The organism is Bradyrhizobium sp. 33ap4 (assembly GCF_032654765.1).
Taxonomy (GTDB): domain Bacteria; phylum Pseudomonadota; class Alphaproteobacteria; order Rhizobiales; family Xanthobacteraceae; genus Bradyrhizobium; species Bradyrhizobium australafricanum.
The window spans coordinates 55745-109984 of record NZ_JAUMTJ010000016.1 but is presented as its reverse complement, the minus strand read 5'-3'; the positions used below and the strand labels follow the sequence as shown (position 1 = coordinate 109984).

Annotated in this window: 63 protein-coding genes, 1 pseudogene and 1 riboswitch (2 of these 65 only partly in view); of the genes and pseudogenes, 50 read left to right on the top strand and 14 right to left on the bottom strand. The window is 64.6% G+C overall.

What is annotated here, in order from left to right; all coding sequences use genetic code 11:
- The 16 genes from urtD to Q2M23_RS14620 form a co-directional block, all read left to right on the top strand.
- On the top strand, positions 1-734 hold the 3' portion of the coding sequence (gene urtD, locus Q2M23_RS14695) for an urea ABC transporter ATP-binding protein UrtD (RefSeq protein ID WP_016842654.1). Its footprint begins 28 nt before the window's first position; the window shows 734 of its 762 coding nt (coding positions 29-762); the start codon falls outside the window, past its left edge; the stop codon is at positions 732-734.
- Between the two features lie 4 nt (positions 735-738).
- Positions 739-1434, top strand: a complete 696-nt coding sequence (gene urtE, locus Q2M23_RS14690) for an urea ABC transporter ATP-binding subunit UrtE (RefSeq protein ID WP_316395955.1) — start codon at positions 739-741, stop codon at positions 1432-1434.
- 49 nt (positions 1435-1483) lie between these two features.
- On the top strand, positions 1484-2320 hold the full coding sequence (locus Q2M23_RS14685; protein WP_168858006.1) for an urease accessory protein UreD: 837 nt from the start codon (positions 1484-1486) through the stop codon (positions 2318-2320).
- A 27-nt stretch (positions 2321-2347) separates the two neighbouring features.
- Positions 2348-2650 (top strand): urease subunit gamma, encoded by a 303-nt coding sequence (locus tag Q2M23_RS14680; protein ID WP_316395954.1) that lies wholly within the window; start codon positions 2348-2350, stop codon positions 2648-2650.
- A gap of 108 nt (positions 2651-2758) precedes the next feature.
- Entirely contained in the window at positions 2759-3064 is a 306-nt protein-coding gene (locus Q2M23_RS14675) for an urease subunit beta (RefSeq protein WP_028334688.1), read from the top strand.
- Positions 3065-3068: 4 nt separating this feature from the next.
- Complete coding sequence (locus Q2M23_RS14670) at positions 3069-3623, top strand: HD domain-containing protein (RefSeq protein WP_057016126.1); 555 nt, start codon at positions 3069-3071, stop codon at positions 3621-3623.
- Between the two features lies 1 nt (position 3624).
- A complete protein-coding gene (ureC, locus tag Q2M23_RS14665; protein WP_316395953.1) occupies positions 3625-5340 on the top strand; it encodes an urease subunit alpha in 1716 nt (571 codons plus the stop codon).
- A gap of 111 nt (positions 5341-5451) precedes the next feature.
- Entirely contained in the window at positions 5452-5751 is a 300-nt protein-coding gene (locus Q2M23_RS14660; protein ID WP_024581875.1) for a putative quinol monooxygenase, read from the top strand.
- 24 nt (positions 5752-5775) lie between these two features.
- On the top strand, positions 5776-6075 hold the full coding sequence (locus Q2M23_RS14655; protein WP_028342270.1) for a putative quinol monooxygenase: 300 nt from the start codon (positions 5776-5778) through the stop codon (positions 6073-6075).
- 7 nt (positions 6076-6082) lie between these two features.
- The gene (locus Q2M23_RS14650; protein ID WP_316395952.1) at positions 6083-6700 is read left to right on the top strand and encodes an urease accessory protein UreE; all 618 of its coding nucleotides are present in this window, start codon (positions 6083-6085) and stop codon (positions 6698-6700) included.
- Positions 6681-7418, top strand: a complete 738-nt coding sequence (locus tag Q2M23_RS14645) for an urease accessory protein UreF (RefSeq protein WP_316395971.1) — start codon at positions 6681-6683, stop codon at positions 7416-7418. Before Q2M23_RS14650 ends, Q2M23_RS14645 begins: the two co-directional genes overlap by 20 nt.
- Before the next feature lie 150 nt (positions 7419-7568).
- Positions 7569-8207 carry an urease accessory protein UreG gene (ureG, locus tag Q2M23_RS14640; RefSeq protein WP_028334695.1) on the top strand — a complete coding sequence of 213 codons (639 nt, stop codon included), beginning with the start codon at positions 7569-7571 and terminating at the stop codon, positions 8205-8207.
- A 168-nt stretch (positions 8208-8375) separates the two neighbouring features.
- Positions 8376-8630 carry a hypothetical protein gene (locus tag Q2M23_RS14635; RefSeq protein WP_316395951.1) on the top strand — a complete coding sequence of 85 codons (255 nt, stop codon included), beginning with the start codon at positions 8376-8378 and terminating at the stop codon, positions 8628-8630.
- A gap of 4 nt (positions 8631-8634) precedes the next feature.
- Complete coding sequence (locus Q2M23_RS14630) at positions 8635-10296, top strand: HWE histidine kinase domain-containing protein (protein ID WP_316395950.1); 1662 nt, start codon at positions 8635-8637, stop codon at positions 10294-10296.
- A 179-nt stretch (positions 10297-10475) separates the two neighbouring features.
- Entirely contained in the window at positions 10476-11504 is a 1029-nt protein-coding gene (locus Q2M23_RS14625) for a cytochrome-c peroxidase (RefSeq protein ID WP_316395949.1), read from the top strand.
- Between the two features lie 504 nt (positions 11505-12008).
- Positions 12009-12992, top strand: a complete 984-nt coding sequence (locus Q2M23_RS14620) for a hypothetical protein (protein ID WP_057016179.1) — start codon at positions 12009-12011, stop codon at positions 12990-12992.
- Between the two features lie 20 nt (positions 12993-13012).
- On the opposite strand, the gene Q2M23_RS14615 is transcribed toward Q2M23_RS14620, so the two are convergent.
- On the bottom strand, positions 13013-13378 hold the full coding sequence (locus tag Q2M23_RS14615; RefSeq protein WP_076824951.1) for a methylamine utilization protein: 366 nt from the start codon (positions 13376-13378) through the stop codon (positions 13013-13015).
- Between the two features lie 217 nt (positions 13379-13595).
- On the opposite strand from Q2M23_RS14615, the gene Q2M23_RS14610 reads away from it, so the two are divergent.
- Positions 13596-16502 (top strand): EAL domain-containing protein, encoded by a 2907-nt coding sequence (locus tag Q2M23_RS14610; protein ID WP_316395948.1) that lies wholly within the window; start codon positions 13596-13598, stop codon positions 16500-16502.
- 85 nt (positions 16503-16587) lie between these two features.
- Here the strand turns inward: Q2M23_RS14610 and Q2M23_RS14605 are convergent, their stop codons facing one another.
- Positions 16588-17136: a sigma-70 family RNA polymerase sigma factor gene (locus tag Q2M23_RS14605; RefSeq protein ID WP_016847265.1), complete on the bottom strand. Its 549-nt coding sequence runs from the start codon at positions 17134-17136 to the stop codon at positions 16588-16590.
- Positions 17136-17339, bottom strand: a complete 204-nt coding sequence (locus tag Q2M23_RS14600) for a NepR family anti-sigma factor (protein WP_018269610.1) — start codon at positions 17337-17339, stop codon at positions 17136-17138. Before Q2M23_RS14600 ends, Q2M23_RS14605 begins: the two co-directional genes overlap by 1 nt.
- A gap of 270 nt (positions 17340-17609) precedes the next feature.
- On the opposite strand from Q2M23_RS14600, the gene Q2M23_RS14595 reads away from it, so the two are divergent.
- On the top strand, positions 17610-18422 hold the full coding sequence (locus Q2M23_RS14595; RefSeq protein ID WP_057016134.1) for a response regulator: 813 nt from the start codon (positions 17610-17612) through the stop codon (positions 18420-18422).
- 158 nt (positions 18423-18580) lie between these two features.
- Here Q2M23_RS14595 and Q2M23_RS14590 read toward each other — a convergent pair whose 3' ends face one another.
- Positions 18581-19717, bottom strand: coding sequence for a cytochrome P450 (locus tag Q2M23_RS14590; protein WP_316395947.1), 1137 nt, complete (start codon positions 19715-19717; stop codon positions 18581-18583).
- 115 nt (positions 19718-19832) lie between these two features.
- Between Q2M23_RS14590 and Q2M23_RS14585 the strand changes: the two genes are divergently transcribed.
- The 3 genes and pseudogenes from Q2M23_RS14585 (at position 19833) to Q2M23_RS14575 (ending at position 21081) form a co-directional block, all read left to right on the top strand.
- Entirely contained in the window at positions 19833-20555 is a 723-nt protein-coding gene (locus tag Q2M23_RS14585; RefSeq protein WP_229191703.1) for a TetR/AcrR family transcriptional regulator, read from the top strand.
- A gap of 157 nt (positions 20556-20712) precedes the next feature.
- Positions 20713-20883 (top strand): annotated as a pseudogene (locus Q2M23_RS14580) (EamA family transporter); the annotation flags it as partial.
- Between the two features lie 57 nt (positions 20884-20940).
- A complete protein-coding gene (locus tag Q2M23_RS14575) occupies positions 20941-21081 on the top strand; it encodes a hypothetical protein (protein WP_155258615.1) in 141 nt (46 codons plus the stop codon).
- Positions 21082-21107: 26 nt separating this feature from the next.
- Here the strand turns inward: Q2M23_RS14575 and Q2M23_RS14570 are convergent, their stop codons facing one another.
- A complete protein-coding gene (locus Q2M23_RS14570; RefSeq protein ID WP_057016136.1) occupies positions 21108-21359 on the bottom strand; it encodes a hypothetical protein in 252 nt (83 codons plus the stop codon).
- 178 nt (positions 21360-21537) lie between these two features.
- Here Q2M23_RS14570 and Q2M23_RS14565 point away from each other — a divergent pair, with 178 nt between their 5' ends.
- The 4 genes from Q2M23_RS14565 to crcB all read left to right on the top strand — a co-directional run bounded on the left by Q2M23_RS14565 (position 21538) and on the right by crcB (position 22622).
- Positions 21538-21714, top strand: coding sequence for a hypothetical protein (locus Q2M23_RS14565; protein WP_194295308.1), 177 nt, complete (start codon positions 21538-21540; stop codon positions 21712-21714).
- A 37-nt stretch (positions 21715-21751) separates the two neighbouring features.
- The gene (locus tag Q2M23_RS14560) at positions 21752-21874 is read left to right on the top strand and encodes a hypothetical protein (RefSeq protein WP_256521238.1); all 123 of its coding nucleotides are present in this window, start codon (positions 21752-21754) and stop codon (positions 21872-21874) included.
- Between the two features lie 62 nt (positions 21875-21936).
- Positions 21937-21997, top strand: a riboswitch (Fluoride riboswitch).
- Positions 21998-22065: 68 nt separating this feature from the next.
- Positions 22066-22239, top strand: a complete 174-nt coding sequence (locus Q2M23_RS14555; RefSeq protein ID WP_225161321.1) for a hypothetical protein — start codon at positions 22066-22068, stop codon at positions 22237-22239.
- The gene (gene crcB, locus Q2M23_RS14550) at positions 22236-22622 is read left to right on the top strand and encodes a fluoride efflux transporter CrcB (RefSeq protein WP_057016137.1); all 387 of its coding nucleotides are present in this window, start codon (positions 22236-22238) and stop codon (positions 22620-22622) included. The genes Q2M23_RS14555 and crcB overlap by 4 nt, the downstream gene beginning before the upstream one ends.
- Here crcB and Q2M23_RS14545 read toward each other — a convergent pair.
- Positions 22619-22873, bottom strand: coding sequence for a hypothetical protein (locus tag Q2M23_RS14545; RefSeq protein WP_057016138.1), 255 nt, complete (start codon positions 22871-22873; stop codon positions 22619-22621). The genes crcB and Q2M23_RS14545 overlap by 4 nt on opposite strands.
- Positions 22874-23080: 207 nt before the next feature.
- Between Q2M23_RS14545 and Q2M23_RS14540 the strand changes: the two genes are divergently transcribed.
- The 6 genes from Q2M23_RS14540 to Q2M23_RS14515 all read left to right on the top strand — a co-directional run bounded on the left by Q2M23_RS14540 (position 23081) and on the right by Q2M23_RS14515 (position 26518).
- Positions 23081-23302, top strand: a complete 222-nt coding sequence (locus Q2M23_RS14540; protein ID WP_057016139.1) for a hypothetical protein — start codon at positions 23081-23083, stop codon at positions 23300-23302.
- Between the two features lie 248 nt (positions 23303-23550).
- Positions 23551-24231: a transglutaminase-like domain-containing protein gene (locus Q2M23_RS14535; RefSeq protein WP_057016140.1), complete on the top strand. Its 681-nt coding sequence runs from the start codon at positions 23551-23553 to the stop codon at positions 24229-24231.
- A 43-nt stretch (positions 24232-24274) separates the two neighbouring features.
- Positions 24275-25201: a DMT family transporter gene (locus Q2M23_RS14530; RefSeq protein WP_168857995.1), complete on the top strand. Its 927-nt coding sequence runs from the start codon at positions 24275-24277 to the stop codon at positions 25199-25201.
- A gap of 83 nt (positions 25202-25284) precedes the next feature.
- Entirely contained in the window at positions 25285-25467 is a 183-nt protein-coding gene (locus Q2M23_RS14525; RefSeq protein WP_057016142.1) for a hypothetical protein, read from the top strand.
- A 136-nt stretch (positions 25468-25603) separates the two neighbouring features.
- A complete protein-coding gene (locus tag Q2M23_RS14520) occupies positions 25604-25777 on the top strand; it encodes a hypothetical protein (protein WP_168857994.1) in 174 nt (57 codons plus the stop codon).
- 348 nt (positions 25778-26125) lie between these two features.
- Positions 26126-26518 carry a hypothetical protein gene (locus Q2M23_RS14515; RefSeq protein WP_076824921.1) on the top strand — a complete coding sequence of 131 codons (393 nt, stop codon included), beginning with the start codon at positions 26126-26128 and terminating at the stop codon, positions 26516-26518.
- An 86-nt stretch (positions 26519-26604) separates the two neighbouring features.
- Here Q2M23_RS14515 and Q2M23_RS14510 read toward each other — a convergent pair whose 3' ends face one another.
- Positions 26605-27045: a hypothetical protein gene (locus tag Q2M23_RS14510; RefSeq protein ID WP_076824923.1), complete on the bottom strand. Its 441-nt coding sequence runs from the start codon at positions 27043-27045 to the stop codon at positions 26605-26607.
- A gap of 166 nt (positions 27046-27211) precedes the next feature.
- The gene (locus tag Q2M23_RS14505) at positions 27212-27583 is read right to left on the bottom strand and encodes a YqjD family protein (protein ID WP_016842979.1); all 372 of its coding nucleotides are present in this window, start codon (positions 27581-27583) and stop codon (positions 27212-27214) included.
- Between Q2M23_RS14505 and Q2M23_RS14500 the strand changes: the two genes are divergently transcribed.
- Positions 27573-27773, top strand: coding sequence for a hypothetical protein (locus tag Q2M23_RS14500; RefSeq protein ID WP_141342503.1), 201 nt, complete (start codon positions 27573-27575; stop codon positions 27771-27773). The genes Q2M23_RS14505 and Q2M23_RS14500 overlap by 11 nt on opposite strands.
- Positions 27774-27857: 84 nt before the next feature.
- On the opposite strand, the gene Q2M23_RS14495 is transcribed toward Q2M23_RS14500, so the two are convergent.
- Complete coding sequence (locus Q2M23_RS14495; RefSeq protein WP_057016145.1) at positions 27858-28970, bottom strand: AI-2E family transporter; 1113 nt, start codon at positions 28968-28970, stop codon at positions 27858-27860.
- 227 nt (positions 28971-29197) lie between these two features.
- Here Q2M23_RS14495 and Q2M23_RS14490 point away from each other — a divergent pair, with 227 nt between their 5' ends.
- The 3 genes from Q2M23_RS14490 to Q2M23_RS14480 all read left to right on the top strand — a co-directional run bounded on the left by Q2M23_RS14490 (position 29198) and on the right by Q2M23_RS14480 (position 30942).
- A complete protein-coding gene (locus Q2M23_RS14490) occupies positions 29198-30016 on the top strand; it encodes a L,D-transpeptidase (protein WP_316395946.1) in 819 nt (272 codons plus the stop codon).
- A 27-nt stretch (positions 30017-30043) separates the two neighbouring features.
- Entirely contained in the window at positions 30044-30673 is a 630-nt protein-coding gene (locus Q2M23_RS14485; RefSeq protein ID WP_057016146.1) for a DUF2865 domain-containing protein, read from the top strand.
- Positions 30674-30786: 113 nt separating this feature from the next.
- Complete coding sequence (locus tag Q2M23_RS14480) at positions 30787-30942, top strand: Thivi_2564 family membrane protein (RefSeq protein WP_085970696.1); 156 nt, start codon at positions 30787-30789, stop codon at positions 30940-30942.
- Positions 30943-31356: 414 nt separating this feature from the next.
- On the opposite strand, the gene Q2M23_RS14475 is transcribed toward Q2M23_RS14480, so the two are convergent.
- Entirely contained in the window at positions 31357-33519 is a 2163-nt protein-coding gene (locus Q2M23_RS14475) for a malate synthase G (RefSeq protein ID WP_229191036.1), read from the bottom strand.
- A 205-nt stretch (positions 33520-33724) separates the two neighbouring features.
- Positions 33725-34972 carry an MFS transporter gene (locus Q2M23_RS14470; protein WP_200844478.1) on the bottom strand — a complete coding sequence of 416 codons (1248 nt, stop codon included), beginning with the start codon at positions 34970-34972 and terminating at the stop codon, positions 33725-33727.
- Between the two features lie 79 nt (positions 34973-35051).
- On the opposite strand from Q2M23_RS14470, the gene Q2M23_RS14465 reads away from it, so the two are divergent.
- Complete coding sequence (locus tag Q2M23_RS14465; RefSeq protein WP_316395945.1) at positions 35052-36050, top strand: AraC family transcriptional regulator; 999 nt, start codon at positions 35052-35054, stop codon at positions 36048-36050.
- A gap of 130 nt (positions 36051-36180) precedes the next feature.
- Here the strand turns inward: Q2M23_RS14465 and cysC are convergent, their stop codons facing one another.
- Together cysC and cysD are read right to left on the bottom strand one after the other, a co-directional pair.
- On the bottom strand, positions 36181-38100 hold the full coding sequence (cysC, locus tag Q2M23_RS14460) for an adenylyl-sulfate kinase (protein ID WP_168858367.1): 1920 nt from the start codon (positions 38098-38100) through the stop codon (positions 36181-36183).
- A 41-nt stretch (positions 38101-38141) separates the two neighbouring features.
- Positions 38142-38936 carry a sulfate adenylyltransferase subunit CysD gene (gene cysD, locus Q2M23_RS14455; RefSeq protein ID WP_057016181.1) on the bottom strand — a complete coding sequence of 265 codons (795 nt, stop codon included), beginning with the start codon at positions 38934-38936 and terminating at the stop codon, positions 38142-38144.
- Between the two features lie 247 nt (positions 38937-39183).
- Between cysD and cysG the strand changes: the two genes are divergently transcribed.
- The 14 genes from cysG to Q2M23_RS14385 all read left to right on the top strand — a co-directional run bounded on the left by cysG (position 39184) and on the right by Q2M23_RS14385 (position 53480).
- The gene (cysG, locus tag Q2M23_RS14450; RefSeq protein ID WP_316395944.1) at positions 39184-40635 is read left to right on the top strand and encodes a siroheme synthase CysG; all 1452 of its coding nucleotides are present in this window, start codon (positions 39184-39186) and stop codon (positions 40633-40635) included.
- Positions 40632-40949 carry a DUF2849 domain-containing protein gene (locus Q2M23_RS14445; protein WP_028334721.1) on the top strand — a complete coding sequence of 106 codons (318 nt, stop codon included), beginning with the start codon at positions 40632-40634 and terminating at the stop codon, positions 40947-40949. Before cysG ends, Q2M23_RS14445 begins: the two co-directional genes overlap by 4 nt.
- Positions 40950-40961: 12 nt before the next feature.
- A complete protein-coding gene (locus tag Q2M23_RS14440; RefSeq protein ID WP_057016151.1) occupies positions 40962-42617 on the top strand; it encodes a nitrite/sulfite reductase in 1656 nt (551 codons plus the stop codon).
- Positions 42604-43119, top strand: coding sequence for a DUF934 domain-containing protein (locus Q2M23_RS14435; protein ID WP_016845212.1), 516 nt, complete (start codon positions 42604-42606; stop codon positions 43117-43119). The genes Q2M23_RS14440 and Q2M23_RS14435 overlap by 14 nt, the downstream gene beginning before the upstream one ends.
- On the top strand, positions 43116-43844 hold the full coding sequence (locus Q2M23_RS14430) for a phosphoadenylyl-sulfate reductase (RefSeq protein WP_057016152.1): 729 nt from the start codon (positions 43116-43118) through the stop codon (positions 43842-43844). The genes Q2M23_RS14435 and Q2M23_RS14430 overlap by 4 nt, the downstream gene beginning before the upstream one ends.
- A gap of 204 nt (positions 43845-44048) precedes the next feature.
- Positions 44049-45038: a sulfate ABC transporter substrate-binding protein gene (locus Q2M23_RS14425; protein ID WP_057016182.1), complete on the top strand. Its 990-nt coding sequence runs from the start codon at positions 44049-44051 to the stop codon at positions 45036-45038.
- Between the two features lie 50 nt (positions 45039-45088).
- Complete coding sequence (cysT, locus tag Q2M23_RS14420; RefSeq protein ID WP_076824967.1) at positions 45089-45895, top strand: sulfate ABC transporter permease subunit CysT; 807 nt, start codon at positions 45089-45091, stop codon at positions 45893-45895.
- A 9-nt stretch (positions 45896-45904) separates the two neighbouring features.
- Complete coding sequence (gene cysW / locus Q2M23_RS14415) at positions 45905-46867, top strand: sulfate ABC transporter permease subunit CysW (protein ID WP_229191033.1); 963 nt, start codon at positions 45905-45907, stop codon at positions 46865-46867.
- On the top strand, positions 46857-47906 hold the full coding sequence (locus Q2M23_RS14410; protein WP_028342240.1) for a sulfate/molybdate ABC transporter ATP-binding protein: 1050 nt from the start codon (positions 46857-46859) through the stop codon (positions 47904-47906). The genes cysW and Q2M23_RS14410 overlap by 11 nt, the downstream gene beginning before the upstream one ends.
- A gap of 199 nt (positions 47907-48105) precedes the next feature.
- Positions 48106-48603: a CAP domain-containing protein gene (locus Q2M23_RS14405; protein ID WP_028334729.1), complete on the top strand. Its 498-nt coding sequence runs from the start codon at positions 48106-48108 to the stop codon at positions 48601-48603.
- A gap of 106 nt (positions 48604-48709) precedes the next feature.
- On the top strand, positions 48710-49879 hold the full coding sequence (locus Q2M23_RS14400; RefSeq protein WP_316395943.1) for a DUF3734 domain-containing protein: 1170 nt from the start codon (positions 48710-48712) through the stop codon (positions 49877-49879).
- Positions 49880-49891: 12 nt separating this feature from the next.
- Complete coding sequence (locus Q2M23_RS14395) at positions 49892-50680, top strand: 3-hydroxybutyrate dehydrogenase (RefSeq protein ID WP_137476689.1); 789 nt, start codon at positions 49892-49894, stop codon at positions 50678-50680.
- 202 nt (positions 50681-50882) lie between these two features.
- Entirely contained in the window at positions 50883-52274 is a 1392-nt protein-coding gene (locus Q2M23_RS14390; protein ID WP_316395942.1) for an FAD-binding oxidoreductase, read from the top strand.
- Positions 52275-52298: 24 nt separating this feature from the next.
- Positions 52299-53480 carry a CynX/NimT family MFS transporter gene (locus Q2M23_RS14385; protein ID WP_316395941.1) on the top strand — a complete coding sequence of 394 codons (1182 nt, stop codon included), beginning with the start codon at positions 52299-52301 and terminating at the stop codon, positions 53478-53480.
- An 82-nt stretch (positions 53481-53562) separates the two neighbouring features.
- Here Q2M23_RS14385 and Q2M23_RS14380 read toward each other — a convergent pair whose 3' ends face one another.
- Positions 53563-54240: the end of an oligosaccharide flippase family protein gene (locus Q2M23_RS14380; protein ID WP_156436122.1), read on the bottom strand. Its footprint extends 705 nt past the window's final position; 678 of the gene's 1383 nt are visible here — the last part of the coding sequence; its start codon lies off the right edge, out of view; its stop codon occupies positions 53563-53565.

The following is a 54240-nucleotide window of genomic DNA, read 5'->3' as shown; positions in this document are numbered from 1 at the left end:
CGGCCATGCTCTACCTCGACGGCGTGCATGTCTCGTTCGACGGCTTCCACGCCATCAACAATCTGTCGCTGGCGCTCGAACCCGGCGAGATGCGGGCCATCATCGGCCCGAACGGCGCCGGCAAGACCACGATGATGGACATCATCACCGGCAAGACCAAGCCGGACGAGGGCACCGTGCTGTTCGACGGCACCGTCGACCTGACCCGCCTCGACGAGACCCGTATCGCCGAGCTCGGCATCGGCCGCAAATTCCAGAAGCCGACGGTGTTCGAGAGCCAGACCGTGCAGGACAATCTCCTGCTCGCGCTCAATGTCGATCATTCCGTGCGCGGCACGCTGTTCTGGCGCGGCAGCAAGGCCGAGTCCGAGCGCATCGACAAGGTGCTCGAGACCATCCGCCTGACCGATGCGCGCAACCGCCTCGCCGGCAGCCTGTCGCACGGCCAGAAGCAGTGGCTCGAGATCGGCATGTTGCTGGCGCAGGACCCGAAGGTGCTGCTGGTCGACGAGCCGGTCGCCGGCATGACCGATGTCGAGACCCATCTGACCGCGGAGCTCCTGAAGGAGATCAACAGGAATCACACCATCATGGTGGTCGAGCATGACATGACCTTCGTGCGCGAGCTCGGCGTCAAGGTGACCTGCCTGCATGAGGGCTCGGTGCTCGCCGAAGGTTCGATCGACCAGGTGTCGTCGAACGAGCGGGTGGTCGAAGTGTATCTGGGGCGCTAGCGCGATGCTGAAGATCGACAACATCAATCTCTATTACGGTGCGGCGCAGGCGCTGCGCGGCGTGTCGCTGACCGCCGAGCCGGGCAAGGTCACCTGTGTGCTCGGCCGCAACGGCGTCGGCAAGACTTCGCTGCTCCGCGCCATGGTCGGCCAGTATCCGATCGCTTCCGGCACGATCAATTTCGACGGCAAGGACATCACCGCGCTAAAGCCCTATGAGCGGTCGCGGCGCGGCATCGGCTTCGTGCCGCAGGGCCGCGAGATCTTTCCGCTGCTGACGGTGGAAGAGAACCTCAAGACCGGCTTCGGTCCGCTCAAGCGCGAAGACCGCAACATTCCCAACGACGTGTTCTCGCTGTTTCCGGTGTTGGAGACCATGCTGGGCCGCCGCGGCGGCGACCTTTCCGGCGGCCAGCAGCAGCAGCTTGCGATCGGCCGCGCGCTGGTGATGCGGCCAAAGCTCCTGCTGCTCGACGAGCCGACCGAGGGCATCCAGCCCTCGATCATCAAGGATATCGGCCGCGCCATCTCCTATCTGCGCAATCTCGGCAACATCGCCATCGTGCTGGTCGAACAATATCTCGACTTTGCCTGCGAACTCGGCGACAGTTTTGCCGTGATGGACCGGGGTGCGGTGAAATATGCCTGCGACCGCGCAAGCCTCGATCCCGCCGAGATCAGCCGCCAGATGGCGCTGTGAACAGGATGTGACGCCGCCTGTCGTGGCGCGCGAAGGGAGCGTCGGGGGAATGCGGACCGGGATCGCAGGCGCGGCAGCGGCGACGTTTGCGGCAAACCGCGCCCAGGGTGCGGTCCGGTTCGGCGTGCATCTGAAAGACGGCGCCACCCGCCGCGGCGACCTGCATGAGTCCGGCTCGCTGCGCGTCCGCTTCCCATCGCCGGAGGACGACGGTCTCTCGGCCATGTTCGTCAACACCGCCGGCGGCATTGCCGGCGGGGATCGCTTCGAGATCGCGGTCGCGGCCGGCGAGGGCGCGCGTTTGACGCTGACCACCGCGGCGGCTGAGAAAGTCTACCGTGCACCGGCAGCGGCGGCACGGCTCGACATCGCGCTGACCGTTGCCGCAGGCGCGCATCTCGCCTGGCTGCCGCAGGAAACCATCCTGTTCGACCGTGCCCGCATTCACCGCGGCTTCGACATCGACCTTGCCGAGGGTGCCTCGCTCCTGCTCTGCGAGATCGTGGTGTTCGGCCGCGCCGCGATGGGCGAGACCATGCGCCACGGCGAGTTCGTCGACCGCTGGCGGATGCGCCGTGGCGGCAAGCTGGTGTTCGCCGAGACCGTCAGGCTCGACGGCGAGATCGGCGAGAAGCTCGCGCGACCCGCGATCGCGGGCGGCGGCTGCGCGATCGGCACGGCGCTGATCGTGCCGGGTGACGAAGCCTTGGTCGAGCGCATCCGCGAGGCGTCGGAAAGCTTCGGCGGCGAGGTCGGCATCTCCGCCTGGAATGGCTTTGCAATGGCCCGCTTCTGTGCCCAAGATGCGGCCCGGCTGCGCGCTGACATGATGACGGTGCTCGGCCGCGCCTCCACTGTCCCGCTGCCGCGGCTTTGGCTCAACTAATCCTTTCAACGCTTTCAGAGTGCTCGCATGAATTTGTCTCCCCGCGAAAAGGACAAGCTCCTGGTTTCGATGGCGGCCACGGTGGCGCGGCGCCGGCTCGAGCGCGGCGTCAAGCTGAACCATCCCGAAGCCGTCGCGTTGATCACCGACTTCATCGTCGAGGGCGCGCGCGACGGCCGCACCGTCGCCGAGCTGATGCAGGCCGGCGCCAAGGTCCTGACCCGCGCGCAGGTGATGGATGGCATCCCGGAGATGATCCACGACATCCAGGTCGAGGCGACATTCCCCGACGGCACCAAGCTCGTCACCGTGCACGAGCCGATCCGATAGCCACGAGCGTCATTCCGGGGCGGCCGAAGGCAGAACCCGGAATCCAGAGATTGTTGATCGAGATTCCGGATTCACGCTTCGCGTGCCCCGGAATGACAGGAGAGACGAATGATCCCCGGCGAACTCTTCATCAAGGACGGCGAGATCGAGCTCAATGCCGGCCGCAAGACCGTGACGCTCTCGGTCGCCAACACCGGCGATCGTCCGATCCAGGTCGGCTCGCATTACCACTTCTTCGAGACCAACCCGGCGCTGAAATTCGACCGCAAGAAAGCCCGCGGCATGCGCCTCGACATCGCCGCCGGCACCGCCGTCCGCTTCGAACCCGGCCAGACCCGCGACGTCCAGCTCGTCGCACTCGCCGGCAAGCGCGTGATCTACGGCTTTCGCGCCGAGGTGAAGGGGAAGCTGTAGCGCCATGCTTCCCGCTGTCCGCATGGTCTCCGAAGCTGCCGAGCTTGCCGCGCACCGTCATAACGGGATGGCGCGCAAGGGGCGGGGGAGTGAGCCTTACATCAACCATCTCGCCGAGGTCGCGAATCTGCTCGCGCAGGTCACTAACGGCACCGATGCCGAACTGGTGGCTGCCGGCTGGCTGCACGACACCATCGAGGACACCGAGACCACGCGCGAGGAGCTCGCGCAGAAGTTCAGCGCGCGCGTTGCCGATCTCGTTGTCGAGTGCACCGATGACATGAGCCTGCCAAAGCCTGCCCGCCGGCAAAAGCAGATCGAGGATGCTCCGCACAAATCTCCCGGTGCAAAGCTGATCAAGATCGCCGACAAGATCAGCAATATCGGCGCGCGGATCGTGCCGCATCCGAGCAAGGACGAGCGCGATGATCTCGCCGACTATGCGGCCTGGGCCGACAAGGTCGTTGCCGGTTGCCGGGGCATCAATCCGCGGCTCGACCGCATTTTCGACGACACGATTGCGCGTGCCAAGGCCGCGCTGACTGAAACTGGGGGCTGACATGTCCGTGAAGATCAAGCGTTCCGTGTATGCCGACATGTTCGGCCCGACCACCGGCGACAGGGTTAGGCTTGCCGACACCGATCTGATCATCGAGGTCGAGAAGGATCTCACCACCTATGGCGAGGAGGTGAAGTTCGGCGGCGGCAAGGTGATCCGCGACGGCATGGGGCAGTCGCAGGTGACCAACGCGCAAGGCGCCGCGGATACTGTCATCACCAACGCGCTGATCGTCGATCACTGGGGAATCGTGAAGGCCGACGTCGCGATCAAGGAGGGCATGATCGCGGCGATCGGCAAGGCCGGCAATCCCGACATCCAGCCCAACGTCACCATCGTGATCGGTCCCGGTACCGACGTGATCGCGGGCGAGGGCAAGATCCTCACCGCCGGCGGTTTCGACAGCCACATCCATTTCATCTGCCCGCAGCAGATCGAGCACGCGCTGATGTCTGGCGTCACCTCGATGCTCGGCGGCGGCACCGGTCCGTCGCACGGCACCTTCGCCACCACCTGCACGCCTGGCCCTTGGCACATGGGGCGGATGATCCAGTCGTTCGACGCCTTCCCGGTCAACCTCGGCATCTCCGGCAAGGGCAACGCCTCGCGTCCGGCGGCGCTGGTCGAGATGATCAAGGGCGGCGCCTGCGCGCTGAAGCTGCATGAGGACTGGGGTACCACGCCGTCGGCGATCGACACCTGTCTCTCGGTTGCCGACGACTACGACGTCCAGGTGATGCTGCATTCGGACACGCTGAACGAATCCGGCTTCGTCGAGGATACGGTGAAGGCGTTCAAGGGCCGCACCATCCATGCCTTCCACACCGAGGGCGCCGGCGGCGGCCATGCACCGGATATCATCAAGATTGCCGGGCTGAAGAACGTGCTGCCGTCCTCGACCAATCCGACCCGGCCGTTCACCCGCAACACCATCGACGAGCATCTCGACATGCTGATGGTGTGCCATCACCTCGATCCGTCGATCGCCGAAGACCTTGCCTTCGCCGAGAGCCGGATCCGCAAGGAGACCATCGCCGCCGAGGACATCCTGCACGACCTCGGCGCGCTCTCGATGATGTCGTCGGACTCGCAGGCGATGGGCCGGCTCGGCGAGGTCATCATCCGCACCTGGCAGACCGCCGACAAGATGAAGAAGCAACGTGGGTCGCTGCCGCAGGACAAGGGCAACGACAACGACAATTTCCGCGTCAAGCGCTACATCGCCAAATACACCATCAACCCCGCGATCGCGCACGGCGTGTCGAAGCTGATCGGTTCGGTCGAGAAGGGCAAGCTCGCCGACCTCGTGCTGTGGTCGCCGGCGTTCTTCGGCGTCAAGCCGGACTGCATCATCAAGAGCGGCTCGATCGTGGCGGCGCCGATGGGGGACCCCAACGCCTCGATCCCGACGCCGCAGCCGGTGCATTACCAGCCGATGTTCGCCGCCTTCGGCAAGTCGCTCACCGCGTCCTCGGTGGTGTTCACCTCGAAGGCGGCGGTCACCGGCGGCCTTGCCCGCAAGCTCGGGATAGCCAAGAAGCTCTACGCGGTACAGAACACCCGCGGCAAGATCTCCAAGAAGAGCATGATCCACAACGACGCGACGCCCGAGATCGAGGTCGATCCGGAGACCTATGAGGTACGCGCAGACGGCGAGCTGCTGACCTGCGCGCCGGCCGAGGTGCTGCCCATGGCACAGCGCTATTTTATGTTCTAAAACCCATCCCGGTAACCAGAGCGTTTTCGAGCGAAGTGGATTTCCGGTTCGCGGAAAGAAAACGCGTCAAAACAAGACTCAAGCCAAAACAGAAAACCGGGAGGAACTTCCGTGATTTACGTCGTTGCTACGCTGACCATCAAGCCCGAGACCCGCGCCGAATTCATTGCTGCGGCGACGGCCTGCATCAAGGAAACCCGCAAGGAGCCCGGCAACATCGCTTACGATTTGCATGAGAGCGTCACCGACCACAGCAAGATGGTGTTCGTCGAGCAGTGGGAGAACGCGGAGGCGCTGGTGCCACATCGCACCGCCGAGCACATGAAGACGTTCGGCCGGGTCGCGGTGAAATGCATGGCCGCGCCGCCGAAGATCGAGGTGATCACGCCCGAGAAGGTCGACGTCCGCTAACGAGAAAAAGAAGGGAGATAATCCATGATCTATGTCATCGCCACCACGCCGATGAAGCCGGAGAACAAGGACGACTTCATCAAGGGGCACAAGGCCTGCACGGTCGAGACCCGCAAGGAGAAGGGTTGCATCTCCTATGACGGCAATGTCAGCGTCAACGATCCCAACCTCTATGTGGTGGTCGAGCGCTGGGAGAGCCGCGAGGATCTCAACGGCCATGCCAGGGCGCCGCACATGAAGGTATGGCGCGAATATTCCGCTAACATGAAGACCGGGCCGACGGTGATCGAGATCATCAGCGACGCCAAGGTCGAGAAGCTCTGAGGCATCGATGATCCGCGCCACCAAAGTCCTGGGACAGCACCGCTGGAAGGAAGCGCCAGCCGATACCGTCGTGCTAGATTTCGACGACCGGCATCGGCGGCGGATGGTGATGTCAGGGACGCGCGGGCTCGAATTTCTGCTCGATCTCGAAAACGCCGTCGCGCTGCGCGGCGGCGATGCGCTGGTGCTGGAGGACGGCCGCCTCGTCGAGGTGGTCGCAGCTCCCGAGCCGCTGGTGGAAATCCGGGGCAGCGATCCGCATCATCTGATCCGGGTCGCCTGGCATCTCGGCAACCGTCATCTGCCGACGCAGATCATGCCGAAGGGATTGCGCATCCGCAGGGATCACGTGATCGAGGCGATGGTGAAGGGGTTAGGGGCCCGTGTCATCGAGATCGAGGCACCGTTCGATCCCGAGGGCGGCGCCTATGCCGAGCATGCGCATGCCGACGCGCACGCGCATGGTCACACCGGGCACGATCATGCCCACAGCCATGCGCATGATCACGGTCACCACCACGGCCATGATCACGGGCCTGACCATGATCACGACCATCATCATGATGAGCATTGCGAGCAAGCTCATCATCACCACGATCACTCCCATGCTCATGACCACAAATGAGCCTGATCCCGCCGCGCTGCGCGGCGGGATGGCGGAGGACGAGGCGGCCGCGCTGTACCGGCTGATGACATGGCTGTCGCCGTCCTTTCCGGTGGGGGCGTTCGCCTATTCCAGCGGCATCGAATGGGCGGTCGAGGCCGGCGACATCACGGATGCCGCGTCGCTGCGCGGCTGGCTCGCCGCGATGCTTTCCGACGGCAGCGGATTTTGCGACGCTGTGTTTCTCGCGCAGAGTTTTCGTGCGGCGTTGCAGCCCAATCATGCCGGGCTGGAGCAGGTCGCCGAGCTTGCCGCGGCCTTCGTGCCGTCGCGCGAGCGGCAGCTCGAGACCACGACGCAGGGGCGCGCCTTCATCGAGATCGCCCGTGCCGCGTGGAATTCGCCCGGCCTCGACGCGATGATTGCGGCTTGCAACGGCCCTGTCGTCTACCCCGTCGCGGTCGGCATCGTCAGCGCTGCACACGGCATTCGGCTTGCGCCGGCGCTGCACGCCTTCCTGCAGGCAGTGACCTCGAACTGGATTTCCGCGGGCAGCCGGCTGATCCCGCTCGGGCAGACCGACAGTCAGCGCGTGTTGGCCGGTCTCGAGCTGGTCGTTGCTGCGACCGCGGCGCGGGCCAATGCGGCCTCGCTCGACGATCTCGGCGGCGCGACCTTTCGCGCCGATCTCGCAAGCCTGCGTCACGAGACGCAATACACGAGGCTGTTCCGGTCATGATGCATCTTCCGCTGTCGTCCCTGCGAAAGCAGGGACCCATAACCACAGGGGGTGGTTGTTGCGGATGGTGTCGGCCACTGGACCCGGTTGAGGGATCACGCGGTATGGGTCCCGGCTTTCGCCGGGACGACAATAGAGGGACTTGTTGATATGCCCACTTCCCACGGCCCACTTCGTGTCGGCGTCGGCGGCCCGGTCGGCTCCGGCAAGACCGCGCTGATGGACCTGCTCTGCAAGTCGATGCGCGAGCGCTACGACATCGCCGCGATCACCAACGACATCTACACCAAATGGGATGCCGAGTTTCTGGTGCGCTCCGGTTCGCTGACGCCGGACCGCATCGCCGGTGTCGAGACCGGCGGCTGTCCGCATACTGCGATCCGCGAGGACGCTTCGATGAATCTCGCCGCGGTTGCCGACATGCGGGCAAAATTCCCCGACCTCGATCTGGTGCTGATCGAATCCGGCGGCGACAATCTGGCGGCGACCTTCTCGCCGGAATTGGCCGATCTGACGATCTACGTCATCGACGTTGCCGCCGGCGACAAGATCCCCTCCAAGGGCGGCCCCGGCATCACGCGATCCGACCTCCTGGTGATCAACAAGATCGATCTCGCACCCCATGTCGGTGCGTCACTCGAGAAGATGGACACCGACGCCAGGCGGATGCGCGGCGAGCGGCCCTTCGTGATGACCAACCTGAAGAAGAGCGACGGCCTCGATCGCATCATCAGCTTCATCGAGACCAAGGGCGGCCTTCGGTCGCAGGGCAAGGTCAAGGCGGGTTAGGCGTTAATCATTGTGGCGGTGCGAACCCTTATCCCGTCATCCCCGCGCAAAGGCTTCGCCTTTATCGCTGGAGGCGCGAGCAGAGCGAGCCTCGAAGGATGAACGGCCACCGGTGGGCCGTTCATCCTTCGAGACGCGCTGCAGGATGACGGTGAGGCACTTGGCTGGATGTCGCTGGCCGCCGCAAAAAAGCTGCGCAATCGCCGGAACAATTTCCAACTTTGCCGATTAGCAACCTTTGGCGCCGCCAAAGACCGCCGGGTGGCGTCGTCGTTAATGCTGCCGACCGGCTCCTGTTGCGGACCGATGATTGCTATTCCATATTCCTTTGCGGCGGGCCTTCATCGCATCCTGATTTGTCGCCGCCCTTGCAGAAGCCAGATGACTTCCGTCCCCTTTCGCCACCCCCTGATTGCCGAGTAAGCGTGTGGTTCGACTGGGCTTCATCGTTGCCTTGATTGCGCTGATCGGAGTTCTGCTCTCCGGTCTTGCCGCCTATCGGGTGCACGATCAGGAGCTCGCGATCGACGGCATCGCGCTGGCGCGGGCGATCGACGTCCATGCCAGCCTGGTGCAGGACCGCCTGACCGAGCGCGAGCTGCTGGCGCGGGTCGCCTCCGGGCTGTTCCGGGCGCCGTCGATGGTGAAGGCCAACATGCTGCAGCCGCTGCGCTCGGCGATCTACGCCTTCAAGACCGATTTCGTCGTCGCCGCCTGGATCGCGCGGCTCAAGCCGGACGAGCTCGCCGCGGCGGAGGCCGAGCTGAAGGCCAACGGCTTCACCAATCCGACGATCCGGGATTTCGACGACCAGGCGCTCGACCTCAAGGCGCTCGACAAGCCGATCAACGTGCTGATGGACGTCGAGCCGCGCAATCCGGAGACCTTGAGCATTCCGGGCCGCGCCTTCGACCGCCACTCAGTGGTGGGCCCGATGCTGGCGCGGGCGATGGCCAACGCCAAGCCTGTGGCCTCCGACCCGGTGCCGCTGTTGCGGCAGAACGGCCCGGTCGGGGTCGTGCTCGCCGCGCCGGTGTTCCAGGAGGGCGCATCCGAGCCGGCCGGCTTCATCACCTTCTCCTATGAGCTGTCGTCGCTGATGCTGACCAACGACGATAGCTCGCTATTCGCGGTGGCGTTGAAGGATCCGCGCGACTCCAACGACGAGTTCACCGCCAACGAGCAGGGCATCGTCACCTCGCGCGCGGTGCGCCAGGACGGCCCGCTGCCGTCGATGGTGCGCACGGTGACGTTCGGCGGCCGTGACTGGTCGCTCGACTATTACGCCAAGAGCAACGCCACGGTGCGTGCGCAGCAGACCGCGACCATCGTCGCGGCGATCGGCCTCGCGCTGACCGGCATCATCTGCGGCCTGTTCGGCTATGTCGCCTATAACAATTTGCGCCTCAGCCGCGAGATCGAGGTCCGCATCGGATTCGAGCGCCGGTTGACCGCCGTGATCGACGAGCTCAACCATCGCGTCAAGAACATCCTCGCGGTGATCCAGTCGATCGTGACCCGCACGCTGCGGCACGGCGCCGATATCGATGTCGCGCGCGAGCTCTTGATCGGGCGCATCCACGCGATGTCGAACGTCGTCACGCTGCTCAGCGAGAGCCAGTGGCAGGGCGTCAAGCTGAAGGGCCTGTTCGAATCGCGCGCGATCCCGCATGCCGACCGGATCGCGGTGAACGGTCCCGACATCACGGTCAGCGCCCGCGCCGCCCAATCGCTGTCGCTGCTGTTCTTCGAGCTCGCCTCGCATTCCGACGAAGGGCTGTCGCTGGTCGGCAAGCACCCGCACATCGTCGCCAATTGGGAGGTCGTCGGCGAGGATGCGGACTCGGTCTTTCATTTCCGCTGGGAAGAGTTCAACACCAGCCAGGCGACGCGGCGAGCCGACAGTGATTTCGGCCTGATCCTGCTCGACCGCGTCGCGCCCGAGGCGCTCGGCGGCACCGCGAAGCGCTATTTCACCGACGTCTCCTATGTCTATGAACTGACCGCGCCGATGGACACCGTCGTCGACATGACCGAGCGCGACCGCACCGAGCAGTTCTCCGCGCCGCTGCGCCCGGTGAAGAAGTAGCAACTGCCTCAGGTTGTGTGATCGGATCGACGCGCGGATTGATCGAAATCACGCGCGCAAGCATGCGCCGGCGTCATCGTGACCAATGCCCACTATCAGTAATAGACCGCAACCGATTGTTAAAACTTCGTTGAACATGCTTGGGCATATACCGAGCAGGATACCGTCTGAGGACCCCGATGAGGCTTTGGGTCAGCCTGACCTTGCTCGCGGCAGTTTTGCCGGTAGGGCTGTCGCTTGCCTTGACTCCGGCAGCGCCGCCCGGCGACCCTGCGACAATCCGTGCCAGCTATCGGAGGCCGGACGTCGTTCCGTTCCCGAGCAGCAATCCCTATTCGGAGGCGAAATCCGCGCTTGGGCGACTGCTGTTCTTCGATCCGCTGCTGTCGAGGTCAAAGACACACTCCTGCGCGAGTTGCCACAGGCCATCCCTTTCATGGGCCGATGGCCTTCCGCGCGCCATCGGTGAGGATCCCAAGGGCCTGCCGATCCGCTCGCCGACATTGATCGATGTGGCCTTCTTCGAGCCGCTGGGATGGGACGGTAAGTTCAGGGATCTGGAATCCGTTGCGTTCGGGCCGATCCTCAGTCCGGCGAACCTGAACATGACCGAGCCGGAATTGATTGCGCGACTTTCGGCGATCCCCGGCTATGTCGATGCCTTCGCCCACGCATTCGGAGACGGCGCGATCACGCGGCCGAGGATCGAGGCGTCATTGGCGACCTTCGAGCGCTCCATCGTCGCAGGCGAGGCTCCGTTCGACCGTTGGATCAAGGGCGACGACACCGCCATCAGCAAATCAGCCCAGCACGGCTTTGAGCTTTTCAACGGCAAGGCACGTTGCTCGGCTTGCCACAGCGGCCCGTCGTTTTCCGACGGATCCTTCCAGGATATCGGCACCGCCAAGGGCCATGACATCGGGCGCGGCCGTTTCTTTCCGACCTCGGCGAAGCTGAAATATGCGTTCAAGACGCCGACATTGCGCGACGTCGCGCGCCGGGCGCCCTATATGCACGACGGATCGGTGGCAACGCTGGAAGATGTCATCGAGCTTTACAACAAGGGTGGGATCGATCGGCCGAGCCGATCGCCCGACATCAAGCCGCTGTCCCTGACGGCAGACGAGAAGAACGACCTCATCGCCTTCCTGCAAACCCTGACCGCGACGGCCCCGCCGGTGGCAGGCGTCCCCAAACTGCCCCGCTGACCTCGGCTCAACGCGGTTCAGAACGAGGTTCGTTTCAGGACAGGTGCGGCAGCGCCGCGCCCAGGAGGCCGAGCCCCACGATCACGAATGCGCCCGCGCAGGTCTCGAGGGTCGCTGTGCGCGCAGCGGACGATCTTGTCACATAGGCGAGGGCCGACCCCACCCCGATACTTACGACGCTCAACGCTCCGAACACTGTACCGGCCTCCCGATCCGATTTGTCCGGATTTCACTACGACAGTTGAATTGAGCTCCCGTGCCGGAATTAGCTAAAATTTGAGGCAACCGGCTGTAAAGACTGCACTAAGGGACAGGCCGGGGGCTCGCCCGCCACGATTAACCACGATGCAACCACGGGATGTCCCGGCAGGCGCAAAGCTTAAAATTTGATATAAGTTAAACAAGTCCTTAAGTGTGTGGGCGGTTGGTTCAATGTTTAGTGGATGGGCGCGAGATACCGTCTCGGCGGTGCGCTCCTTTTTCGCCACGTGCCTTGCAGCGGTTCTGTTTTGTGTCGTCGCCGCGCGCAGTGCCGAGGCACATGTCAAATGGTTTTGTGCCTACGATGTCGCCGGCCAGCCCCGCGGACTCGAGAATGTCCTTTGCCTGGATTTCGAACTGCTGCTCGGTGTCGCCATCTTCTGGCTGTTTGCGGGTTGCCTGATCGAGCCCACCTCGCTGGGTGACGCCACGATCCGGGTGATGGACCGCGTCACCGAGGGGCTGCGGCTGCGCACCGAATTGATGATGCGCGCCGTGTGCGGGTTCTTCTTCATCTCGATCTGGGCCGTGGGCGGCATCCTGCTGACGCCCGAGTTGAAGACGACGTCGCCGTATGTCGGCGCGTTGCAGCTTGCGATCGCTGCCGGGATGCTGTCACGACGCACGCTGCCGCTGTCGGCGGCGGGGATGGTGGTCCTGTTCGGGATCGGTGTACGCGACTACGGTGTCTTTCACCTCGCCGATTACCCGATCTTTCTCGGTGTTGCCGCCTATTTTGCGCTGGTTGGGCTGAACAAGGATTTGTTCGGAATCCGGCCGATCGACGTGATGCGCTACGCCGCCGCGGTGACGTTGATGTGGGCCTCGGTCGAAAAATGGGCCTATCCGGAGTGGAGCTTCCCGCTGCTGATCGAGCATTCCGCGATGACGCTGGGCTTCGACAACGAGTTCTACATGCGCGCCGCCGGCATGGTGGAATTCACGCTTGCCTTTGCCTTGATCTGGACGCCGCTGATCCGGCGCTGCGCCGCCACCGTGCTGACGGGGATGTTCATCAGCGCGTGCTTCGAATTCGGCAAGATCGACACGATCGGACACTCGGCGATCATCGCTGTCCTGCTTGCGATTGTCGCCGACAACAAGGTGTTGTCGCGCGACCGTCGTGCGCCGTGGCTCGCCCCGGTCGCGCTCTGTGCCGCGCTGTCGGTGACCTTGTTCGTCTACTATTTCGGCCACGCCGCGATCTTCAAGACGTCGGTCCTGTAGATCGCCGCCTCCTGGGGCGGCTATTTGGCGACGTGGACGGCGAGCTTCATCTTCGGGTGAATGCCGCACAGCACGGTGTAGTCGCCGGGCACCGAGAAGGTGACGTCGAACTTGCTGCCCGGCTGCTGGTCACCCGAGTCGAAGCTGAACGTATCAGTGCTCAAATAAGCGTGATGCAGCAGTTCGCCGTCATCGTTAACGAACCGTAAAACCTCACCCCGCTTGATCGAGATCTGCGCGGGTTTGAATTCACGATCCTTCTGCGAAATGACATAAGGGGCTGCGCCCAAAGCTGCTCCAATAAGCGCTCCAGTGACGATCGCCGCCGCAAACGGCAGGCGGCCGAACTGGCCCAGGCGCAAGGCGCGCAACAAGCCTGACTGCATGAGACCCCCGCTGAACCTCGAACACCAAATATCGGCTATCCCGGGCTGCAAATGTGGCTCCCGGATCACCTGTAAGGGTGATTATCGCCAGCTGATCTTAACGATTTCAGCATGAGTTCCAGTCACTACTAAAGCAATTTTGAGCAGACAGTTATTTTCCGCAGTGCTGCGCGTTTCTGCGTAGCTTGAGTATCGAGCACTACGGCGAAACGCGGGCATGGACAGCCTATTTGGCAACCTCAAGGTAAAGAGCGGTGCGGCCTTTCGGTTCGCAACCGTCCGCCTTTCGCGTCTTGCCCTGACCAAGGGTTCGATCCGCAGCCAGATTCTGATTTTTTGCCTTGCGATGAGCGCCGTTGCGGTCGCCCTCGGCGGGTACTCCATCCTCGGCATCCGCCATGCCGGCGATCTGGTGGCCAAGACGTTCGACGAATCCCTGATGTCGATCAACTATGCACGCGCGGCCGGTGCGGATTTCGCCGCGATGCGGGTCGCCTCGTCGCAACGCCTGCTGACCACGGATCCGGAGATTCGCGCCAATCTCGATGGCCAGATTGAAAAGCTCGCGAAGACGCTCTCGGAAGACCTGGCGATTGCTGCCGATCGGTCGCAATCCTCGCGCGCTGCGCAAGCCGCCGCTAAGGTTCAGGAAGCCGCCGACGCCTGGATGGCGCTGCACCGGCGCGCGATCGGATCGTCCACGGAGGGCAGCGCGGCGGCCGATCCGCGCGCACCGGGTGCGACGGTCGGCGATGTCGATCGCTACTCCAAGATTGTCAGTCAGCAGGTCGAGCTGCTCGTCAATTATACGGCCGGCGATGGCTTCCTGTTCAGGCAAAAGGCGCTCTCGACGATCAAGCGGGACCTGCAGCTCAACGTGGCCGGGCTGACCGTCGCGCTGTTTCTGTCGGCGCTGTTTTCGTGGCTGCTGGCGCGCCGCATTATCGGGCCGGTCGCGATCGCATCGCGGGCCGCGCGAAGCATCGCCGGCGGCGACCTCGACGCGACCATCCCCAAGGGCGGGACCGACGAGCTTGGCACGCTTCTGACCGCAATGGAAACGATGCGCGACAACATCCGGCGGATGGTCAATCAAGAAGTATCGCAACGCCGCTCGGCGCAGGCACGGCTTTCCGATGCGCTCGAAACGTCGCGTGAGGGCGTCGTGCTGCTCGACGCGGATGGCCAGGTCGCGCTGGCCAACTCGCGCGCGAGTGAATTCATCCGTCTCTCGCCGCAGCTCCTGCAGTCGAATCCGCTCGATGCCGCCAGGCTGGCGCCTGCCGACGGTGACATCGATGGCTTTGCGAGCGAGGCGCAGCTTGCGGATGGACGCTGGCTGCGCGTCAGCCGCAGCGAGACGCAGGAGGGCGGCGTCGTCCTCGTCTACAGCGACATCTCCGCGCTGAAGCAGCAGAAGGCCGAGCTGCATGAAACCAATCTGCGGCTCGACGCGGCGCTCACGCACATGTCGCAAGGATTGTGCCTCTATAACAGCGAGGCGCGGCTGCAAGTCGCCAACCGCCGGTTCTGCGAGATCTTCGATATATCGCCGGAGCTTGTCGTTCCCGGAATGACCATGGAGGAGGTGCTCGACCTGAGCATCGCCGCGGGCAATCACGGCGAGCGGACCGTCACCGACCTGCTGGCGGAGCGCGAGCGCTCGATGGCCCTGCACGACGGCAATTATCTGCAGCATCTCAGCGATGGACGGATCATTGCGATCGCGCAACGGCCGACATCCGATGGCGGCTGGCTCGTCACCTGCGAGGACGTCACCGAACAGCAACGGGCGGAATCGCAGATCGCGTTCATGGCCCGGCACGATGCCCTGACCAAGCTGCCGAACCGGACGTTGTTGGCCGAGCGGATCGAGCTGGCGGTTGCGCAGGTCGGCCGCGGGCTCGGCTTCGCGGTGTTCTGCCTCGATCTCGATAATTTCAAGCAGGTCAACGACACGCTCGGGCATCCGGTCGGCGACGAACTGCTGTGCGCGGTCGCGGACCGGCTCAACGCCTGCGTCCGCGAGGTCGACACCGTCGCGCGTTTGGGCGGCGACGAGTTCGCGGTCATCCAGTGTGGCGTCCAGGGCGGCGACGAGGCCGAACGCCTCGCGCGCCGCATCGTGGAATGCGTGGGTGCGCCGTACGAGCTGAACGGGCATCGCGTCGTCGTCGGATGCAGCGTCGGCATCTCGATGTCGCCGGGCGACGGCACCACCGGCGAGAAGCTGCTGAAGAACGCCGACGTCGCCTTGTACCGCGCCAAGATGGAAGGCCGCGGCACCTGGCGCTTCTTCGAGCCTGCGATGGACGCCAGCCTGCAGCGACGTCGGGCGATCGAGCTCGACCTTCGCGAGGCGATGGTCAAGGACGAGTTCTCGTTGTTCTACCAGCCGCTCTACGATCTCCATCTCGACCGCATCTGCGGCTTCGAGGCGCTGCTGCGCTGGCATCACCCCAAGCGCGGGCTGGTGCCGCCGGACCAGTTCATCCCGATCGCGGAAGAGATCGGCCTGATCGGCCCGCTGGGAGAATGGGTGCTCGATCGCGCCTGCGAACAGGCGACGACCTGGCCCAGCGAGATGAAGCTCGCGGTTAACGTATCCGCGGTCCAGTTTCGTGATGCCGACTTCACCGACGTCGTCGTCGGCGCGCTCGCGACGTCAAAATTGTCGCCGCGCCGGCTGGAGCTTGAAATCACCGAGTCCGTGTTCCTCGCGAACAGCAACGAGACGCTTGCAACGCTGCACAAGCTGAAGGCGCAGGGAGTGCGCATCGCGCTGGATGATTTCGGCACCGGCTATTCGTCGCTGAGCTATCTGCGCAGCTTCCCGTTCGACAAGCTCAAGATCGACAAATCCTTCGTGCGCGATGCGACCGCGACGCATGGATCGAAGTCGATCGTCCGCGCCGTCATCAGCCTCGGCAGAAGCCTGGGCATGACCACGATCGCGGAGGGCATCGAGACCGTCGAGCAGCTGGATCATATGCGGGCCGAAGGCTGCAACGAGGCGCAGGGCTTCCTATTCAGTCACCCGGTCCCGGTGACCGAAATCGCAGCCAAGATCCTCGAATTGAGAAACGGCTTCAAGCCGGCGTCCGTCAAGGCGATGGCCAGCTGACGGCGCGCTGAGCGTGGCCTTGCAGGCCAACATGAAAAAAGGCGGCCCGCGGGCCGCCTTTTCTCATTTATCGCCGTGGTCGCGCTTAGCCGCCATTGCCGCCGATCACGGCACGCACGGTGTTGTCGGGGCCGAAATCCTCGGCGCTGTCGACATAGAGCAGCGCGGAGAGCTTCGATCGCGCGCGGTTGACGCGGCTCTTGATGGTGCCGACCGCGCAGCCGCAGATTGCCGCGGCATCCTCGTAGGAGAAGCCGGACGCGCCGACCAAAATCAGCGCCTCGCGCTGGTCCTGCGGCAGCTTTTCAAGCGCGGCGCGGAATTCCTCGAATTCCAGATGCGCCGCCTGCGAAGGCTGGCTCTTCAGCGTCTTGGCATAATTGCCCTCGGCATCCTCCACCTCGCGGCGCCGCTTCCGGTAGTCGGAGCGAAACAGGTTGCGCAGGATGGTGAACAGCCACGCGGGGAGGTTCGAGCCGGGCTGGAACGAGTCGATGTTGGCGATCGCGCGCAGCAGGGTCTCCTGCACCAGATCGTCGGCGCGGTCACCATTACCGGACAGCGAGATCGCGAACGCGCGCAGGCTCGGGACCGACGCAAGGATATCGTCGCGAAGTTCATTCGTGAGAGGCATTAGTCCCCTCCATTGTTCTTGTCGGTATCGCCCCCGGCGACGGCCGCCGCCGCAGCCTCCGGCCCGTCGAGTTTGCGGATCAGCTCCGCAAAGCGGTCGGGTACGCCCTGTCGCACCACGTCATCGTACATGGCGCGAAGCTGGTGGCCGATTCTCGATTGAATCTCGGCGTTGAGACCGCCCTGCTTCTTTACTTCCTTCATGATGTGATCCACGCTTCCCCGGGAGTTAAGTCTCTGATTTCCAAGTCGTTTCCTCGAAAAAAGAGGCTGGCCGCGTTGCCTCGTCGGTCTGGAGCTAATGCAAAGTTGCGCAGAAAGTTCCGGAATGCTGGAACTATTTCGTGGAACTTTTTCGGCTTTCGCGCGTAGTCGGCGATGCAGGGGAACCGGGGTCGTCCCAGAACTGGATTCTGCCGCCCCCAGACAACGGGTTTCAGGCCGCCAGGCCTCACGAACAAGGATGGAGTGGGAATGTCCCGATCGCAGATCGTTGCCGAACACCTTCCGCTGTTGCGCCGTTACGCTCGCGCACTGACCGGAAATCAGGCGTCGGGGGACGCCTATGTCGGGGCCATGCTCGAGGCCCTGTTGCAGGATGGATCGTTGCTGGATCAGACCCACGGGCCGCGCGCCGGCCTGTTTCGGCTGTTCACCCAGATCTGGAATTCGGTGTCGGTGAACAACAACGAAAATGCCGACGTGGCGACGCTGTCGCTGCCGCCGGAGCGTCGGCTGTCCAACATCACGCCGCTGCCTCGCCAGGCCTTCCTGCTGCTGTCGCTCGAGGGCTTCTCGGAGGAGGAGGTCGGCTACATTCTCGGCACCGATATCGCCGAGACGCGCAAGCTCACCGATGCCGCCGGCCGCGAGATGGCCGCCGAGATCGCCACCGACGTCCTGATCATTGAGGACGAGACCTTCATCGCCATGGACCTCGAGAGCCTGGTGAAGAATCTCGGTCACAACGTCATCGGCGTTGCCCGCACGCATTCCGACGCCGTGGCGCTTGCCAAGAACAAGAAGCCCGGCCTGATCCTCGCCGATATCCAGCTCGCCGACGGCTCGTCGGGCCTCGATGCCGTGAACGAGTTGCTGCGGACCTTCGAGGTGCCGGTGGTGTTCATCACCGCCTATCCCGAGCGCTTCCTGACCGGCGAGCGGCCGGAGCCGGCATTCCTGATCTCAAAGCCGTTCCAGCCGGCGATGGTGTCGGCGGTGGCGAGCCAGGCGCTGTTCTTCCAGCGCAACTCGCGCAACCGCACGCCGCGCGCGGCGTCGGCATGATCTGAATTTACGCAAGGGAGCAAAATCCAGACCGGCGTGCCGAAAGGTACGCCGGTCTTTTTCAAGCCTTCGATAGCGACGTTACTTCGGCGTCACGCGGACCGGCATCGTGAAGTCGGATCGTAGCCATGTCGTTCTGTGAGCCAAGGAGTTGAGTGTTATAGTTGTCTTCCTAAGACCGCTTGGCCTCCGACTTTGATCACGGCCTCGGCTTCCAGCCGCGCCACCATCTGCCCGACGCAGCCGTGGATGCCGACGCCGAAGCCCATGTGTCCGGAGAGCCGCCGTCTGACGTCGAATTGGTCGGCATGCTCCCAGCGCGTCTCGTCGCGGTTGGCGGAGGCGAGCAGCAGCAGCACCTTCTCGTGCTTGCCGATCCTGACGCCGGCGATCTCGGTGTCATGCGGCGTGGTGCGGAACACGAATGGCGCCGGTGAATCGAAGCGCAGCGTCTCGTCGAATGCCGCGCGCGACAACGACGGATCGGCTGCAACCAGCGACCATTGCTCGGGATGGCGCGCAAGCGTATACAGCGCCATGCCGATCGCGCTGATCGTGGTGTCGAGCCCGGCCGAGAGCAGCGAACGCACCAGCAATGGTGCTTCCTCCGCGCTGATCTCGCCGGCGTCGGCCGCCTCATAGACCTGCGCGCCAAAGCTGCCCGGGCGCAGCGCCTCGCGCTGGCAGCGCGCCGCGACCCAGGGCAGCACGCGGGGCGCCTGCTGCATCAGATCGCGGAAATAGTCGTTCTCGGGCCCGAAGCCGGCGAACACCATTGCGCCATAGGTCAGGAAGTTCTCGCGCCCCTCCTGGTCGATGCCGAGCGCGTCGGGAAACACGCTGACCGGAAACACCTCCGCGATGTCCTTGATGGCGTCAAACGATCCGCGCTCGACCAGCCCGTCGATCAGCCGCGTCGCCGTTGACTTGAAATCATCCGCAAGCCGCCGCATCGCACCGGGCGAGAGGATCCGCGCCAGCACCGCGCGGGTTCGGGTGTGCAGCGGCGGATCGGCTTCCAGCACGATGCTCGGCGGCCGCCACGGCTTCTCCTTGAAGTGGTTCGCAAGTCCCGCGCCGCCGGCGTTGCTGAAATTGACATGGTCCCCAAAGATCGTCTTGACCTCGGCAAAGCGCGGCACCGCCCAGATGTCATAACTGGTCAGGCGGATGACCGGCGCCGCGGCACGCAGCTCCGCATAGGTGCCGTAGGGATCGGCCCGCGTCGCCGCGCTGAACGGATCGAAATCGCTGCGGGCCATTTCGCCTGCAAGGGAGCTCGCTTGGCTGCTCATCGGATCCTCCCGTCTTGTCATGAGTTAATTGACCGTAGTCAATTAACTTGCATATTGCAAGGGCGGGGTTGCCATCGGGGCGGGTGCGCGGCATGCAGGCGCGAGGCAGATGGGGATGTCGATCGTGGAGCGAGCCAAAGACGCACGGCGCTTTCAGCGCAGGGCGCGCCAGGAGGCCGACAAGGAGGCGCTGAAGGCGCTGATCCTTAAGACCGCGCGCAAGGAGTTCGCCGCCGGCACGCTCGAGACCGTATCGATCCAGAAGATCGCCGACGCGATCGGCTACTCGAAGGGCACCGTTCTCAAATATTACCCGACCAAGCTGCTGCTGCTGCTCGCGGTGAAGCAGCAGAATCTCGAGGCGGTCGCCGAACGCCTCGAGCGGGTCCGCGCGGAGACGGCCGACAGCGATCTGCGGCTGCGGCGCGTGATGGAAACCTATCTCGATTACTGGGCCGACAATCCCGATCACTTCCGCTCACTGTTCTCGATGTCCGGTACGACCGAGGACCGCCGTTTTCCCGACGGCGTCTATTTCGGCGAGACCGAGATCGCGCGCCGCAGCTACGAATTGTTCGTGATCTCGGTGCGGGAATTTCTGGCGGCGCATGGCGCCGAGCCGGCGCCTGGCCTGCCGCAGCGGCTCGCGACCGCGCTGCTGGCGGCGACCCACGGCGTGGTCGCGCTCACGCTCGGCACCCCGACCATGAAACTGCCCGACATGCGCGGCACCGGCCGCCTGCTCATCGCAAGCCTGATCGATGCCTGGACGGCCAGGCTTGCCGCCGCTCGGAAAAACGACGGCTGGCCGCGGATCACGATCGGCACCTTCGCCTGACGGAGCGTGCCGCGCGTCCCCGCATACGCTACACGCCCCTCATACGCGAAGCGATGTGGAATCCCGTGCGTTCGCCTGCTAAGCGCCGCCCATGGATACGACGCAGCGCGATCGAACGGTGGGCTTTCTCTGCCTAGTGGTGTGACGGCGTTCGGCTGAGACGCTGCGCCGCCTGCCGCCGACATCGGCGTCAACGGGCATGCTGCTGGTGCCGGTCATCGGCGTGGTGTCGGCCGCGATCATTCTTGGTGAGCCGCTGGGCCTGCGCGAGATCGGCGCCATGGCACTGACGCTCGGCGGCGTGACGCTGGCGCTGCAGCGAGCCTGATGCAGGCGAGGGAACGGACATCGGTGCATCGCGTTCTCCCGAAAAGGGAGCTTGGCCATGCGCAAGGCGATCGCGCGGCTTGATGCGGAGCAGAGGGCGCAACTGCTTTATCTCGCAGATCTCGGCACGGCGATGTTCACGTCGGCCCTCGTGGTGTGCATCCTGAAGGCGATTGTCGACCTGTTCGCCGCAGGCTGAACCGCCACGTCTGCGCCAACGCGCCGTCAATCCTCTTCCGCCTCTAGCGGGGCATCGCTCTGGATATGTCCATCCGGCCCCCGGTTGAATACCCCGTAATCGCTCGATTTCACTCCTGCCGCCCCATCGGTGCCACCGCCGGCCAGACCGAGCTTGAGCAACTCGCGGACCGCCGCGGCGCGGGTCGGCATGCGGTGCTTGAAGCGGAAATCGTCGAGGGCTGCCAACTCCTCTGGCGACAGCATGACCTGAAGCCGTTCGGCGCGAAGCTCATTCATCGCAAAACACCCAAACTTAGCTTGTTGAGTGATTTGCTAAACCGCCAAACTCGCGTGGGGTTCCATCGGTTGAGTTAAAAACGTTGATTGAGTAAATTTTCCAAATGAAATCAATAGTTTAGATAAAAATAAAGGAACGGTCCGACCACCCATCTCGTTATGCTGCTGGAGAGATGCCATGACCAACCACGTCAAGCTTCCCCGCAAGCTATCCGAGGAGCCGGAAGCCCCGAAACCGCGGCGTCCGAGCCACGCGAAAGTCATCGAGCAACTGGACCGCTGGGCCAACAGCCCCGGTCTTCAACCGCCAAAGGTCGATAATGCAGAGGACGATTCAAAAGCGGAAGCGATCTGAACCCCACACATTCGAGCAGCGCCTCGAGGAACACCGCGTGCGACTTGAAAGCCGGCTCGCGCAATTGCCGCGCGGTGCCGAACGCGAGCAGATCGTCGCGCGCATCGAGCAACTGCGGACAGCCGTCGAATTGAACGCGATGCTGTCGACGGCCGGCTGAGTCGAGAAGCGAAACGGCGGAACGGCCCACTTGCTCCCGCCGCTCCGCCCGCCTACCATTCCCATGTTGATGGGGATGGAGTTCCCCGATAACCGCCGCAAGGCTGATGACTCCTACCGGGCGCGACAGCGTCGGTAGGAGCATGCGCCACCGCCGACCCGCCGTGTCCCGCGAATGAGAAGGGACAGCGCATGACGGGTCTTCCTGGTTCACTCTCAATCGCATTGTCGCTGGTCGGGTCGATCTGGCTCGTCGGTGTCGTCGCCCTGCTGGTCGGCGCGCCGGGCGAGCTGGTCGCGGCGACCTTCGTGCTTGGGTTGGTGGCGGGCTTTGTCGAATGGCGAGCCGGAAAGGTGGAGCATTGAACGTTCAGTTGTTGGCGGCGGTCGCGATCGGCGGTTCGCTGGGATCGGTCGCGCGCTATCTGGTGGCGATCGGCGCGGGGCGCCTGGTCGGCGCGGAATTTCCCTGGGGCACGCTGGTGATCAACATCGTGGGTTCATTCCTGATCGGCGTCTTCGCGGAAGCGTTCGCGCTGAGCTGGAATGCCAGCCAGGCGATGCGGGTGTTTCTCACCGTCGGCATTTGCGGCGGCTTCACCACCTTCTCGACCTTCTCGCTCGATGTGATCGTGCTGATGCAGCGCGGCGAGCTATGGTTGGCCGGCGCCTACATGGCAGCCTCCGTCGCGCTTTCGATTCTCGCGCTGTTCGGCGGCCTGCTGCTGGTGCGGGCGTTCACAGCCTAGTCAGTCGCGCGGCGGCCGGTGCGTGGATTGAGCGGTGCGGTCGGCGGCCGTCGCAGCGCTTCGGGCAGGAACGGCTCGCCACGCTTCGGCGTGGCGTCGGCGCGCACATCGGCGGCCCATTGCGCACGTTCGTGCGGCGTCTGGTTGTCGTTGAAGGTTCGCTTCACATCGACGCCGTCGACGGGATCGTTGACGCCGTTCCGGCTGGCGGGATGGTCGACGCCGCTGTGGATGTCACTGGAGTTGCCCATCGCGGCCTCCGTGCTCGGCGGATCCGGATCAAGATTTGATCCTGGATCCAGGACTTCTGCACCAACGTGGCCGGCGCAAGCGCCGTTCCAAACATGAAAGTGAAGGGCGGGAGGTACCGTCCGCCGCCCGGAATCCTTGGCGCGTCCGGGACCAGCCGGTAGGATGGAACCCGGATGGCAGCCAGGAACCAAGAGAAAGACCGGGGAATGAAGCATATCGACGTCGCGGTGATTGCTGCCACGCTGTGGCTGCTGGCGTCGATGGTGCTGGACATCCTGACGCCGAAGTCGCTCACCGCGCTGATGATCGCCGCCGCGCTTGCGCCGCCGTTCCTGATCGGGATCGGCATCCATTTCGCACGTGAATATTTCAAGGCGAGGCGGCGCAGCTACCCGCCGCCGCAGTTGGACGAACACTTCAAGAACTAAAGCATGATCCGGAAAAGTGCGAAGCGGTTTTCCGAGAAGATCATGCTCAAACAAGGAGCTAAAACGCGATGATGATTCAACCTAATCTCATCGCGCTTTAGCGTGTTTTCGAGCGACGTGGGCACCGGTTCGCGTGAAGAAAACGCGTGTCAAAACTGAAATCCAGGCCCCCGTTTCGATTCAATCGGAGCGGGGCAGGGCTGCACGTGCTGCATTGAACGGCCCACATGGCTTGCTAAGCTTGCGCCATGACCGAGCATCTCCCGGAAACGATCAGTCGCCTCTACACCGACCCTGGCGAATATGTCGACAGCGACCATCCCGCCGTCGAGGCGTTCGCCCGCGCCGCCGTTCCGTCCGACGCCAACGCGCGCGACAAGGCGCGCCGGCTCTACACCGCGGTGCGCGACGGCATCCGCTACAACCCCTATGTCAGCATGCGCTCGCCCGAGAGCTACCGGGCCTCGAGCGTGCTCGCCGCCGGCGACGGCTACTGCGTCGGCAAGGCTGCGCTCTATGCCGCGGCCTGCCGGGTCCACGGCATCCCGGCGCGTGTCGGCTTCGCCGATGTGCGCAACCATCTCACCACCGAGAAGCTGCGCCAGAGCATGGGCTCGGACCTGTTCACCTGGCACGGCTTCACCGAAGTGTTCGTCGATGGCGCCTGGCGCAAGGCGACGCCGACCTTCAACGACACGCTGTGCGCCAAGCTCGGCGTCAAGCCGCTCGATTTCGACGGCCACGCCGACGCGCTGCTGCATCCCTTCGACGGCGAAGGGCGCGCCTACATGCAGTATGTCAACGACCACGGCAGCTATCACGACGTCCCCGCCAAATTCCTGATGCGCGAGATGGCGCGCGAATACGCCGACATGCAGGGCGAGGATCTCGCCGGCCGCGACATGGAGCGCGAGGCGGCCGAGCAGTAGCGGACGTGTGAGCCGATCGCGCGCCGGTTGAGGGGGCGGTGTCATGGATGCGGAGCTGCCGAAAGCGCAGGTCAGCCGCCCCGCCAAAGGCTGGGAGGACGCGGTCGCGCTGACCGGCTTCATCCTGGTCGCGGTCGGGCAGGCCTCCAACCAGGTTCTGGCGCGCGGGCTTGCCGGCTCGGTGCCGCCGTTTTCGCTGGCCTTCTTCCGCTGGAGCATCATCGCCATCGGCCTCGCGCCGTTTGCGATCGCAGCGATCCGCGACGGCAAGATCCCGCTGGCGCAGAACCTCTGGCCGATCTTCGCCGCCGGCTTCCTCGGCATGTTCCTGTGCGGCGGCCCGGTCTACATCGCCGGCATCACGACCACGGCGATCCACATCGCGCTGATCTTCGCGCTGTCGCCGATCATGGTGCTGCTGATCTCGGCGGCGCTCGGCATCGAGCATATTGGTCCGCTGCAATGGCTCGGCACGGCGCTGGCGCTTGGCGGCGCGCTCCTGATCGTCTCGGGCGGTCATCTGGAAACGCTGACGCAATCGAGCGCGGCCTGGGGCGATCTCCTGGTGGTGTGCGCGATGCTCGGCTGGTCCGGCTACACGCTGCTGCAGTCGCGCGTCGCGCCGCGCGCCTCGCTGCTGGCTCGGGTCAGCCTGTTCTCGGCGGCCGGCGCGCTGTGCTCGCTGCCGCCGGCGCTCCAGGAGATGTGGGCGACGCCCGCGGAGGTGTTCAACACCCGGGCGTTCGAGGCCTATGTCTTCGCCGGCCTCGTGCCCGGCCTGATCGCCTATGCCGGCTTCGCCTGGCTCGGCGCGAGATTCGGCTCGGTGCGGAGCTCGCTGGTGCTCTACGTCGCACCGATCGCGAGCGCGCTGCTGTCCTGGATCATCCTCGGCGAGCCGCCGAAGCCGATCCATCTGGTCGGCGGCCTTTTGATCCTCGGCGGCGTCTGGGCGAGCCTGCGCAAATAGATCCAGTTCCTTCCCAAGGTGCAACCTTTTCCGGCCTCATGCGTTGAATCCAGCGTTGATTCAAGAGCTTAGTCGGAGGTCGCATGAATCTTACTCCCCAGCAGCGCAAGGACCGTGATGCGCAGCGTCAGCAAGATGCATCGCAGGCGATGAAGGAGCATCGCGCCAACGAGAAGGCGTTCTACGACAACTTCCAGCGCCTCAAGGCCGAACGGCAGGCGCGCGAAGCCGCGGAGTTACGGAAGACGAAATCCGCTTCGAAATAAGCGCTTGGAGTCACACCCACCAATCCGGATGGCCCGGATCTGATCGACCGAGAAGGAGCGGAAGCGAGGGGGCGAGCACGGCGCAAACAAGCTCGCCCCGAAGACGAGAAATCTCCAGGCTTATGGAGGACGTCAGATGTACTTTGCCGATCAGAAAACGGTCACCTGCAAATGCGGTGAGCCCTTGAGCGAATTGATGCTCGTCGACGACCAGACAACCGGAATCAAGTTTCACGTCGGTCGTTGCCCGTCCTGCCGTGAAGTGACGGTTGTTCGATCCCAGGACATGCCATCGAACGACAATGCCTGACGCGGACGGTCCCCTCGCGAGTGGGAGGACCGGGCCATTGGTTTCAGATTGTTCGATTGCGACCGGTGAGCGACAGGCCGGCTGACGCATCGTTTGCGGCACAGAAAAGAGCAGGGCGCGACCGGCATCACCACGGTCGCGCCCTACGTCGCCGGTCAATGGGGCAGGGGGAATAACCGGCTCTTCCAAAGACTCGCAGACCCCCTGAGTCGTTCCGCACAAGCGAAAATATTTTCGTACACGGTTAAGTGATGGCCGGACGCGAGAACCCCGCGGGTTTCGTTCGCGTTGTGTCCGGGATCGCCAAGGGATCGTCGAGCGAATTTCCATGGGGCGAGGGACATCACCATGTCAAAGATTCAGATGGGAATTTTCGCTGCGCTGGCGGCTGGGCTGACGCTTGGCGCCGTCCAGCTGGCATCTGGCCACGATCTCATCGGCCGCCAGCAGGTCACCACCGCACTGGCGCCGGAGAGCGCCGTCAATCGCGCCGCCAAGACCGACCGTTCCACGGTTCCGGTCATCGGCCTGCCGAGCCGGACCGTTGCGCTGAAGGTCGAGCGGCTTCCCGATACGTCGGTGCTGGTCCGCGTCCCCGTGGCCAAGGAAGAGGCGCGCCATCGCCCCGCGGTGCCGGCTCGGGCACGGCCCGGCGACACCCGCAAGGTGGCCTGCGAGCCCGTGGTCAGCGTGCTGACCGAAGTGGCCAAGCTGCTGCAGCCCGGCCGCTGCGTGACCTGAAAAGGGCGCACAGTCGTCTAATGTCGACGGAGTCATCGCCCGGCTTGATGTTCAGTTGCGGTTTGCACCTTACCGGGCAACGCAGGCTATTCCTCCTCGTCCGCCTCGCCGCCGCTGGCAGCGCTGCGGCCTGCCATCAGGCCAAGTGCGAGGCCACCGATCGCCAGGATCGGGATGAGCCGCTTCGCCCCGATGGCCCGCACGATCTGCAGGCCGGTGGCGACCACCACCGGATCGGCAAACACATTGGCCGCGGCGGCCTTTGCCGCCTTCTCGGCGCGGCGGCGCATCTCGCGCTTGCGCACGATGTAGACGCTGGCGGTGATCAGCGTGACGACAAGGAACAGCGCGGCGCCGGCGAGGCACGCTTCCACCGGCCCGTAGTGCTGCAGCACGTAGACGAAGGCGGCCGCGCACAGAAAGCCGATGGTGATGAACAGCGCGATCGCGGCGGCCGCGGCCAGCGACGTCAGCCGCAGCGCGTTGCCGGTGGTATCCTTGACGTCATTGATCAGCCGCTGAAGCATCGACCAGCCCTGCCCTGAATCTTGTCCTGAATCTTGCCTCGAACCTTGCCCTGAAGAGCGCGTCGACAAACGCGGCGGCGGCGCGCCAGCGCCGCCATCGCATCCAGAGGGGTGGTTTCCGCGTGACCGCCACCATGGGGCTCATCCCCCGGAGACCGCAGATTGCCTAGCGGCGCCAGGTGACGCCGATCAGGAAGCCGAGACCGAGCGCAAGGCCGACCGTCGCCAGCGGCCGCTGCGTGATCATATCTTCCAGCGATTCCTCGATCGAGGATGCGGCATCCTGCGCCGCGCCCATCATCGCGCTGCCGCGCTCCGACATGTCGTCGAGTGTATCTTCCGCACTGGCGCGCGCATCCTTGTAGCGGCGGCGGGCCTGCTTGCCCGCGTTGTTGGCAAACGAGTTCAGCGCGTCGGTGATCTGTTCGGTGAGGGCGGCGATATCGTTCTTCACGGCGGTGACATCCTTTTCAAGGCGTTCGTAGGTCGCTTTGTCCGTCATGTTCTTGATCCCAAATGCGCTGTCCGTGCTCGACATCGAAAAGCTCCCGGAGAACTTGCGTGCTGGAGCAAAAACGCGCCGCGCGGTGCATGGTTCCAGCCGTGAAACCGGGCTTTCAAACGGTGCCGGCTTCGCTCGAGAACGCCTTGCTAGTGTGCTGAATGCGAAGTTCGTGCGATTTCGCGCCAGCCACTTTCACGAACTTCGCATTCATAAAGCACACTAGAATCATAAGTTTGCTAGTGTCCTTATCGAATCCGAAGTTCGCTCCGAAGGTACGGCAAATGATGCGAACTTCGGATTCGGGACACTAGTCCTCCGGCAGCTGCGGCGAATTGACCGGCATCAAATGCTCCTTGACGATCAGTGCCACGATCAGGAGCGGCGACGACAGGAAGGCGCCCATCGGGCCCCATAGCCAGGTCCAGAACGCCAGCGCCAGGAAGACTGCGAGCGCGTTCAGCGACAGTCTGCGGCCGACGATCGTCGGCGTGACGAAATGTCCTTCCATGAAGGTCACGACGGTAAAGCAGGCCGGCGCGATCAGCCCGGCGCCGATGGTCGGCGAGGCGATGATGCCGACCGCGACCAGCACGACAAACATCGCGATCGGCCCGATGATCGGAACGAAGTTCAGCGTGGCGGCGAGCGCACCGAGCCCAGCCGGATTTGGCATGCCCGTTGCTGCGCAGATCGCGCCGGTGACGATGCCCACGCCGACATTGATCATGGTCACCATCAGAAGATAATTGCCGAGATGGGTCTCGACCTCGTTGAGGATGCGCAGCGTACGCAGCCGCGCCGTGCGTTCGCTGAATGCCATCACCAGTGCGCGGCGCAGATCCTTCCAGCTTGCGATGAACAGGATCAGGGTCGCGATGAACAGCAGGAATTCGGCGAAGGTCGGCGACAGGAATTCCAGCGTCGGCTGCACCCATTCGAATTTCGGCAGCTGGAGCGTGGCCAGCGTATCGGAGCCGCCGACCATGGTCTGCAATTCCTGCCACAGCGCGAGCGGCCGGTCGAACACGTGCAGCTTCTCCTTCAGGATCGCGCCGAGCTCGGGCAGCCGCGAGCTCCACTCCATCACCGGCGAGGCAATCAGCCCGACCATGAAGCTGACGGCGGCGCCGACCGCGATCACGATGACGACCGCGCCGAGCGCGCGCGGAATCCGATAGCGCTCGAGCATGCTCGCCGCCGGCGACAGCATGGTGCCGACGATGAAGGCCATGGTAATCGGGAGGAAGAAGGCGCGTGCGAAATAGAGCACCGCGACAATGACAATAACCAGCAGGGCCATCAATGCGAAAGCGACGGCCTCGGCGCGGCTGACAACCGGCGGCAGTTCGATCTTGCTGTCGGGGACTGGCGTGCCTTCGGGCGCTTTGCCAAGCAGGTCTTCACTTGGAAAGGCGCGCACCGAACTCCTCCCGCGTGAGGACGAACAAACCCGCCGCGTGGTCGCCCCGCGCGTCGAATGGCGCGATGACAACGGTCCGCTCCTCGGAAAGTTCCGTCGCGCGTTCGTGAGACGTGACGGGTTGACAATCGCGGCTTCGCGACGACTCGCGGCGGAACCGACTCGCGGCCATGCGCGTTGGCCCGGCATCGCATCACCACGATGCGCATCCCGTCCAGGGGCAGCACATGACACAGCAGTCTGTTTCCAGCCGCCGGCTTGCGTCGCGCGCCGCGCGCACCTTTGCCTTCGCCAGCGTCCTGTTTGCGACGCCGTTTGTTGTCGCCACGTCGGCCAGCGCCCAGGTCCGTTCTTCCGCGCTCGGCTATGCGTCGACGCAGTCGGGCGCATTTCCCGCCGACGAGGTGATGAACGACCCCTCGAGTGGGGCCGGCGAGGACGGCGCGCTGCCGGAGCGGCTGCGCCGGACCACCGTCGCGCTCAACACGACTGAGGCGCCCGGCACCATCATCATCGATACCGGCAACACCGCACTCTATTACGTGCTCGGCGGCGGCCGGGCGATCCGCTACGGCGTCGGCGTCGGCCGCGAGGGCTTCACCTGGGCCGGCACACAGACCGTCAGCCGCAAGGCCGAATGGCCGGACTGGCATCCGCCCGCCGAGATGATCAGGCGCCAGCCCTATCTGCCGCGCTTCATGGCCGGCGGCCCGGGCAACCCGCTCGGTGCGCGCGCGATGTATCTCGGCTCCAGCGAATACCGCATCCACGGCACCAACGATCCCTCGACGATCGGCAAGTTCGTCTCGTCCGGCTGTATCCGCCTGACCAATGAAGACGTTTCCGACCTGTTCAGCCGGGTCGATGTCGGCACCAGGGTCGTGGTGCTGCCGAAGAACGCGCCGCACCTCGCCGCGCGCGAGATCGGCCCGACCACGACGCAGATCTCGGTCCGGCCGGCCGCGGCGCGGCCGCGCCCCGCGGCGGCGACGCTGCCGTCCGGGCGTCAGGCGATGAACATCCCGACGGCTTCCTCGTTGTACTGACGATCGATGTTGTACTGAGGGCCGGTGATGGTGACGCGATACTCCAGGCGGTGGGCGTTCGGGACCGCGGCAGTGCTTGGCCTGTCCCTTGCGCCTGCGGCGCAAGCCCAAGATTTCTTCTCGCAACTGTTCGGCGGCTTCATGCATGGCCGCCCGCCGATGATTCGGATGCCGTTCGACGATGGGCCGCCTATGATGCCGCGGGTCGAGCGCCGTCCACGCTATGACGTCGGCCAGGCCTATTGCGTGCGGACCTGCGACGGCCGCTATTTCCCGCTTGCGTCGACCGGCAACCAGAGCAAGGCGGAAAGCTGCAACAGCTTCTGTCCGGCGAGCGCGACCGAAGTGGTCTATGGCGGCAATATCGACAACGCCGCGACGGAAGACGGCAAGCCGTATTCCGAGCTGCCGAACGCGTTCCGCTATCGCGACGAGCTGGTCTCGGGCTGCACCTGCAACGGCAAGGACTCTGTCGGCCTCGCCGCGGTGAAAATCGAGGACGATCCGACCTTGCGCAAGGGCGACATCGTCGCCGGCAAGGACGGGCTGATGTCGGTGAGCCGTCCGGACCGGCGCGGCGCGCAGCTCAACTTCACGCCGGCGCCGGATCGCATCCGCGCCAAATATGGCCGGCCGGCGGTGGTGGCGCGCGAGTAGCGTCGATCACACGCGGGCGGCCGCCTTCGGGTTCCTGGCGCGGAACCGGCCTGCCTCCTGCACGTTAGCAAAGGGCGAACAGCACATTCACCGATGCCATCAGGGGGCTCCGCATGCTCGTCGGCGTACTCGTCACCTTCCTTGTCGTTATTCTCGTTCTTTATCTCATCAACATGCTGCCGCTCGACGGCCGCGCCAAGCAGATCGCGCGCGCCGTCGTCATCATCATCGGCATCATCTCGCTGCTGAAGTATCTGGCGGTGTTCTAGATCCGTCATTGCGAGGAGCGAAGCGCGACCATCCTCATCGTCGTCCCTGCCTGGTGCGCAATTGCGCACTAGGCAAGGACGACAATGGCGGCGGTCGTGATTCAAGTTGTCAAACAAGCTTCTCGGTGTCGTCACCCGCGCATGCATGAGCGGGGGGTGACACGGCGAGGGCGTCTGCACGATTTCGGGATAATGGAAATGTAGAGCTGATTTGCCCGACGAGTCAAGTCGCCGTATCCGCCAAGTCGCCGTATCCGCCGGCACCTTTGCATGGGGTTGTTTTCGATAATTTGGCAGTGCGCCCTGCGACGGCAGGTGATCGCGTCCGGCTCTTCCCGGCGTTACTTGCGGCGCCAACAAAAAAGCCCCGGCTTATCGCCGGGGCTTTTGCTTGTCGTTGCGATCGCTTGCAGATCAGCCCGCGGCCTTGGCCTCGCGGCGGCGCGCGGTGAGGATGTATTCGGTATAGCCGTTCGGCTGCGTGCGGCCCTCGAAGATCAGGTCGCAGGCGGCCTTGAAGGCGGTGCCATCGAACGCGGGCGCCATCGGCTTGTAGAGCGAATCGCCGGCGTTCTGCTTGTCGACGACGACGGCCATGCGCTTCAGCGACTCCATCACCTGGTCCTTGGTGATGACGCCCTGATGCAGCCAGTTCGCGAGGTGCTGGCTCGAGATGCGCAGCGTGGCGCGGTCCTCCATCAGGCCGACATCGTGGATGTCGGGCACCTTGGAGCAGCCGACGCCCTGGTCGATCCAGCGCACGACGTAGCCCAGGATGCCCTGGCAGTTGTTGTCGATCTCCTGCTTCACATCGTCGGGCGCCCAGTTCGACTGCGACACCGGAATGGTGAGGATGTCGGAGAGCTTGGCACGCGGCCCACCCTTGGCGAGCTCCTGCTGGCGGGCGATCACATTGACCTGGTGATAGTGCAGCGCGTGCAGCGTGGCCGCGGTCGGCGACGGCACCCAGGCGGTGGTGGCACCGGCCTGCGGATGGCCGATCTTCTGCACCAGCATGTCGGCCATCTTGTCGGGGGCGGCCCACATGCCCTTGCCGATCTGGGCATGGCCGGGCAGGCCGTCGATCAGGCCGTTGTCGACGTTCCAATCCTCATAGGCCTTGATCCACGGCTGGGCCTTCATGTCGTTCTTGCGGATCATCGGACCCGCTTCCATCGAGGTGTGGATCTCGTCGCCGGTACGGTCGAGGAAGCCGGTGTTGATGAACATGATGCGCTTGGAGGCGCGCTGGATGCAGGCCTTGAGGTTGACCGTGGTGCGGCGCTCCTCGTCCATGATGCCGACCTTCAGCGTGTTCTCCGGCAGGCCGAGCATCTTTTCCACCTCGGCGAACAGGTCGCAGGTCAGCGTCACCTCGTCGGGCCCGTGCATCTTCGGCTTGACGATATAGGCCGAGCCGGTGCGGCTGTTCCTGACCTTGGAATTGCCCTTGAGGTCGTGGATCGCGAGCAGGCCGGCGACCGCGGCATCCAGGATGCCTTCCGGGATTTCCTCGCCCTTGGCGTCGAGCACGGCGTCGGTGAACATGTGGTGGCCAACATTGCGCATCAACAGCAGGCTGCGGCCGTGCAGCTTCAGCTCGCTGCCGTCGGGCTTCTTGTAGACGCGGTCGGCATTGAGCGAGCGGGTCAGCGTCTTGCCGCCCTTCTCGAAATCGGCCGACAGCGTGCCGTTCATCAGGCCGAGCGTGTTGCGATAGACCAGCACCTTGTCCTCGGCGTCGACGGCAGCGACCGAGTCCTCCATGTCGAGAATGGTGGAGACCGCCGATTCCAGGATCATGTCGGCGACGCCGGCCGGGTCATCCTTGCCGATCACGTTGTTGCGGTCGATCTTGACCTCGACATGCATGCCGTTGTTGACGAGCAGGATCGCGGAAGGCTGAGCGGCGTCGCCCTGATAGCCGGCGAACTGGGCGGCGTTCTTCAGCGCGGTCGAGTTGCCGCTCTTCAGCTTGACCGAGAGCTTGCCCGCGATCACGGCGTAGGAGGTGACGTCGGTGTGGCTTCCGGTCGCAAGCGGCACGGCGGCGTCGAGGAACGCCTTCGCCTTCGCGATCACCTTGTCGCCGCGGGCCTTGTTGTAGCCACGGCCAGCCTCGCTCGGATCGTGCGGGATCGCGTCGGTGCCGTAGAACGCGTCGTACAGCGAACCCCAGCGCGCGTTGGCGGCGTTCAGCGCGTAGCGGGCGTTGGTGAGCGGCACCACCAGCTGCGGGCCGCAGATCTTGCCGATTTCCTCATCGACATTTGATGTCTCGACCTTGTGGGTCGCGGGCTCGGGCAGCAGGTAGCCGATGTCCTTGAGGAACGCGGTGTAGGCGTTGATGTCGAACGCCTTGCCCCTGTTGGCGCGATGCCAGTCGTCGATCTTGGCCTGCAGCGTGTCGCGGACCGCGAGCAACTCGCGGTTCTTCGGTCCGAGCTTCTGGATGATGGCGGCAAGTCCGGCCCAGAACGCATCCGGGGCGATCCCGGTTTTCGGCGTCGCCTCCTTGGCGATGAAATCGAACAGGACAGGGGCAATCTTCAATCCATGGGCATCGACACGAGTCATGATGGGCTTTCTCAAAGAAATGGGGCGTTTAGGAGCTGTTTTCCAGAGAAATCAGCAAAAAACGCGCCAAAGGGCCGCGTTCACGGCCCTTTTAGCCCTAAAGTCCCGGTTCTGAGAAGGCCCCCTTTCCGGCCCCACGCTGCATCGTCACGCGGGCGGCCACCCTGAATCTTCCAAACGCCGGGGTCCGCTCCCGGAAATCCCGTCAGGGCGCCCCGGTGCGTACCTTGCTGGCGATCAGCAATGCAGCGAGCACCAGGGGAATTGCGCCCGCTACGAACACAGCGGCTGCGCCCATCAGATCAAGCACCAGCCCGCCGCCGGCCGCGCCCATGGTGATGCCGAGGAAGATCGAGGCCACGGTCAGTCCGGTCCCGCTCTCGGTCTCGTCGGGCACCATGCGGGTGATCCAGGTCGTGGTCGCGACCGGTACGCCGCTGAAGGCAAATCCCCAGAGTGCGACCAGCACCAGAGCTGGAATGACGTCCTTGCCAAAGACCGAGAGCAACAGACCGATCACGCTGATCGCCAGCGGCATCGCGATCAGCGTGAGCTTGAGTTTGCGCTCGGCCATCAGCCCGCTCGCGAACGAGCCGAGGTAGTTGGCGACGCCGAAGGCAAGCAAGGTCGCCGCAACTCCGGCGGCGCCCAGCCCCGTCACGCTCTCAAGGAATGGACGGATATAGCCGAAATAGCCGAAGTGTCCGGTGAAGACCAACGTTGCCGCCAAGATGCCGGCGCCGATCCCCGGCCGTGTCAGGATGTCGATCAGGGTGTCGAGCCCGGCTTCTCCCCTTGGAGCCAAACGCGGCAGAGCAAGTGCCTGGATGACGAATACCGCTGCGCCCAATGCCGTCGCGAGCAGGAACACGGAGCGCCAGCTCGCCACCTCGCCGAGATAGCTGCCGAGCGGAACGGCAATGATCATCGCGGCGGGAATGCCGCTCATCACGATCGACAAGGCCCGGGCAACCAGCGACGGCGGTACCAGCCTGATCGTCGTCGCTGCCGCCATCGCCCAAAACCCGCCGATGGCAAGGCCGAGCACGATCCGCGCCGCCAGCAGGAACGTGATGCTCGGCGCCAGCGCCACCAGCAGATTGGAGATCACCAGGAGAATCGAAAAGCTGAGCAGCACCGGCTTTCGATTGAACCTGCGCGTCAGTGTCGGCGTGAACAATGCTCCGACCAGCCCGGCCAGCGAGGTCGCGGTCACGGCCTGACCGGCGAGGCCCGGACTCACACCGAGATCGCGCGCCATCGGCGTCAACAGACCGGACGGCAGGAACTCGGCCGTCAGAAGTGCGGTGACGCCCAGCATCATGGCCGCGACGGCGCCCCAGGCGGGCCTTTCCGGTGAGGCCGGCTTGTCACCAACCTTGAGCGCGGCGTCGCCCGGCATCAGCGCAACGGCATCGGCGTGCGCCAGAGCGGGGTCCACTTCTTGATCCATTGGCCGAACCTTCCATCTATGTTGCACCGCCGCAGACATAGGCTGGAGGTTTTGGACGATCTATGCCATAAACACTCTAATGTTTGATCGTTCGTCCAGATCGTCCGCCGCCGATACGACCGACGCCGCCGTCGATCTGGTGAGCGAGTTGCTGCTCGGCATGCGGCTTGAGGGCGTTCACTACCGTCGGATCGAGACGCGGGCGCCCTTCGGGTTTCGGTTCGAAACGCCGTACGGACGCGCGCAATTCCACTTCGTTGCACATGGCACGGCACTTCTGCGCTACGCTGATGCGACGCTGCTTCCCCTTGGATGCGGTGACGCGATTTTCCTGCCGCGCGGCGGCGCGCATGATCTTGTCTCGGCCCCGGATGAGCCGAGTTGCGACGTCGAGCGTTTCGAGACCGAGACGCTGTGCGGCAATGTCGATGTGACATCGGCCTGCCCTGAAGGATGCCCGCAGGACGAGTCGGTCCTGGTCTTCAGTGCCTGCATGAATTTCGATCTTGGCGGCATGCGCCCGCTGATCGCGCTGATGCCGGAGGTGATGCGGGCCGACACGTTGCTTGCGCGCCAGCCGGAAATCGAGCCGATGCTGAAGGCCATGGAGCGGGAGACCTGCACGCCGCGGGCCGGCTCCGTCGGCGTGATGGCGCGGCTCGCCGATGTGCTCGCCGCGTCGATCGTGCGTGGCTGGGTCGAATGCGGCGGCGACAACGCCATGGGCTGGTTCGAGGCCTTGCGTGATCCGCGTCTCGGCCGCGCGATCGGCGCGCTGCATCGCGCGCCCGGCCGCAACTGGACTGTTGCTGAATTGGCGGCGGAGGCGGGTTGCTCGCGTTCGCTGTTCGCCGAGCGCTTCCAGGCCATGACCGGGCAATCGCCGCTGCGCTATCTTGCCGAGCTGCGCATGCGTCTCGCGACACAGTGGATCAAGCATGAACGCCAGCCGATCGATGTGATCGCGCAGCGGCTTGGCTATGCGTCACAGGCGGCGTTCAGCCGCGCGTTCAAGCGTGTCACCGGGCAATCGCCGGGGATGGTACGGCACGGGGCCGCAAGCCGCGCGGCCGAATAGGCCTCAACACCGCCGTCTGCCCCGCTGCAAGCGGGGCATCCGGTACGCCGCGGCCTATCGGCTCGATAATTGCTGTCTCTGGAATACTGGATCGCCTGGACAACAAGCCGCGCGATGACAGCAAGAGAAGCTAAATATTCGCCGCGAGGTCGGTCAGTTCGTCGAACAGGATGCCAGTCGTGGCGAGCATCCGCTCGATCTCGTCGGTGGCATCGCTGACCGAGCGGTTCGAGGTGTCGATGGTCAGTTCGTTGCCGGTCGGCGGCTGGTAGTCATTGGTGATGCCGGTGAAAGACGGCAATCCGCCGGAGCGCGCCTTGGCGTAATGGCCCTTCGGATCGCGGGTCTCGCAGACCTCGGCAGGCGTTGCGACATAGATCTCGCGGAATGCGCTGTCGGCGATGCGGCGAGCTGCCGCACGGTCGGCGGTCGATGGCGACACCGCGGCGACGATGGCGATATGGCCGTTGCGCGCCAGATGGGTCGCGACTTCGGCGAGGCGGCGGATGTTTTCGGCGCGGTCCTGCGGCGAGAAGCCGAGATCGCCGTTCAGCCCGGCACGCAGCGTGTCGCCATCGAGCAGGATCGGCGAGCCGCCATTGCCGAACAGGCGCCGTTCCAGCGCCCGCGCCAGGGTCGACTTGCCCGAGCCGGGCAGGCCGGTCAGCCAGACCACTGCGCCGTTGTGGTGGTAGCGCGCCGAGCGCTCGTCCGGCCGCAGCGCGGACTCCACCGGCACGATATCGACCGGCACCGCCGGCCGGCCGGCGTCGACCGACAGCACGAGACCGCCGCCGGCGATACGGCCGTTGACCTCGATCACGAGGCGGCCGGTGCGCGGATTGTCGGTGTAGGGATCGGTTGCAACCGGCTGCGCCAGCGAGATGTCGATCTCGCCGACATGGTTGCGCGCGATCGCGGTGTTCTCTTCGTTGGACAGCGCGCCGGGATCGACCGCCTTCTCGATCGCGACCACGGTGGCGCGGCTTTCCTTGGTGCCGAGCCGGATCAGGATCTGCTCGCCCTTGGTCAGCGGCTTGTCATGCAGCCAGAAGATCCGGGCGCGGATGCGGCGGGTGTCGCGCGGGCTCTGCCCGGAATGTCCGATGATGTCGCCGCGCTCGAGGAATAGCTCGCGGTCGAGCGTGATGCCGACCGAGCGTCCGGCGCCCTGTGGGGCGTTCACCGGCGTCACCGGCCAGCTCTCAACGGTCTTGATCCGCGCGATCTTGCCGGTCGGCATGATCACGATCTCGTCGCCGGCCTTCAGGCTGCCGGACTCGATGCGGCCCGCCACGATGCGGCGGTCGTCGAACTTGTAGATCGCCTGCACCGGCAGCCGCAGCGGCAGCTCGGCCAGCGGGCGTGCCGGCTCGAGCGCATCGAGCGCCTCGACCACGGTCGCGCCCTTGTACCAGTCGATCCGCGGCGTGCGTTCGGCAACGCCGTCGCCGTCGCGCGCCGAGATCGGGATCACGGCTGTGGGGGTCACGCCGAGGCCGATCAGATGCGCGGAAATCTCGTCGCTGATCTCCTTGAAGCGGTCGGCGCTGAACTCGACGCGGTCCATCTTGTTGACCACGACCGCGACCTGCTTCACGCCGAGCAGATGCAGGAGATAGCCGTGCCGCCTGGTCTGGTCGCGCACGCCTTCCAGCGCATCGATGATCAGCACCGCGCCGTCGGCCTGCGAGGCGCCGGTGATCATGTTGCGCAAGAACTCTGCGTGGCCGGGCGCGTCGATCAGCACGACGTCGCGCGAGCGGGTGCGGAAGCGGATCTGGGTGGTGTCGATGGTGATGCCCTGGTCGCGCTCGGTCTGCAGCGCATCGAGCAGGAACGACCACTCGAACGGCATGCCGCGCCGCGCGCTCACCGCCTTCAGCATTTCCAGCTTGCCGTCGGGCAGGCTGCCGGTCTCATGCAGCAGGCGCCCGACCAGCGTCGACTTGCCGTGATCGACATGGCCGACGATGACGATGCGCACCTGCGGCCGCGTCGTGCCGTTGGGCGTTGCCGAGATCGAGGCAGTGGGAAGGATCATGTTCATCGGAACGCTCGCACGAAGCTTGGTGTTGCTTGAAGTGTTGATCAGAGATAGCCGGCGACGCGCAGCCGCTCGAACGCATCCTCGGTCTCGTGGTCGAGCGCGCGGCCGGCGCGCTCCGGGACCTTGGTGCCGTCGAGCTCGGTGAGGATCTCGTCGATGTTGGAGGCGGTGGAGGCGACCGGGAAGGTGATGTCGGCATCACCCAGCGAGCGGTAGCGCTTGCCGTCCTTGGCGAGATAGAGCGGGATGATCGGAATATTCTCGCGCTTGGTGTAGGCCCAGATGTCGGCCTCGGTCCAATGCAGGATCGGATGGATGCGCAAGTGCGCGCCTTGCGGCGGCGAGGCGTTGAACTGGTCCCAGAACTCCGGCGGCTGGTCGCGGACGTCCCATTCGCCCTCGAGGCCGCGCGGCGAGAACACGCGCTCCTTGGCGCGGGTGGCCTCTTCGTCGCGGCGGATGCCGGCGATCAATCCGTCAAAGCCGAACTTGTTGAGCGCGAGCTTCAACCCCTCGGTCTTGCGCGCGGCAGAACGCGCGGCCGGCGGCAGGGTCGGGTCGACGCTGTCGATCGGCGGGCAGGGCTCGACGCGCAGGTCGAGATCCCATTCCTTTCCGAAGCGGTCGCGGAACGCGTACATCTCCGGAAATTTCTTGCCGGTGTCGACGTGCAATGCCGGGAACGGGACGCGGCCGAAGAACGCCTTGCGCGCCAGCCAGATCATCACGTTGGAATCCTTGCCGAGCGACCACAGCAACGCGAGCTTTTTCAGCCGGGCGAACGCTTCGCGCAGAATGTAGATGCTCTGCGCCTCCAGCTCGTCGAGATGATCCATCGACGGAGGCGCCTGATTGGCGGGAATCCCCGGCACGGAAGATGCATTGCTAAGCGCTGCGGACCGCGTCCTGGCGGCGCCGGATTCGTTGTCGAGAAGATGCATCTCTTGGCCTTGGCCTGTGGAGTTGAAAATTCTAAAGTTGCGCTGCAATAGAGAAGAAATAATTTTCTCTTTGCTGGCCTTGATCGAGAGATAAATAGAAAATAATTTCAGTCAACCCCCAAGTTGGGGAAGCGAGTGTCTGATGCGATATCTGCCGGTGTTTCTGGATCTGCAAAGCGGCAAGGTGCTGCTCGTTGGAGCGGGCGACCTCGCGCGCGCCAAGTTGCGGCTGCTCGCAGCCGCCGGCGCCGCGGTGCGCTGGTACGCGACCGACGGTGATCATGACATTGCCGGTCTTGCGGCGGAGGACGCCGCGCGGATCGAGCGCGCCGAAGGCGATCCGCTCGCCGCCGATCTTTCCGATGTCATCGCCGTCCTCTGTGCCGGCGCAGGCGAGATCGGTGTTGCGATGTCGGTGCGCGCCAAAGCGATCGGCCTGCCGGTCAACGTGATGGACGACCTCGTACATTCCACCTTCATCATGCCGGCGATCGTCGATCGCGGCGATGTCGTGGTCGCGGTCGGCACCGGCGGCACGTCGCCGGTGGTGGCGCGCCGCATCCGCGAGAAGATCGAGGCGGTGCTGCCGGCGCGGATCGGCGATCTCGCCGGCTTCATCGGCGGCGTCCGCAAATCGATCCACGCCCGCATCGAGGAGTTTCCGCTGCGTCGCCGCTTCTGGGAGCGCATTGTCGACGGCCCGATCGGCGCGCTGGTGCTGGCCGGCCGCAAGGACGAGGCCGAGCAGGCGCTGAACGCGATCACCGATCCCGCCGCATTCGCCGGCGCGAGCGCGGAAGGCAAAGCCATCGGTCACGTGACGCTCGTCGGCGCCGGTCCCGGCGATCCGGATCTGCTCACGGTGAAAGCGTTGCGCGCGCTGCAGGATGCCGACGTCGTGTTCTATGACGAATTGGTGTCGTCCGAAATTCTCGACCGCATCCGGCGCGATGCGACGCGGATCCCGGTCGGCCGCCGTGTCGGCAAGCCCGGCATCGGCCAGGATGCCATCAATGCACTGATGATCGAGGCCGCGCAGTCGGGCCAGCGCGCGGTGCGGCTGAAGGGCGGCGATCCCTTTATCTTTGGCCGCGGCGGCGAGGAGATCGAGGCGCTGCGCGACGCCGGCGTCGCCTACTCCATCATTCCGGGCGTCTCCGCCGGTCTGGGCGCGGCCGCGCAATTCGAAGTGCCGTTGACCTTCAGGCACGAGGCGCTGCGCATCACCTTCCTCACCGCGCACAAGGCGCGCGATGCCGAGGTTGTCGACTGGTCGGTGCTGACGGACAAGAAGATGACCGTCGTCGTCTATATGGGCATGACCGCGGCGCCCTCGATCCGCGAAGGCATGCTTGCCGCGGGCCGCTCGCCGGAGACGCCGGTCGGCGTGTTCGCGCGCGTGACGCGGCCGGATGCCAAGGCCGCGGTCGGCACGCTGGCGCGGCTGCCCGAACTGGTCAAACAGGTCGATGGCGGTCCCGCCATTCTCATCATCGGCGATGTGGTCGCGCATTCCGCGCCGTGGAGCCGGTCCAACGTCACCCAACTCTTCTCCAACCAGATGTTCTCCGAACTGCTGAAAGCTGCCGAATGACCTCTCCGCTTGAACAGAAGAAAATCAGGATCACGGGCCCCTCGGTGGTGACCGCCAACCGCACCTGGGATGGTGCCGTGGTGTACCGAACCGCCAAGCAAGGCTGGTCCACCGAACTGTCCGATTCCGCTGTCGTTAGCACCTCCGACGACGCGCGCGCGCTCTTGGCCGAAGCCACCGCCGACGATGTCGGCGCGGTCGGCCCCTACATCGCGCCGGTCGAGCTCAAGGACGGCGGCAAGCTCAAGCCGGGCAATCTTCGCGAACATATCCGCGCCAAGGGCGTCACGATCGATCTCCAGGTGCCGGCGTAAGGCTCATCCATCATGTATGCATATGACGAACTCGACCGCACGCTGATCAACGAGCGTGTTTCGGAATTCCGCGACCAGGTGAAACGCCGCCTTTCCGGCGAGCTCACCGAGGACGAATTCAAGATCCTGCGCTTGCAAAACGGCGTGTACCTGCAATTGCACGCCTACATGTTCCGCGTCGCGATCCCCTACGGCACGCTGTCGTCGAAGCAGCTGCGCCGGCTCGCCCATGTCGCGCGCCGCTACGACCGCGGCTACGGCCATTTCACTACGCGGCAGAACATCCAGTTCAACTGGATCAAGCTCGCCGAGCTGCCCGACGCGCTGGCCGACCTCGCCGAAGTCGGCATCCACGCGATGCAGACCTCCGGCAACAACATGCGCAACGTCACCTCGGACCAGTGGGCAGGGGTGGCGCCCGGCGAGATCGAGGATCCACGCATCTGGTCGGAGATCCTGCGCCAGCACACCACGCTGCATCCGGAATTCTCGTTCCTGCCGCGCAAGTTCAAGATCGCGATCACCGCATCCGAGCACGATCGTGCCGCGATCAAGATCCACGACATCGGGCTGCGGCTGCACAAGAACGCCGACGGCGAGACCGGTTTCGAGGTGCTGGTCGGCGGCGGCCTCGGCCGCACGCCGTTCATCGCCAAGACCATCAAGCCGTTCGTCCACGGCCGCGACATCCTGAGCTATGTCGAGGCGATCCTGCGCGTCTACAACCAGTACGGCCGCCGCGACAACATCTACAAGGCGCGCATCAAGATCCTGGTGCACGAGCTCGGCATCGAGAAGTTCGCCAAGGAAGTCGAGGAGGAGTGGAAGGCGATGGGCGATGTCGGGCTGACGCTCGATCACGCCGCAATCGAGGAGGTCCGCTCGCGCTTCTCCTATCCGCCTTACGAGAAGCTGCCGCACATGCCGGACGAGCTGAAGCAGGCCGCGCATGATCCGCTGTTCGAGCGCTGGCGCAAGAACTCGGTGGCGCCGCACAAGGTGCAGGGCTATTCGATCGTGACGCTGTCGCTGAAGCCGGTCGGTGGCCCTCCGGGCGACGCCACCGCGGAGCAGATGGACGCAGTCGCCGACCTCGCCGACAAATATTCGTTCGGCGAGATCCGTGTCGGCCACGAGCAGAATCTGGCGCTGCCGCACGTCGCCAAGCGCGACCTGCCGCAGCTGTTCAAGGCGCTCGACCGCCTCGGCCTCGCGACGCCGAACGTCAACCTCGTCACCGACATCATCGCTTGCCCCGGGCTGGATTACTGCTCGCTGGCCAACGCGCGCTCGATCCCGATCGCGCAGGAGCTGACGCGCCGTTTCGCCAACCACGACACCGCCGACCTGATCGGCCGGCTGCACATCAACATCTCCGGCTGCATCAATGCCTGCGGCCATCACCATGTCGGCCACATCGGCATTCTCGGCGTCGAGAAGAACGGCGAGGAATTCTACCAGATCACGATCGGCGGCCGCGCGGACGAGAACGCGCAGTTGGGCACGCTGATCGGCCCGGCCGTTCCCTATGCGGAAGTCGCCGACGTGATCGAAGACATTGTCGAAGCCTATCTCGCGCTGCGCGACCGTCCCGAGGAATTGTTCGTCGATACGGTGAAGCGTCTGGGCGTCGAGCCTATCAGGGAGCGGGTCTATGCCACTCGTTAAGCAGGGAAGAATCACCACCGATCTGTTCGTGCATGTCGCCGACGGCGCCGAGCTGCCGGGCGACGGCGCGGTGCTGGTGAGCGCCGAGCGTTTTCTCGCCGATCCGGAGGCGCTGCTGCGCCGTCCCGGCAAGCTAGGGGTGATCTGGCCGAACAACCGTAACCTCGACGATCTCGTGCCGCATCTCGATCGGCTGGCCTCGGTCGCGCTGGTGTTTCCGACCTTCCGCGACGGCCGCGCCTACAGCCAGGCGCGCCTGCTGCGCGAGCGTTACGGCTATGACGGCGAACTGCGCGCCACCGGCCAGATCCTGCGCGACCAGTTCGTGTTCATGACGCGCGCCGGCTTCGACGCCTTCGAGGTGAAGAAGGACGCCGACGCCGACGCGTTCGCCGCGACTATGAAGCGCTATTCGGTGTTCTACCAGCCGACCGGCGACGGCCGCGTCACCGCACTCAACCGCCGCATGCAGCTGCGTCACTCGGAGAGCGCCGGCCAGTGAGCACGCTCGCACCAGAGCTCGCAGTGGCGCCGGCCGCATTGCCAGCGGCCGATGCGCTCGATCGCGCGCTGCGCACGGCATCACCCGCCGAGGTGATCGCAGCCGCGGTCAAGACGCTCGGCCGCGAGAAGGTGGCGCTGGTGTCGTCGTTCGGCACCGAGTCCGCCGCGCTGCTCAAGGTGATGGCGGACGTCGATCCGGCGATCCCGGTGGTGTTTCTCGATACCGGCTGGCTGTTCGAGGAGACGCTGGCTTATCGTGACACGCTGGTCGAAACGCTCGGCCTCACCGACGTGCGTTCGATCAAGCCCGATGAGGAGGCGCTGTCGCGCCAGGATCCGGACCGCGAATTGTGGTTCACCGATCCCGACGCATGCTGCCGCATCCGCAAGGTCGAGCCGCTGGCGCGTGCGCTGAAGCCGTTCGCCGGCTGGATCAACGGCCGCAAGCGTTTCCAGGGCGGTGCCCGCGCCGACATCCCGGTTGTCGAGGATGACGGCGTCAGGCTGAAATTCAATCCGTTCGCCAACGTCTCGCGCGAGGAGATCGAGGCGATCTACACGCTCGGCAAGCTGCCGCCGCATCCACTTGTCGCATCGGGATATCAGTCGGTCGGGTGTATGCCTTGCAGCAGCCGGTCCGCTGCCGGCGAGGATGCGCGCGACGGCCGCTGGCGCGGCCGGGCCAAGACGGAATGCGGCATCCATACGATGAAGATGTCATAGGGTATGGAGCAGGGCGCTCGATCGCGATGAGCCTTCGTCGCGATTTGGCGACGCGACAAAGCCTTCGCAGTGCGGCAACTTCGTAGCACAAGCGCGCTGCGCCGCCGAAAATAAAGAAAACCGGTTTCGTTGACTTAAGACCACTTCGCCGTGAGTTATGTCTTGCGTGTTCCCTGACATTTCTCAGGTTGAATGGAGAGCGAAATGATCCGTCGTATCCTGCCGCTGGTCGCGGGACTGTTGTGGGCGAGCTCGGCCTTCGCGGCCGACTATTCGCTGCTGAACGTGTCGTATGATCCGACCCGCGAGCTCTATGTCGATTTCAACAAGGCGTTCGCCGCGGCCTATCAGAAGGAAACCAGCAAGAGCGTCGAGATCAAGCAGTCGCATGGCGGCTCCGGCTCGCAGGCGCGCTCGGTGATCGACGGATTGCAGGCCGATGTCGTCACGCTGGCGCTCGCCTATGACATCGATGCGATCGCGGGCAAGGGCCTGATCGCGGCCGACTGGCAGAAGCGGCTGCCGCTCAACGCCTCGCCCTACACCTCGACCATCGTGTTCCTGGTGCGCAAGGGCAATCCCAAAGGCATCAAGGATTGGGACGATTTGATTAAACCCGGCGTCAGCGTCATCACGCCGAACCCGAAGACCTCGGGCGGCGCGCGCTGGAACTATCTCGCCGCCTGGGGCTATGCGCAGAAGAAGTTCGGCTCCGCGGACAAGGCGAAGAAGTTCGTCGCCGATCTCTATCAGAACGTGCCGGTGCTCGACACCGGCGCGCGCGGCTCGACCGTGACTTTCGTCGAGCGCGGCGTCGGCGACGTGCTGCTGGCGTGGGAGAACGAAGCCTTTCTGGCGCTTCGCGAATTCGGCGCGGACAAGTTCGAGATCGTGGCCCCGGCGCAGTCGATCCTGGCCGAGCCGCCGGTCGCCGTGGTCGACAAGGTCGCCGACAAGAAGGGCACCCGCGCCGTCGCCGAGGCCTATCTGAAGTACTGGTACACCAAGGAAGGCCAGGAGATCGCCGCGCGCAACTCGTACCGACCGCGCGATCCCGAGATCGCCAAGGAGTACGAAAAATCCTTCGCCAAGGTTGAACTTTTCACCATCGACGACGTTTTTGGTGGTTGGACCAAGGCCCAGAAGGAGCACTTCGCCGAGGGCGGCATCTTCGATCAGATCTACAAGAACTGATCGGATTATCAGGGGGATATGTGAGCACAGCGGTTGCACGGCGCAGTACCCTGCCGGGGTTCGGTCTCACCATGGGACTGACCCTGACATGGCTGTCCGTTATCATCCTGATTCCGCTGGCCGCGCTGTTCCTCAAGACGTTCGAGCTGAGCCTCGACCAGTTCTGGGGCATCCTCACCAGCCGCCGCACCCTGAACGCCCTGAAGATTTCGTTTGGGCTTTCGTTTGCGGCCGCATGCGTCAACCTGGTGATGGGCACCGTCATCGTCTGGGCGCTGGTGCGTTATCGCTTTCCGGGCCGGCGGCTGTTCGACGCCATCGTCGATGTTCCGTTTGCCTTGCCGACGGCGGTCGCCGGCGTCGCGCTGACGCAGCTGTTCGCCCAGAAGGGCTGGCTCGGCGCGCCGCTCGCCGAGCTCGGCATCAAGGTCGCGTTCACGCCGATCGGCATCTTCATCGCGATGATCTTCATCGGCATTCCCTTCGTGGTGCGCACGGTGCAGCCGGTGCTGATCGATCTTGATCCCGAGATCGAGGAGGCGGCGGCGAGCCTGGGCGCCAATCGCTGGCACACCGTGTTTCGCGTCATCCTGCCGAGCTTGATTCCGGCGCTGCTCACCGGCTTCGCGCTCGCCTTCGCCCGCGCCATCGGTGAATACGGCTCGGTGATCTTCATCGCCGGCAATCTGCCCAATGTCTCCGAGATCGCGCCGCTGTTGATCGTGATCCGGCTGTCCGAATTCCGCTACGCCGATGCCACCGCGATCGCGGTCGTGATGCTGGTGGCCTCGTTCCTGATCATCTTCCTGATCAACCGGCTGCAGCGCTGGGCGCAAGCCCGCATCCCCGTGCATTGAGGTCTTGCGATGTCGATGCAGACGGGATTGGTGACCTCGACCACGCAACTGCGGACCTACGCACCCGCGACCGATGTCAGCGTCGCGGCGCCGGCGCCGCGGCTCGAGATCGGTCGCGCGGAGCCGGGGACGGCGCAGCGCAATTTGCGCACTGAACCCGGCCCGATCCGCTTCATCATCATCGCGCTCGCGATCGCCTTCCTCAGCATCTTCGTCGTGCTGCCGCTGGTCGTGGTGTTCGCGTCGGCGTTCTCGAAGGGGATCGGCGCGTATCTCGCGGCGCTGGCGGAACCCGAGGCGCTCGCCGCCATCAAGCTGACGCTCTTGATCGCCGCGATCTCGGTCACGCTCAATCTCGTGTTCGGGGTGATCGCGGCCTGGGCGATCTCGAAGTTCGAATTCACCGGCAAGACCTTCCTGATCACGCTGATCGACCTGCCGTTCTCGGTGTCGCCGGTGATTTCGGGCCTGGTCTACGTGCTGCTGTTCGGCGCGCAGGGCTATTTCGGGCCGTGGCTGCAGGCGCATAACGTCCACATCCTGTTCGCGGTGCCCGGCATCGCGCTGGCGACGATCTTCGTCACTTTCCCCTTCGTGGCGCGCGCGCTGATCCCGCTGATGCAGGAGCAGGGCACCCAGGAAGAGGAGGCGGCGATCTCGCTCGGCGCCTCCGGCCTGCAGACCTTCTTCCGCGTCACGCTGCCCAACATCAAATGGGGCCTGCTGTACGGCGTCCTGCTCTGCAACGCGCGCGCGATGGGCGAGTTCGGCGCGGTGTCGGTCGTCTCCGGCCACATCCGCGGCGAGACCAACACGATGCCGCTGCTGGTCGAAATTCTTTACAACGAGTACCAGTTCGTCGCCTCGTTCGCGATCGCATCGCTGCTCGCGATGCTGGCGCTGATCACCCTGGTGGCGAAAACCGTTCTCGAACGGCGGCTCGACGAGGCAGAGGTGCCCGATGGCGATTGAAGTCAAGAATATCGTAAAGACGTTCGGCAGCTTTGCCGCGCTCGATAATGTCGACCTCAAGGTCGCCGACGGCGAGTTGCTGGCGCTGCTCGGTCCGTCCGGTTCCGGCAAGACGACGCTGCTGCGCATCATCGCGGGCCTGGACTGGCCCGACTCGGGCGAGGTCGCGATCGACGGCGAGAATGCGCTCTCGCGCGGCGCCAGCGAGCGCCAGGTCGGCTTCGTGTTCCAGCACTACGCGCTGTTCCGCCACATGACGGTGTTCGAGAACGTCGCCTTCGGCCTGCGCGTGCAGCCGCGCGCGATCCGCAAGGACGAGGCGACGATCCGTGCCCGCGTCAAGGAGTTGCTCGACCTGGTGCAGCTCGATTGGCTGGCCAATCGCTATCCCAGCCAATTGTCCGGCGGCCAGCGCCAGCGCATCGCGCTGGCGCGCGCGCTCGCGATCGAGCCGCGGATCCTCCTGCTCGACGAGCCGTTCGGCGCGCTCGATGCCAAGGTGCGCAAGGAGCTCAGGCAATGGCTGCGCTCGCTGCACAACGAGATCCACGTCACCTCGATCTTCGTCACCCATGACCAGGAAGAAGCGCTCGAAGTCGCCAACCGCGTCGTGGTGATGGACAAGGGCAAGATCGAGCAGATCGGCTCGCCCGGCGAGGTCTATGACAATCCGGCGACCGCCTTCGTGCACGGCTTCATCGGCGAATCCATCGTGCTGCCGGTCGACGTCGCCGGCGATGCGGTGCGGCTGGATGGTCGTCCCCTGAACATTCCGGCGCTCGGCGCGGCATCGGGCGCGGCCAAGCTGTTCGTCCGTCGCCACGACATGGCGGTCGGCCCGGCTGGAACCGGCGCCCTGGAAGGCGCCATCCGGCATGTCCGCTCGTTCGGTCCGATCCAGCGCGCCGAGGTGGCCCTGTCGGGGAGCGAGGGCAAGACCGTGATCGAGATCGACGCCCCCCGCGACCGCGAGCTCCAGGCCGGCGAAATCGTCTCGCTGCAGCCCCGCCGCTATCGGATCTTTGCCGCCCAGGAGTAGGCATCCGGGCGACGGTTCCTGACCACATCCACCGTCATTCCGGGGCGGTCCGTAGGACCGAGCCCGGAATCTCGAGATTCCGGGCTCGCTTCGCGCCCCGGAATGACGGCATTTCGCAGCCAAAAGTTAGCCCCTGTTCACCATTCAGCCACGGTTGGTATGCAACAACGGCGGGCCAATCTTTGGGGGTTTTCTTACAGTGAAACGGACGACGGTCGCCCTGTTCGGGCTTCTGCTGCTTGCCGGCTGCGGCACGGACACCAAAATCCCGGAAGAACCGACCATGTATCTCAACATGGCCCAACCCGGCGCTGTCCTGGATAGCCAGGCGGCCGCGATCATGTTTTCGCAGTATCGCCAGAACAATGGTCTTGGCACCGTGGTGGTCGATCCGGACCTGACCAAGCTCGCCGAGCAGCAGTCGCAGGCGATGGCCGCCCGCAACAAGATGGACCATGACGTAAAGGCCCCGCTCGGCAAGCGGCTGCAGGCCGGAGGCTATCCCGCCACCGTCGCGGTCGAGAACATCTCGGCCGGCTATCACACGCTGGCGGAAGCCTTTTCGGGCTGGCGTGATTCACCGCCGCACAAGGCCAATATGCTGAAGAGCGGTGTCACAAAAATGGGCATCGCGGCGGTCTATGCTCCCAACACCAAGTACAAGGTGTTCTGGACGCTCATTTTGGCGGCAACCTGATCTCGATAAATTCCGCGTGATCTAACCCCATAATCTCGCTGATTGACGCCGCGGCGAACTGTCGCCACGGTTGCGGCTCAAGTCGTTTTTGAGCGAACGGTTACGAATGGATACTTCCGACACCGCGCCTGCCTCGACGCCGGCGCAAGCGCAGCGCGTGCTGGTTCTTCAAGGCGGCGGCGCGCTCGGCTCCTATCAGGCCGGCGCCTTTCAGGCCCTCTGTCACGCAGGCTTCGAGCCGGAATGGATCGCCGGCATCTCGATCGGCGCCATCAACGCCGCGATCATCGCCGGCAACGAGCCGGCCGAGCGCGTGCCGCGGCTGAAGGAATTCTGGGAGATGGTGTCGGCGCCGGTGCCGTGGAATCCGGTCTCCAACCATGAGCGCGCCCGCTCGCTGTTCAACGAGACCAGTGCCGCCATCATCGCGACCTTCGGCGTGCCCGGCTTCTTCACGCCGCGGATTCCGCCGGCGCCGCTGTGGCCGCCCGGCAGCTCGCAATCGCTGAGCTATTACGACACCGGGCCCTTGAAGAAGACGTTGGAGCGCCTCGTTGATTTCGACCGCATCAACGATCTGAAGACGCGCCTGTCGGTCGGCGCGGTGAGCGTCACCTCGGGCAATTTCCGCTATTTCGACAATTACGAGTTCAGGAAGCTCGGCAAGAAGATAGGCCCCGAGCACATCATGGCCTCGGGCGCGCTGCCGCCGGGCTTTCCGTCCGTCGTCATCGAGGGCGAGCATTATTGGGACGGCGGCATCGCTTCCAACACCCCGCTCGACTTCGTGCTCGACGAGGAGACCAGCCGCGATCTCCTGATCTTCCAGGTCGATCTGTTCAGCGCGCGCGGGCCGTTGCCGGAGACGCTGCTGGAGGCCGCCGAGCGCGAGAAGGACATCCGCTATTCCAGCCGGACGCGGATGAACACCGACAAGAACCGGCAGATCCACAACGCCCGCATGGCGGTACGCGACCTGATCGGCAAGCTGCCCGATTACCTGAAGAACGATCCCTCGGTCGAGCTGCTGCGCAAGGCGTCCAAGGAGAACACCGTCACGGTGGTTCATCTGATCTACAAGAGCAAGAACTACGAGAGCTCCTCGAAGGACTACGACTTCTCCCATGTTGCGATGGTCGAGCACTGGGGCGCGGGCGTCCGCGACGTGCATTTGTCGATGCGTCACAAAGAATGGCTAGAACGGCCGCAGTCCGGGGAGACCATGGTGACTTACGACCTCACGGGGAATGAACCCACACCCCCCGCAAGCAAATAGGAGCGACCGATAATGGGTACGTTGACAGGCAAGACCGCCGTTGTGACCGGCTCGACCAGCGGCATCGGATTGGCGATCGCGCGCGCCTTCGCCGGCGCCGGCGCCAATATCGTTCTCAACGGCATGGGCGTTCCGGCCGATATCGAGAAGGAGCGTTCCGGCATCGAGACCGACTTCAAGGTCAAGGCCGTGCATTCGCCGGCCGACATGACCAAGCCGGCCGAGATCGCCGACATGATTGCGCTCGGCGAGAAGACCTTCGGTTCGGTCGATATCCTCGTCAACAATGCCGGCATCCAGTTCGTTGCGCCGATCGAGGAATTCCCGCCGGAGAAGTGGGAAGCGATCATCGCGATCAATCTGTCGTCCGCGTTCTACGGCATCCGCGCCGCGGTGCCCGGCATGAAGAAGCGCGGCTGGGGCCGCATCATCAACACCGCCTCGGCGCACTCGCTGGTCGCTTCGCCGTTCAAGTCGGCCTATGTCTCGGCCAAGCACGGCATCGCCGGCCTCACCAAGACGGTGGCGCTGGAGCTCGCGCAGCACAAGATCACCTGCAACTGCATCAGCCCGGGCTATGTCTGGACCCCGCTGGTCGAGCACCAGATCCCGGAGACCATGAAGGCGCGCAACATGACCAAGGAGCAGGTCATCAAGGACGTGCTGCTCGCCGCGCAGCCGACCAAGGAGTTCGTGACCTCCGATCAGGTTGCGGCGCTTGCGCTGTTCCTGTGCAGCGACGATGCCGCGCAGATCACCGGCTCCAACTACTCGATCGACGGCGGCTGGACCGCGGAGTAATTTTTCCGGCGGGATTTGGCGGCCTCAGAACAAGCCGGCCCTGATTGGATCAGGGCCGGCTTTTGTTTTGGGGCTGCAAGCGTCGCCATCGCCTGGAGCCATCGCTTTTGGCGAAATTTTGCAACTTTTTCCGATCGGATTCAGGACGATTTGGCACGCCGTGGGATGATGGCATGGGCATTCCTGACGAGGAGCAAATCGGATGGAGCAGCGGCAGGCAAATAACGAGGTGATGGGCGAGCCGCATTCCGAGCTTCGGCCCAGCTCCCAGCTACGGCTCAAGGGCCAAGTGGTCCTCGACGGGAGCGCCGGTTACGACGAGGCGCGCAAGGTCTGGAACGGCGCCGTCGACAGGCGGCCGGCCATGATCGCCTACTGCGCGGATACCCGGGATGTGGTCGAGGCTGTGACATTCGCGAAGTCCCGCACGTTCCCGGTGGCCGTTCGCAGCGGAGGCCACAATGTCGCTGGCCTCTCGGTCTGTGACGGCGGCATGGTCATCGACCTGTCCCGGATGAAGCGCATCGATGTCGATCCGGTCCGGCGCACCGCGCGCGCGGAAGCCGGCCTCGATCTCGGCGAATTCGATCGTGCCACGCAGGCGCACGGCCTGGCGACCACCATGGGGGTCAATAGCGACACCGGCATCGCCGGGCTCACGCTTGGCGGCGGCTTCGGCAAGCTCGGGCGAAAATACGGGTTGACCTGCGACAACCTGATTGCCGCCGAAGTGGTGACAGCCGAGGGACGGGTTTTAAGGGCCAGCGCGACCGAACACCCCGACCTGCTCTGGGGCTTGAGAGGAGGCGGCGGCAATTTCGGCATCGTGACTGCGTTCGAATACCAGTTGCATGCGATCGGCACGTCGTTGCCCGTCGCGTCAACGCTTTATCCTTACGATCAGGCGCGCGAGGCCATGCAGTTCTACGATGAATTCGCCCGCAACGCTGCCGATGAGGTCAACGTCGATGCGGCCCTTGTGACGCTGCCGTCGGGCGAGCGGTTCTTCAACATCTCCGGTTGTTATGTCGGCTCGCATCATGACGGTGAGCGCGCCCTTTCGCCGATCGTCAAGTTCGGCTCGCCCGTCGAGACGCGCCTCGCAACCGTTCCCTATCTCGAGATTCAGTCAGGCGGCGATGCCCTGTTTCCGCGGGGACGTCGCTATTACTGGAAGGCGCAATTCCTGCGCGAGATCGGTGCCGGCGCGATCGACGCGCTGCTCAACGCCTATGCGAGAGCCCCCAACACCTCGTCCTTGCTGGTTCTCCAGCATGTCGGCGGCGCAATTGCACGGGTTCCGGTATCGAGCTCGCCTTACGCAAACCGCGATGCGGCGTTCGACTGCTTTCCGGTCGCGATCTGGGACGATCCGGCCGGTGACGAGGCGAACATGCGTTGGGCGCGCGAGCTGTGGAGTGCCGTCAGGCCCTATTCGACCGGCGGCGTCTATGCCAACAACCTGGGGGATGAGGGCGAAGACCGCGTGCGCGATGCCTATGGTGAAAATTACGCACGTCTTGTCGCGCTCAAGAACAAATACGATCCGACGAATTTCTTCCGCCTGAACCAGAACATCAAGCCGACGACATAGTTCTGGGCATCGGAGAAAATCCAAATGCGAAGCCGCTGGACCATTCTTGCTGCTCTGTTCGTCGCTCGTGCCACCATCGCCTTTCAGTTTCAGAGCGTCGCGGCCATCGCGCCACAGCTCAGCCAGGGTCTGGGCGCGAGCCTGGCCGATATCGGCGTTCTGATCGGGCTCTACTTTGCGCCGGGCGCCTTGCTTGCCTTGCCTGGCGGCGCGATCGGCCGCCGCTATGGCGACAAGGTGGTGGTCCTTGCCGGTCTCCTGATGATGCTGGCAGGCGAACTGCTGATGACCACGTCGACGTCGTGGAGCGTGCAGATCGCGGGCCGACTGACTGCCGGCATCGGCGGCGTGCTCCTGAACGTTCTGATGACCAAGATGGTCGCGGACTGGTTTGCCGGCCGGGAAATCGCCACCGCGATGGCCATTTTCATCAACTCGTGGCCGGCCGGCATCGCAGTCGCTCTCATGCTGTTGCCGGCAATCGGAGCCACGCTCGGACTCCATGCCGTCAATCTTGCCGTCGCCGGGGTGATCCTGATCGGTCTCGGCCTCATCGCTCTGGTTTATCGCGCGCCGGATGCGGCCGTCGCGGTTGAAGGCAAGCACGGCAGCCTGACCGCCGACACGATCTGCGCCGTGATTGCCGCTGGGCTGATCTGGTGTCTCTACAACATCGGTTTTGCGATGATCTTCAGTTTCGGTCCATCGATGCTGGTCGAGCAAGGCTGGTCCGGCGCCGCAGCCGGATCAACCATCAGTATCGTGCTCTGGCTCGCCGCCCTTTCGGTGCCGTTGGGCGGCTTCCTCGCCGATCGGACCAGGCGCGGCGATGTCATCCTGATCACGGGCTGCATCGCCTTCGCGCTCCTGACACTGCTCTTGTCGCGCAGCGGCACGGTGCTTCCCGTCGTCATTGCTCTTGGAATCCTCTGCGGCCTGCCTGCCGGTCCGATCATGAGCCTGCCTGCGCGCGTGCTCGAGCAGAGGACGCGGCCGATCGGAATGGGAATATTCTACACCGTCTTTTACGCCGGCATGCTGGCTGGACCTGCGATCGGAGGAAAGCTCTCCACCGCGGTCGGCTCCGCGAGCGCGGCGCTCGACTTCGGCGCCGCCGTGCTGCTGGCTTGCCCAGCCGTTCTGTGGTTCTTCCGACGCATGGTTGCCGGCCACTCTTGGAAGCAGGCGGACATCAGGCGCGCCTGACCGGCGCAAGGCTGAACGCCGTTAGGCGGGTTTTCCAGTCCGGCGGCGCTCATGCATCGCATGATGCCGCGCCGGCCGAATGCTACGGCGCCGTCCGCCGCTTGCCGAACGCCAGCACGTGCAGCCCGAGGCGCGAGCGCACGACATAGAACAAGAGGATCGTCTCGAAGGTCAGCGACAGCGAGGTCGAGGCGGCGGCGCCCATCCCGCCGTAGCGGGGGACGAGGGCGATGCAGAGCCCGACATTCATCAGGAACGACACCGCATAGGCGGTCGCGCAGATGCTCTGGTGGCCGAGCATGTTCAACAGCCGCTCCACCGGCCCGATCGCCGAGCGGACCACGAGGCCGATCGCGGCGACGAACATGATGCTGTAGCCGTCGACGAATTTCGGGCCGAACAGCCACAGCAGCGGCTTGCCGAACACCAGCAGGGCGACGGTCGCGAGCAGCGAGGGCCAGAACGTCCAGCTGATGGCGTGCGCGACATAGGCCGACAGCCGCTCCTTGTCGCCGAGCGCGTTGTATTCGGCGAAGCGGTGCGCCGTGGTCGCCGCCATCGCGTAGTGCACGAACGACACCAGCGCCAGCGTCTTCACCACGGCGAAATAGATGCCGACCTCCTCGGACGAGCGGAACTGCTGCAGCATCAGCACGTCGGTGTAGCCGAGCAGCAGATAGAAGCTCTCGACCAGCATGATCGGCAGCGAGATCGCGAACCAGCCCTTGACGTCGTAGCTCTTCTCGCCCACCCCGAGATG

Bases quoted from the DNA above. Each gene is read 5' to 3' on its own strand.
- urtE (WP_316395955.1), top strand. From the start codon at position 739: ATGCTGAAGATCGACAACATCAATCTCTATTACGGTGCGGCGCAGGCG.
- Q2M23_RS14685 (WP_168858006.1), top strand. From the start codon at position 1,484: ATGCGGACCGGGATCGCAGGCGCGGCAGCGGCGACGTTTGCGGCAAAC.
- Q2M23_RS14680 (WP_316395954.1), top strand. From the start codon at position 2,348: ATGAATTTGTCTCCCCGCGAAAAGGACAAGCTCCTGGTTTCGATGGCG.
- Q2M23_RS14675 (WP_028334688.1), top strand. From the start codon at position 2,759: ATGATCCCCGGCGAACTCTTCATCAAGGACGGCGAGATCGAGCTCAAT.
- Q2M23_RS14670 (WP_057016126.1), top strand. From the start codon at position 3,069: ATGCTTCCCGCTGTCCGCATGGTCTCCGAAGCTGCCGAGCTTGCCGCG.
- ureC (WP_316395953.1), top strand. From the start codon at position 3,625: ATGTCCGTGAAGATCAAGCGTTCCGTGTATGCCGACATGTTCGGCCCG.
- Q2M23_RS14655 (WP_028342270.1), top strand. From the start codon at position 5,776: ATGATCTATGTCATCGCCACCACGCCGATGAAGCCGGAGAACAAGGAC.
- Q2M23_RS14650 (WP_316395952.1), top strand. From the start codon at position 6,083: ATGATCCGCGCCACCAAAGTCCTGGGACAGCACCGCTGGAAGGAAGCG.
- Q2M23_RS14645 (WP_316395971.1), top strand. From the start codon at position 6,681: ATGCTCATGACCACAAATGAGCCTGATCCCGCCGCGCTGCGCGGCGGG.
- ureG (WP_028334695.1), top strand. From the start codon at position 7,569: ATGCCCACTTCCCACGGCCCACTTCGTGTCGGCGTCGGCGGCCCGGTC.
- Q2M23_RS14635 (WP_316395951.1), top strand. From the start codon at position 8,376: ATGTCGCTGGCCGCCGCAAAAAAGCTGCGCAATCGCCGGAACAATTTC.
- Q2M23_RS14625 (WP_316395949.1), top strand. From the start codon at position 10,476: ATGAGGCTTTGGGTCAGCCTGACCTTGCTCGCGGCAGTTTTGCCGGTA.
- Q2M23_RS14615 (WP_076824951.1), bottom strand. From the start codon at position 13,378: ATGCAGTCAGGCTTGTTGCGCGCCTTGCGCCTGGGCCAGTTCGGCCGC.
- Q2M23_RS14610 (WP_316395948.1), top strand. From the start codon at position 13,596: ATGGACAGCCTATTTGGCAACCTCAAGGTAAAGAGCGGTGCGGCCTTT.
- Q2M23_RS14605 (WP_016847265.1), bottom strand. From the start codon at position 17,136: ATGCCTCTCACGAATGAACTTCGCGACGATATCCTTGCGTCGGTCCCG.
- Q2M23_RS14600 (WP_018269610.1), bottom strand. From the start codon at position 17,339: ATGAAGGAAGTAAAGAAGCAGGGCGGTCTCAACGCCGAGATTCAATCG.
- Q2M23_RS14595 (WP_057016134.1), top strand. From the start codon at position 17,610: ATGTCCCGATCGCAGATCGTTGCCGAACACCTTCCGCTGTTGCGCCGT.
- Q2M23_RS14590 (WP_316395947.1), bottom strand. From the start codon at position 19,717: ATGAGCAGCCAAGCGAGCTCCCTTGCAGGCGAAATGGCCCGCAGCGAT.
- Q2M23_RS14585 (WP_229191703.1), top strand. From the start codon at position 19,833: ATGTCGATCGTGGAGCGAGCCAAAGACGCACGGCGCTTTCAGCGCAGG.
- Q2M23_RS14575 (WP_155258615.1), top strand. From the start codon at position 20,941: ATGCGCAAGGCGATCGCGCGGCTTGATGCGGAGCAGAGGGCGCAACTG.
- Q2M23_RS14570 (WP_057016136.1), bottom strand. From the start codon at position 21,359: ATGAATGAGCTTCGCGCCGAACGGCTTCAGGTCATGCTGTCGCCAGAG.
- Q2M23_RS14565 (WP_194295308.1), top strand. From the start codon at position 21,538: ATGACCAACCACGTCAAGCTTCCCCGCAAGCTATCCGAGGAGCCGGAA.
- Q2M23_RS14555 (WP_225161321.1), top strand. From the start codon at position 22,066: ATGACGGGTCTTCCTGGTTCACTCTCAATCGCATTGTCGCTGGTCGGG.
- Q2M23_RS14545 (WP_057016138.1), bottom strand. From the start codon at position 22,873: ATGGGCAACTCCAGTGACATCCACAGCGGCGTCGACCATCCCGCCAGC.
- Q2M23_RS14540 (WP_057016139.1), top strand. From the start codon at position 23,081: ATGAAGCATATCGACGTCGCGGTGATTGCTGCCACGCTGTGGCTGCTG.
- Q2M23_RS14535 (WP_057016140.1), top strand. From the start codon at position 23,551: ATGACCGAGCATCTCCCGGAAACGATCAGTCGCCTCTACACCGACCCT.
- Q2M23_RS14530 (WP_168857995.1), top strand. From the start codon at position 24,275: ATGGATGCGGAGCTGCCGAAAGCGCAGGTCAGCCGCCCCGCCAAAGGC.
- Q2M23_RS14525 (WP_057016142.1), top strand. From the start codon at position 25,285: ATGAATCTTACTCCCCAGCAGCGCAAGGACCGTGATGCGCAGCGTCAG.
- Q2M23_RS14520 (WP_168857994.1), top strand. From the start codon at position 25,604: ATGTACTTTGCCGATCAGAAAACGGTCACCTGCAAATGCGGTGAGCCC.
- Q2M23_RS14515 (WP_076824921.1), top strand. From the start codon at position 26,126: ATGTCAAAGATTCAGATGGGAATTTTCGCTGCGCTGGCGGCTGGGCTG.
- Q2M23_RS14510 (WP_076824923.1), bottom strand. From the start codon at position 27,045: ATGCTTCAGCGGCTGATCAATGACGTCAAGGATACCACCGGCAACGCG.
- Q2M23_RS14505 (WP_016842979.1), bottom strand. From the start codon at position 27,583: ATGTCGAGCACGGACAGCGCATTTGGGATCAAGAACATGACGGACAAA.
- Q2M23_RS14490 (WP_316395946.1), top strand. From the start codon at position 29,198: ATGACACAGCAGTCTGTTTCCAGCCGCCGGCTTGCGTCGCGCGCCGCG.
- Q2M23_RS14485 (WP_057016146.1), top strand. From the start codon at position 30,044: ATGGTGACGCGATACTCCAGGCGGTGGGCGTTCGGGACCGCGGCAGTG.
- Q2M23_RS14480 (WP_085970696.1), top strand. From the start codon at position 30,787: ATGCTCGTCGGCGTACTCGTCACCTTCCTTGTCGTTATTCTCGTTCTT.
- Q2M23_RS14475 (WP_229191036.1), bottom strand. From the start codon at position 33,519: ATGACTCGTGTCGATGCCCATGGATTGAAGATTGCCCCTGTCCTGTTC.
- Q2M23_RS14470 (WP_200844478.1), bottom strand. From the start codon at position 34,972: ATGGATCAAGAAGTGGACCCCGCTCTGGCGCACGCCGATGCCGTTGCG.
- Q2M23_RS14465 (WP_316395945.1), top strand. From the start codon at position 35,052: ATGTTTGATCGTTCGTCCAGATCGTCCGCCGCCGATACGACCGACGCC.
- cysC (WP_168858367.1), bottom strand. From the start codon at position 38,100: ATGAACATGATCCTTCCCACTGCCTCGATCTCGGCAACGCCCAACGGC.
- cysD (WP_057016181.1), bottom strand. From the start codon at position 38,936: ATGGATCATCTCGACGAGCTGGAGGCGCAGAGCATCTACATTCTGCGC.
- cysG (WP_316395944.1), top strand. From the start codon at position 39,184: ATGCGATATCTGCCGGTGTTTCTGGATCTGCAAAGCGGCAAGGTGCTG.
- Q2M23_RS14445 (WP_028334721.1), top strand. From the start codon at position 40,632: ATGACCTCTCCGCTTGAACAGAAGAAAATCAGGATCACGGGCCCCTCG.
- Q2M23_RS14440 (WP_057016151.1), top strand. From the start codon at position 40,962: ATGTATGCATATGACGAACTCGACCGCACGCTGATCAACGAGCGTGTT.
- Q2M23_RS14435 (WP_016845212.1), top strand. From the start codon at position 42,604: ATGCCACTCGTTAAGCAGGGAAGAATCACCACCGATCTGTTCGTGCAT.
- Q2M23_RS14425 (WP_057016182.1), top strand. From the start codon at position 44,049: ATGATCCGTCGTATCCTGCCGCTGGTCGCGGGACTGTTGTGGGCGAGC.
- cysW (WP_229191033.1), top strand. From the start codon at position 45,905: ATGTCGATGCAGACGGGATTGGTGACCTCGACCACGCAACTGCGGACC.
- Q2M23_RS14410 (WP_028342240.1), top strand. From the start codon at position 46,857: ATGGCGATTGAAGTCAAGAATATCGTAAAGACGTTCGGCAGCTTTGCC.
- Q2M23_RS14400 (WP_316395943.1), top strand. From the start codon at position 48,710: ATGGATACTTCCGACACCGCGCCTGCCTCGACGCCGGCGCAAGCGCAG.
- Q2M23_RS14395 (WP_137476689.1), top strand. From the start codon at position 49,892: ATGGGTACGTTGACAGGCAAGACCGCCGTTGTGACCGGCTCGACCAGC.
- Q2M23_RS14390 (WP_316395942.1), top strand. From the start codon at position 50,883: ATGGAGCAGCGGCAGGCAAATAACGAGGTGATGGGCGAGCCGCATTCC.
- Q2M23_RS14385 (WP_316395941.1), top strand. From the start codon at position 52,299: ATGCGAAGCCGCTGGACCATTCTTGCTGCTCTGTTCGTCGCTCGTGCC.